Source organism: Anabaena sp. 4-3 (assembly GCF_001597745.1).
GTDB lineage: Bacteria > Cyanobacteriota > Cyanobacteriia > Cyanobacteriales > Nostocaceae > Trichormus.
On sequence record NZ_LUHJ01000056.1, the window covers coordinates 1 to 57,671 of the forward strand.

The 57,671-nt window shown below is 41.8% G+C and carries 43 protein-coding genes (1 of these 43 running past the window's edge); 11 read left to right on the forward strand and 32 right to left on the reverse strand.

Annotated elements, in window-relative coordinates; all coding sequences use genetic code 11:
- Positions 1-111 precede the first annotated feature (111 nt).
- The 3 genes from A3775_RS14770 to psaB form a co-directional block, all read right to left on the reverse strand.
- The gene (locus tag A3775_RS14770) at positions 112-1,839 is read right to left on the reverse strand and encodes a succinate dehydrogenase/fumarate reductase flavoprotein subunit (RefSeq protein WP_066384252.1); all 1,728 of its coding nucleotides are present in this window, start codon (positions 1,837-1,839) and stop codon (positions 112-114) included.
- Positions 1,840-2,000: 161 nt separating this feature from the next.
- On the reverse strand, positions 2,001-2,318 hold the full coding sequence (locus A3775_RS14775; RefSeq protein ID WP_066384254.1) for a hypothetical protein: 318 nt from the start codon (positions 2,316-2,318) through the stop codon (positions 2,001-2,003).
- A gap of 324 nt (positions 2,319-2,642) precedes the next feature.
- Positions 2,643-4,871, reverse strand: a complete 2,229-nt coding sequence (psaB, locus tag A3775_RS14780) for a photosystem I core protein PsaB (RefSeq protein WP_066425593.1) — start codon at positions 4,869-4,871, stop codon at positions 2,643-2,645.
- Between the two features lie 981 nt (positions 4,872-5,852).
- Here psaB and ndhI point away from each other — a divergent pair.
- Together ndhI and A3775_RS14795 are read left to right on the forward strand one after the other, a co-directional pair.
- Entirely contained in the window at positions 5,853-6,449 is a 597-nt protein-coding gene (gene ndhI, locus A3775_RS14790) for an NAD(P)H-quinone oxidoreductase subunit I (protein ID WP_066384443.1), read from the forward strand.
- A 125-nt stretch (positions 6,450-6,574) separates the two neighbouring features.
- Positions 6,575-7,171, forward strand: a complete 597-nt coding sequence (locus A3775_RS14795) for a DUF4142 domain-containing protein (RefSeq protein WP_197480165.1) — start codon at positions 6,575-6,577, stop codon at positions 7,169-7,171.
- A gap of 118 nt (positions 7,172-7,289) precedes the next feature.
- Here the strand turns inward: A3775_RS14795 and A3775_RS14800 are convergent, their stop codons facing one another.
- The gene (locus A3775_RS14800; RefSeq protein WP_066425655.1) at positions 7,290-8,948 is read right to left on the reverse strand and encodes a metallophosphoesterase family protein; all 1,659 of its coding nucleotides are present in this window, start codon (positions 8,946-8,948) and stop codon (positions 7,290-7,292) included.
- Positions 8,949-9,205: 257 nt separating this feature from the next.
- Here A3775_RS14800 and metH point away from each other — a divergent pair, with 257 nt between their 5' ends.
- Positions 9,206-12,745, forward strand: a complete 3,540-nt coding sequence (metH, locus tag A3775_RS14805; protein WP_066425595.1) for a methionine synthase — start codon at positions 9,206-9,208, stop codon at positions 12,743-12,745.
- A gap of 163 nt (positions 12,746-12,908) precedes the next feature.
- Here the strand turns inward: metH and A3775_RS14810 are convergent, their stop codons facing one another.
- The 20 genes from A3775_RS14810 to htpG all read right to left on the reverse strand — a co-directional run bounded on the left by A3775_RS14810 (position 12,909) and on the right by htpG (position 38,806).
- Positions 12,909-14,291, reverse strand: coding sequence for a carotenoid oxygenase family protein (locus tag A3775_RS14810; RefSeq protein ID WP_066425597.1), 1,383 nt, complete (start codon positions 14,289-14,291; stop codon positions 12,909-12,911).
- 94 nt (positions 14,292-14,385) lie between these two features.
- On the reverse strand, positions 14,386-14,985 hold the full coding sequence (locus tag A3775_RS14815) for a nucleoside triphosphate pyrophosphatase (RefSeq protein WP_066425659.1): 600 nt from the start codon (positions 14,983-14,985) through the stop codon (positions 14,386-14,388).
- A gap of 70 nt (positions 14,986-15,055) precedes the next feature.
- On the reverse strand, positions 15,056-15,601 hold the full coding sequence (gene psbP / locus A3775_RS14820) for a photosystem II reaction center PsbP (protein WP_066384452.1): 546 nt from the start codon (positions 15,599-15,601) through the stop codon (positions 15,056-15,058).
- A gap of 177 nt (positions 15,602-15,778) precedes the next feature.
- Positions 15,779-17,170 (reverse strand): PP2C family protein-serine/threonine phosphatase, encoded by a 1,392-nt coding sequence (locus A3775_RS14825; RefSeq protein WP_197480166.1) that lies wholly within the window; start codon positions 17,168-17,170, stop codon positions 15,779-15,781.
- Positions 17,171-18,307: 1,137 nt separating this feature from the next.
- Positions 18,308-19,921 carry a signal recognition particle-docking protein FtsY gene (gene ftsY / locus A3775_RS14830; protein ID WP_066425599.1) on the reverse strand — a complete coding sequence of 538 codons (1,614 nt, stop codon included), beginning with the start codon at positions 19,919-19,921 and terminating at the stop codon, positions 18,308-18,310.
- 307 nt (positions 19,922-20,228) lie between these two features.
- On the reverse strand, positions 20,229-20,858 hold the full coding sequence (nusB, locus tag A3775_RS14835; protein ID WP_066384278.1) for a transcription antitermination factor NusB: 630 nt from the start codon (positions 20,856-20,858) through the stop codon (positions 20,229-20,231).
- 110 nt (positions 20,859-20,968) lie between these two features.
- Positions 20,969-21,742, reverse strand: a complete 774-nt coding sequence (locus A3775_RS14840; protein WP_066384454.1) for a DUF502 domain-containing protein — start codon at positions 21,740-21,742, stop codon at positions 20,969-20,971.
- 375 nt (positions 21,743-22,117) lie between these two features.
- Positions 22,118-23,020, reverse strand: a complete 903-nt coding sequence (locus A3775_RS14845) for a glycosyltransferase family 2 protein (protein WP_066384282.1) — start codon at positions 23,018-23,020, stop codon at positions 22,118-22,120.
- Positions 23,021-23,144: 124 nt separating this feature from the next.
- Complete coding sequence (locus A3775_RS14850; protein WP_066384283.1) at positions 23,145-23,984, reverse strand: HpsJ family protein; 840 nt, start codon at positions 23,982-23,984, stop codon at positions 23,145-23,147.
- 209 nt (positions 23,985-24,193) lie between these two features.
- Positions 24,194-24,853 carry a TIGR04282 family arsenosugar biosynthesis glycosyltransferase gene (locus tag A3775_RS14855; protein WP_066425601.1) on the reverse strand — a complete coding sequence of 220 codons (660 nt, stop codon included), beginning with the start codon at positions 24,851-24,853 and terminating at the stop codon, positions 24,194-24,196.
- 31 nt (positions 24,854-24,884) lie between these two features.
- Complete coding sequence (locus A3775_RS14860) at positions 24,885-25,451, reverse strand: GspH/FimT family protein (protein ID WP_066384287.1); 567 nt, start codon at positions 25,449-25,451, stop codon at positions 24,885-24,887.
- A 30-nt stretch (positions 25,452-25,481) separates the two neighbouring features.
- Positions 25,482-26,471: a glycosyltransferase gene (locus A3775_RS14865; protein WP_066425602.1), complete on the reverse strand. Its 990-nt coding sequence runs from the start codon at positions 26,469-26,471 to the stop codon at positions 25,482-25,484.
- Positions 26,464-27,471, reverse strand: a complete 1,008-nt coding sequence (hpsE, locus tag A3775_RS14870) for a hormogonium polysaccharide biosynthesis glycosyltransferase HpsE (protein WP_066425604.1) — start codon at positions 27,469-27,471, stop codon at positions 26,464-26,466. Before hpsE (A3775_RS14870) ends, A3775_RS14865 begins: the two co-directional genes overlap by 8 nt.
- Positions 27,472-27,496: 25 nt before the next feature.
- The gene (hpsE, locus tag A3775_RS14875) at positions 27,497-28,462 is read right to left on the reverse strand and encodes a hormogonium polysaccharide biosynthesis glycosyltransferase HpsE (RefSeq protein ID WP_066425607.1); all 966 of its coding nucleotides are present in this window, start codon (positions 28,460-28,462) and stop codon (positions 27,497-27,499) included.
- Between the two features lie 295 nt (positions 28,463-28,757).
- Positions 28,758-29,411: a prepilin-type N-terminal cleavage/methylation domain-containing protein gene (locus A3775_RS14880; protein WP_082803761.1), complete on the reverse strand. Its 654-nt coding sequence runs from the start codon at positions 29,409-29,411 to the stop codon at positions 28,758-28,760.
- Between the two features lie 38 nt (positions 29,412-29,449).
- Complete coding sequence (gene hpsC / locus A3775_RS14885; RefSeq protein WP_066425608.1) at positions 29,450-30,454, reverse strand: hormogonium polysaccharide secretion pseudopilin HpsC; 1,005 nt, start codon at positions 30,452-30,454, stop codon at positions 29,450-29,452.
- Between the two features lie 64 nt (positions 30,455-30,518).
- Positions 30,519-31,265 (reverse strand): hormogonium polysaccharide secretion pseudopilin HpsB, encoded by a 747-nt coding sequence (gene hpsB / locus A3775_RS14890; RefSeq protein WP_066425610.1) that lies wholly within the window; start codon positions 31,263-31,265, stop codon positions 30,519-30,521.
- Between the two features lie 30 nt (positions 31,266-31,295).
- On the reverse strand, positions 31,296-35,792 hold the full coding sequence (hpsA, locus tag A3775_RS14895) for a hormogonium polysaccharide biosynthesis protein HpsA (RefSeq protein ID WP_066425612.1): 4,497 nt from the start codon (positions 35,790-35,792) through the stop codon (positions 31,296-31,298).
- 603 nt (positions 35,793-36,395) lie between these two features.
- Positions 36,396-36,632 carry a 50S ribosomal protein L28 gene (gene rpmB / locus A3775_RS14900; protein WP_066384307.1) on the reverse strand — a complete coding sequence of 79 codons (237 nt, stop codon included), beginning with the start codon at positions 36,630-36,632 and terminating at the stop codon, positions 36,396-36,398.
- Positions 36,633-36,838: 206 nt separating this feature from the next.
- Positions 36,839-38,806 (reverse strand): molecular chaperone HtpG, encoded by a 1,968-nt coding sequence (gene htpG / locus A3775_RS14905; protein ID WP_066384309.1) that lies wholly within the window; start codon positions 38,804-38,806, stop codon positions 36,839-36,841.
- Positions 38,807-39,045: 239 nt separating this feature from the next.
- Between htpG and A3775_RS14910 the strand changes: the two genes are divergently transcribed.
- Positions 39,046-39,765 carry a bifunctional 2-polyprenyl-6-hydroxyphenol methylase/3-demethylubiquinol 3-O-methyltransferase UbiG gene (locus A3775_RS14910; RefSeq protein ID WP_066384311.1) on the forward strand — a complete coding sequence of 240 codons (720 nt, stop codon included), beginning with the start codon at positions 39,046-39,048 and terminating at the stop codon, positions 39,763-39,765.
- Between the two features lie 131 nt (positions 39,766-39,896).
- Here the strand turns inward: A3775_RS14910 and clpB are convergent, their stop codons facing one another.
- Positions 39,897-42,539, reverse strand: a complete 2,643-nt coding sequence (gene clpB / locus A3775_RS14915) for an ATP-dependent chaperone ClpB (RefSeq protein WP_066425614.1) — start codon at positions 42,537-42,539, stop codon at positions 39,897-39,899.
- Between the two features lie 214 nt (positions 42,540-42,753).
- Positions 42,754-43,188 (reverse strand): lactoylglutathione lyase, encoded by a 435-nt coding sequence (gloA, locus tag A3775_RS14920; RefSeq protein WP_066425615.1) that lies wholly within the window; start codon positions 43,186-43,188, stop codon positions 42,754-42,756.
- A 424-nt stretch (positions 43,189-43,612) separates the two neighbouring features.
- Here gloA and eno point away from each other — a divergent pair, with 424 nt between their 5' ends.
- Positions 43,613-44,902, forward strand: a complete 1,290-nt coding sequence (eno, locus tag A3775_RS14925) for a phosphopyruvate hydratase (RefSeq protein ID WP_066425617.1) — start codon at positions 43,613-43,615, stop codon at positions 44,900-44,902.
- A gap of 152 nt (positions 44,903-45,054) precedes the next feature.
- Here eno and argC read toward each other — a convergent pair whose 3' ends face one another.
- Positions 45,055-46,113 (reverse strand): N-acetyl-gamma-glutamyl-phosphate reductase, encoded by a 1,059-nt coding sequence (argC, locus tag A3775_RS14930; RefSeq protein WP_066425618.1) that lies wholly within the window; start codon positions 46,111-46,113, stop codon positions 45,055-45,057.
- Between the two features lie 395 nt (positions 46,114-46,508).
- Here argC and ribBA point away from each other — a divergent pair, with 395 nt between their 5' ends.
- Positions 46,509-48,197, forward strand: a complete 1,689-nt coding sequence (ribBA, locus tag A3775_RS14935; RefSeq protein ID WP_066425664.1) for a bifunctional 3,4-dihydroxy-2-butanone-4-phosphate synthase/GTP cyclohydrolase II — start codon at positions 46,509-46,511, stop codon at positions 48,195-48,197.
- Between the two features lie 263 nt (positions 48,198-48,460).
- On the opposite strand, the gene A3775_RS14940 is transcribed toward ribBA, so the two are convergent.
- Positions 48,461-49,333: a peptidoglycan recognition family protein gene (locus tag A3775_RS14940; protein WP_066384321.1), complete on the reverse strand. Its 873-nt coding sequence runs from the start codon at positions 49,331-49,333 to the stop codon at positions 48,461-48,463.
- Positions 49,334-49,874: 541 nt separating this feature from the next.
- On the opposite strand from A3775_RS14940, the gene A3775_RS14945 reads away from it, so the two are divergent.
- Entirely contained in the window at positions 49,875-50,801 is a 927-nt protein-coding gene (locus tag A3775_RS14945) for a cobalamin-binding protein (protein ID WP_066384326.1), read from the forward strand.
- A 10-nt stretch (positions 50,802-50,811) separates the two neighbouring features.
- Here the strand turns inward: A3775_RS14945 and A3775_RS14950 are convergent, their stop codons facing one another.
- Positions 50,812-51,528 (reverse strand): trans-aconitate 2-methyltransferase, encoded by a 717-nt coding sequence (locus tag A3775_RS14950; protein WP_066425620.1) that lies wholly within the window; start codon positions 51,526-51,528, stop codon positions 50,812-50,814.
- Between the two features lie 39 nt (positions 51,529-51,567).
- On the opposite strand from A3775_RS14950, the gene A3775_RS24305 reads away from it, so the two are divergent.
- Both A3775_RS24305 and A3775_RS14955 read left to right on the forward strand, forming a co-directional pair.
- A complete protein-coding gene (locus A3775_RS24305) occupies positions 51,568-51,717 on the forward strand; it encodes a hypothetical protein (RefSeq protein ID WP_156481646.1) in 150 nt (49 codons plus the stop codon).
- 118 nt (positions 51,718-51,835) lie between these two features.
- Complete coding sequence (locus A3775_RS14955) at positions 51,836-52,873, forward strand: hemolysin family protein (protein ID WP_066384331.1); 1,038 nt, start codon at positions 51,836-51,838, stop codon at positions 52,871-52,873.
- A gap of 152 nt (positions 52,874-53,025) precedes the next feature.
- On the opposite strand, the gene A3775_RS14960 is transcribed toward A3775_RS14955, so the two are convergent.
- The 3 genes from A3775_RS14960 to A3775_RS14970 form a co-directional block, all read right to left on the reverse strand.
- Complete coding sequence (locus A3775_RS14960) at positions 53,026-54,036, reverse strand: serine/threonine-protein kinase (protein ID WP_066384333.1); 1,011 nt, start codon at positions 54,034-54,036, stop codon at positions 53,026-53,028.
- 242 nt (positions 54,037-54,278) lie between these two features.
- Complete coding sequence (locus tag A3775_RS14965; protein WP_066384335.1) at positions 54,279-55,181, reverse strand: alpha/beta fold hydrolase; 903 nt, start codon at positions 55,179-55,181, stop codon at positions 54,279-54,281.
- A gap of 191 nt (positions 55,182-55,372) precedes the next feature.
- Positions 55,373-56,416, reverse strand: coding sequence for a mechanosensitive ion channel family protein (locus A3775_RS14970; protein WP_066384337.1), 1,044 nt, complete (start codon positions 56,414-56,416; stop codon positions 55,373-55,375).
- A gap of 217 nt (positions 56,417-56,633) precedes the next feature.
- On the opposite strand from A3775_RS14970, the gene A3775_RS14975 reads away from it, so the two are divergent.
- Both A3775_RS14975 and A3775_RS14980 read left to right on the forward strand, forming a co-directional pair.
- Positions 56,634-57,551, forward strand: coding sequence for a histone deacetylase (locus tag A3775_RS14975; protein ID WP_066425623.1), 918 nt, complete (start codon positions 56,634-56,636; stop codon positions 57,549-57,551).
- Between the two features lie 95 nt (positions 57,552-57,646).
- Positions 57,647-57,671: the 5' end (the start) of an AAA domain-containing protein gene (locus A3775_RS14980; protein ID WP_066425627.1), read on the forward strand. It continues 4,421 nt past the right edge of the window; the window shows 25 of its 4,446 coding nt (coding positions 1-25); the start codon lies at positions 57,647-57,649; its stop codon lies beyond the right edge, outside the window.

Here is a 57,671-nt window from a genome sequence, read left to right on the forward strand (position 1 = left end):
GTCGCCGCCCAAAAATTCATCTCGTCGCCTCTTCGGGTAGGCGAGAGGCTTCTTTTTGATTCAGCTAAGGGGGGTTAGGTTTCTCAAGTCCTGGTTGATTTACAATCTGGGTTAATATTTTCTCTCCTGTGGTTCAAACATGGTAATTGCGACTGGGCGATATTGAATATCAATACCTGCGGGTGAATAGTAAGCCATTGTATGCTTGAGGAAGTTAGCATCATCGCGTTGGGGATAATCTTCCCGGAAATGTGCGCCACGACTTTCTTGACGATTCAGGGCTGATGCTAAGATAGTTTGTCCGACTACCATCAAACTTCTGAGTTCTAAAGCTTCAACTAATTCTGTATTCCAACAACTACCTTTATCATCTAAGTATATTTGTGTATATTGCTGCTGTAATGCGGTAATTTTTTCCCAACCCTCAGTCATTAATTCCTCAGTACGGAAAACACCGCAAAACTGAGTCATGGAATCTTGAAAGCTTTGGCGTATTTGGTTAATCCGGTATTGTCCAGGTTGTTCTAGTAAAGCTTGAATTTCTTGCTGGGCTTGTTTGATGTAACTTTTTTCATGGATGCTGGGTAACTTACGTTTCTGCACATAATCAGCGATCGCCGCCCCAGTGCGTTTACCATAAACTACACATTCTAATAGAGAATTACTACCTAAACGATTCGCCCCGTGAACCGAAACACAAGCCGTCTCACCAGCAGCAAAGAAACCCTCAACAAAACCATCGCCACTACTGCGGACTCTACCATCAGTATTGACAGGGATACCGCCCATGCAATAATGAATAGTGGGACGGACTGGCATAGGTTGAGTCACAGCATCCACACCGACTAAACGGTGAGCTTCTTCCCAACAGAAGGGAACACGACTCATAATTTTTTCTTTGCCCATGTGGCGCAAATCCAGATAGACAAACGCACCGCCAGCACTACCATCAGGATTTATACCACGCCCGGCGCGAATTTCGTAGGCGATCGCCCGTGAAGTAATATCACGGGGGGCTAGTTCCATGCGACTGGGTGCGTAATTCGCCATAAAGCGATCGCCTTCTGAATTAATTAAATAAGCCCCTTCACCCCGCACAGCTTCCGAAATCAGCACCCCCACCGGATATAAACCCGTAGGATGGAACTGCACAAACTCCATATCTTCCAGGGGTAAACCTGCCAGTGCAGTCATCGCCAAACCATCACCAGTGGAAGCATAATCATTAGAAGTGGTATTATAAACCCGACCATATCCCCCAGTGGCAAACATCACCGCCTTAGCGCGGACAACCTCAATATGTCCATCTAGCAAGCGGTACATGACCAAACCTTTCGCCTCATTGTCTTCTAAAATCAGGCGCATCACATACCATTCTTGATATATCTGCACACCATAACGGCGCAAATTATTCACTAATTCATGTAGAATAGCGTGACCTGTTTTATCTGCGGCGTAACAAGTACGGTTGTGAGAATGTCCCCCAAAAGCCCGTTGTGCAATCCGCCCATCCGGTAAACGGGAGAATAAAACCCCCAGATGTTCCAAATCAATCACCACATCCGGGGCTTCTTGGGCAAGAATTGCTACTGCATCTTGGTCTGCCAGATAATCAGAACCCTTAACAGTATCAAAGGCGTGAGCCTCCCAACAATCAGTAGAATCCACATTTTTTAATGTAGCAGCGATACCACCTTGAGCCGCAACCGAGTGAGAACGAATCGGATGGGTTTTAGCAACTATCGCCACTTTTAAACTAGGATCTGTGCGGGCAATTTCCACAGCCGCCCGACAACCCGCCAAGCCACCCCCGACAATAATCACATCATGTTCCAACATACTTAATTCCCGACTGCAAAACACTCAGTTCTATTGTAGAGATGACTTGAGAAACATCAGGGATTGGGGACTGGGTATTGGGGAGTGGGTGAAATATTGGCTTCCTCCGCTTCCTCATCCTCCTCATCCTCCTCATCCCCCTCATCCCCACACCCCATTCCTCAGCTAGTTGCTTGTACAGGTTTTTGTTGGGAAACATTACCAGGAATCGGTTGAGTCTTCGTACCTGGTTCTACGGCGGTTAATTCAATGTGATTTAAAAGTGTAGTCACAAACGCGAACAACAAGAAAGGAAGAGATAATAAAACCACCAAACCCACCGTAGCTAAAGCATACACTGGTCTTCTTGCGCCCATCAGTGCTAAAGCTGATGCTAAACTGACGACAATCGTGATTAACCACACTATTATTTGACCGTAGATATCACCAAAAGTCAGGGTGCAGACAAACCGATAGTTTTGATTAGGATTTTTATTCATGACGATTCCCTCAAGTTTATCCTATAGGTTCTACGTTAGAGCCATGTTTGGCTAGCAAACAATTTCTAAATATTTTTGCAAGGTTTGTAATATCACGTTACAATCTCGCTTTTTTGTTACCTATTGTAATTTCTAGATAGTTGTAACTAAATAAATTTCAGGTAATTAATGCTACGAATGTTTTAAAATAAAAATCTATAACCTACAATTTTTTTGCATCATTTTATTCGTGTAAGTTCACTACAATTTTAGGTAAAATAAAAATCCCCCTTTAATGGCAATAAAGGAGGATGATGGCTCAAGGGTCAGAGAAAAATCAAAACTTTATCCAAATTTACCGGCTGTGGAGGCTATGAGAAAGGCTGCATAGGTGAGGACATAGCCCACGGTAAAGTGTGCTAAACCTACTAACCAACCTTGCACAATTGACATCGCTACAGGCTTATCTTTCCAACGCACTAAGTTAGCTAATGGTGTGCGTTCATGCGCCCAAACTAGGGTTTCTATTAATTCTTGCCAATAACCACGCCAGCTAATCAGGAACATGAAACCAGTCGCCCAAACTAGGTGTCCAAATAGGAACATCCACGCCCAAACTGAGAGGTTACTTGTACCGTAGGGGTTATAACCGTTGATTAATTGTGCAGAGTTCGCCCACAGGTAATCTCGCAACCAACCCATCAAATATGTTGAGCTTTCGTTAAACTGGGCTATATTACCTTGCCAAACTCCTAAATGCTTCCAATGCCAGTAGAATGTTACCCAACCCAAGAGGTTTAACATCCAGAAGAAGGCGAGGAAAAATGATTGTTCCCAAGCGGAGGTTTGACAAGTACCACCGCGTCCAGGCCCATCACAGGGGAAGGTGAAACCAAAGTCTTTTTTATCGGGGAATAGCTTACTCGCACGGGCATCTAATGCACCTTTCACACATATTAATGTAGTAGTGTGCAGACCGAGTGCGATCGCATGATGTACTAAGAAATCTCCAGGCCCTATAGTTAAAAACAGGGAGTTAGTACCGGAGTTAATCGCATCTAACCACCCAGGCAGCCAAACGTTGCCGTGGTTGGGGTAAGCTGTAAAAGCAATGCTGTGAGGATTAGATAACAGAGTATCCATACCATACAGCAATTTACCGTGAGCAGATTGGATAAATTGAGCAAATACTGGCTCAATCAAAATCTGCTTTTCAGGGGTACCGAAAGCAACTACTACGTCGTTGTGAACGTATAAGCCCAGTGTATGGAAACCTAAGAATAACGACACCCAACTTAAGTGAGAGATAATCGCTTCCTTATGTTGGAGGACTCGATCTAATACGTTACCTCGGTTTTGTTCTGGGTCATAGTCCCTTACCCAGAAAATCGCCGCGTGGGCAAATGCCCCAATCATCAAGAAACCGGCTATATATTGATGATGGGTGTATAGTGCTGCTTGGGTGGTGTAGTCCTTAGCCATGAAGGCGTAAGGAGGTAACGAGTACATGTGTTGCGCTACCAAGGAAGTTGCGGTTCCTAAAGCGGCGAGGTGAATACTTAATTGGAAGTGCAGAGAGTTGTTATAGGTATCATACAGCCCGTAGTGGGGCAGGTTAAACTGACCTTCGGTGCGGATGCCAAAGAAATTTCTAGCGTTTAGCATTTCTTTGATACTGTGACCGATACCGAAGTTAGTGCGGTATTGATGACCGGCGATAATGAAAATAACTGCGATCGCTAAATGGTGATGTGCCATATCAGTCAACCACAGAGATTCTGTCTGAGGATGGAAGCCACCCAAAAACGTTAAAATCGCCGTTCCCGAACCTTGAGAAGTGCCAAAGATATGTGCTGCTGTATCGGGATTTTGAGCATACACACCCCAATTACCAGTCCAGAAAGGTGTTAACCCGGCCGGGTGAGGTAACGTTGTCAAGAAATTATCCCAACCAACATGAACCCCACGAGACTCAGGTATTGCAACGTGGATTAAATGACCCGCCCAAGCCAAAGAACTGACACCAAATAAACCCGCCAAGTGATGGTTAAGACGAGGTTCAGCACTCTTAAACCAAGTTAAACTAGGACGGTATTTCGGCTGTAAATGTAACCAACCAGCAAATAGAAATACTGCTGCTAACAACAACAGGAACACCGAACCAACATACAAATCATTATTGGTTCGCATCCCAATGGTATACCACCAGTGATAAACACCAGAGTAAGCAATGTTAACTGGATAGTTAGCACCACCTTGGGTAAAAGCTTCTACAGCTGGTTTACCAAAATGAGGATCCCAAATCGCATGGGCGATAGGACGAATATGTAAGGGATCTTTAATCCACTGTTCAAAGTTACCTTGCCAAGCTACGTGGAACAACAAGCTAGAAGCCCAGAGGAAAATTATCGCTACATGACCAAAGTGAGTAGCAAAGATTTTCTGATATAAATTTTCCTCAGTTATCCCATCATGGCTTTCAAAATCGTTACCTTGCGCCATCGCATACCAGATGCGCCGCGTAGTTGGATCTTGAGCAAGATCCTGGCTAAATTTAGGATATTTCGCTGCCATGTATTTTAATCACATCCTTTTCACAAACTCAAGCAATTTGCTATTGCTAATGAGCTAGCACCGCTACGCCGAAGTCAAAATTCAAAAAAATGGTTGGCTTATTTCCGCCGTACTGTACTAGCAACCATTGGCGATTGAGTTACCACCTTTTTACTTTTCTTAATAGAAACGATGGCATTGATAAAGTTCAACAGGCTGAGTTCAGGAAATTAGATTTCCAGGCAATTTTTTCTAATTCGTCTCTATAAATAAACAAATTAACTACTACTAATTCCATCACACTAAAGAAAGAGATTACAACTAATTTCATTGGTAGTGTGGTATACGCCTCAAAGCTGAAGAGTTGCATTAAATGCCGTCATTACTTCAGCTAGTAAACTGGTATCCTGAAAATGAGATGATTTTTTATGGATTGATCAGTCCGTAGTAAATAGCAACCACGAAGAAAAATGCTGAGAATAACAGAATAAAAACGCTACGGACAATAAAAGAGAATATATTATTTTTTGTTTGGTGGATTTTCTCAAAAAAACTAGCTTTTAAAGCTGTATTCTCGTCAAAATTATGTTGATTTGAGGAAAGTTCCCCTTCATCTAATATGGATTTATTGTTGTGTTTCATAAATTTATCTTCAGATTCATCTGACTATCTTCTTGTTATATTTCCTAAATTCAAATTTTCACTACATCATTCTTCCGAACTACTTTAGTTGAACTGATGATTTTGCTCAGGGGTGACTCAGAGTAAAGTTAGGATGTAAGTGTGAACACACATTGTTATTCTCTTGTAGAGTACGGCAGTAGATAGAATTTGGGAAAAATTAACAGCTTATTGACATCTGATGTACCCTACTGATGCGCTAGTTGCATACATCCTGAATGTAAAACCTTTCATTTGACAGAGGTGAAAATTGATAGCAGCAATTACCGTGCTGATTAGGGGCATTGTTAGCTGTGATTATTAGCTGAGATGAATTTAATTATGTTTAAATTTTTACAGCAAGTAGGCGATTATATCCAACATTCATTTTTAGCAGGTAGATATATAGGACAAGGGCTATCGGTGACATTTGACCATCTCAACCGTCGTCCCATTACTGTACAATATCCTTATGAAAAACTCATTCCCTCTGAACGTTTCCGAGGGAGAATTCACTTTGAATATGATAAGTGTATATCGTGTGAAGTGTGTGTACGGGTATGTCCGATTAATTTACCTGTAGTGGATTGGGAATTTGATAAAGTCAACAAAAAGAAAAAACTTAATCACTACAGTATTGATTTTGGAGTCTGTATTTTTTGCGGTAACTGTGTGGAATACTGCCCGACAAATTGTATATCCTTTACTGAAGAATACGAAATCAGCACTTATGACCGCCATCATTTAAACTACGATAATGTAGCGATGGGAAGACTACCGTATAAAGTAACTAATGACCCAATGGTTACACCATTGAGAGAATTAGTCTACTTGCCAGAGGGAGTATTTAACCCCCATGAAGTTCCTGATAATGCTCATCGAGCCGGTCGATTGCCATCAGAGATTTTAGCACAAAATTTAGAAAATAATCATCACTAAGAATCTAGGCAGAAATTAAAGCTGAGAGTGAGGAGTTTAGCCGTAAACATCATTAAATATTCAGGTATTTATCCCTTGTTCAAACCTATAAATTGATAAGTGTTAATTCTAGCATTCACAACCACATGAAATTACTAAAAGGCAATTCTACTAAACAGTTGATCAATACAATCGGAATTGTTGGGGTGAGTGCAGCGATCGCACTCTCTCTTTATCCCCAAATCAACAAACCAGCAACGGCTAAAAGCATCACTCAAAATTCTCCGCCTGAGATTACTAACCCCCAAACCCAGCTAAATCCGATTGATCAGATATTTGTCTTAGAAGCAACTCAAGCCGGAATTGCAGAGATTGAAATGGCAAAAATGGCATTACAAAAAACTCAGAATAATACCATTAAAGAATATGCCCAACTAATGATTAAAAATCATACAGAAGCTAATCAAGAATTAAACGGATTAGCTAGCCAAAAAGGTATTACTTCCCCAACCGATACAGCCCCTAAGCATCAAGCCATCATTGCCCAATTATCACAATTATCTGATAGTAATTTTGACCAAGCATACATTAACGAAGCCGGAATCAACGGACAGATGGAAAATCTAATTATTCATACCCGTCAATTACAGTTAGGTGAAGATCCAGACTTAAAAGCCTTCGCCGTCAAAAATATCCGCCTCATAGATGCAAACTTGCAAATGATTTCCGCACTATCAATATAGTAAGGAGTAAAGAGTAGGGAAGAAAGATTTTCATCGTATTTCTTGCGCCTAAAAAAGCGGGTTCCGCCTTAGCTGTGTGCGCGAACCTGGAAAAATCTTCTTCACCAACACGAAAAAATTAACGCGACACATCTACCCCCAAAGTAAATTCATCAAATTTCACCACATCCGCATCAGGTTTGCGGGTATCAAAACGATAGCTACTAACCGTCCCACTCCCAGTATCAAAAATACTAAAAACCGTAATCTCATTACTAGCAATATAAGGCATTATCTGACCATCTTCCCCCACCAAAGGATTAATTGTCGGTGAAACAGGTTCTAAACCATTCGGGTCGCCAACTGCTGTATAATCTTCCTGATAACCAACAGGAACTTCCCGTTTTTTACCATTCCAAGCAGCACCATAAGAATTACCAACATTAGATGTTTCTAAAAAGTGCATCCCACTTTGACTGATAAAACGATTCCATAAATGGGAATGACCAAAAAAGACAAGTTGCACCTTAGCAGCCTCTAATAAAGGAATCACATCACGAATAATATAATCTGAGTGCTTAGGATACTCATAACGCACATCTGTAATTTTCCCCTCAGCGTCCCTTGCAATTATTTGTACAGGTTCAGTGTAAGCCGGAACGATATTATCACCCAGGGTATGGGGTGGATGATGAAACATCACAACTTTGTATTTAGCTTGTTGAAATTCTGGGCTATTGAGTTCTTTAACTAACCAATTATACTGCTCACTACCTTTAGTAATGGGTTCATAAATTACCTGCCCATAACCCCAATTTTCTGGTTGATTTAAATCTTTTTCTGTTTCTTTATATCTCCCCTTATAAGGTGAGTCTAATTTAGCAGTCCGCCACATATTAGTAACGTACAGAACCACTAAACGCACATCACCAAAACTAACTGCATAATACCTTTTACCACCCTCTTGACTTTCGGGTAGGGTAAAAATTTCTTCGTAGGTAACTGTATTAAAAGAATTATCGATTAAAGATTTACCGCTATAAAGTCTTTGAGCAACAGCACGGGGAATAGTATCATTAAACTCATCATCTAAACTGCCCGTTCTGCCCAACCTACCCATCACTTCATGATTGCCAATGCAAGTAAATAACGGTGCGTGTTGAATAATTTGCCCACCAGTGTAAACTATGTTTTGGTCATGATAATTCATTTCATAGTGGGCGCGACCTTGCAAACCAGGAAATAACGCATTTCCCCGATTATCATCAAACCATTCCGAGGCACGGTCAGGCACATTAACCAAATCACCAGCAAACCAAACAGCATCAACTTTTCCGATAGTTTCTACAACTTTTTGTAGGTTTGCAGGTGCCATTGGTTTAAGTTGATGGTCAGAAGTCAGGAGAATTTTTTGCGGTGTACCTGATAGGGGTGTGGGTGCAAGAGTAAAAACATCACTGCTAATACTTTTACCGTCTTCTCTCTCACTTGTCACCCGATAATTAACCCGCACACCAGGAGTTAACCCAGTCACCTCAGCTTCATGTCGCCAGATATCACGCTGCACAGGTTGTGAATAAACCTCTCCGACTTGGGTTTGGTTTCCTACCCTAGAATTTTGGTCTTCTCGTGTGCGGCTAAGTTTAGTAGTAGTAGCTGTAACCCTGTGCTGTAAATTGTCACCATAGCTAACTGTATGCTGACTACCAGCAAACTCAGTAAACCAAACTACTCTAACTGAATTCCCAGTTGGTAATTGCAAAAATGGGTCAGTCAGCAGTTGCGGTGCTGATATCATAGTGGTTTGCCCAAAAGAATGCACATTAATCAGCGTAAAGCATAGAGCAAACACCAGAGCATATCTTAATAGCTTACCTTTAATAGCGAATATCAAAACCTCCTCCTCTCTGCGCCTTTGCGCCTCTGCGTGAGATAATCTAGCAATTACCATCACTGTGAAGCAACACCACCCCAAAAGCTTGCAATTTGAGAAAATAGTACATTAAGTTGAGTATCACCAAACTCACTTGATATCCTCATTTCCTCTAGGAAAATATGACTCATCCTTTCCTCAAACACCTGCATAGCCCGGAACGCCCGGTTATCGTCTTCGACGGTGCAATGGGAACCAACCTGCAAACCCAAAATCTCACAGCTGAAGACTTTGGCGGAACTCAGTACGAAGGTTGTAACGAATACTTAGTCCACACCAAACCCGAAGCCGTCGCCAAAGTTCACCGCGACTTTCTCGCTGTCGGTGCAGATGTCATCGAAACTGATACTTTCGGCGGTACTTCCATAGTCTTGGCTGAGTATGACTTAGCCGATCAAGCATATTATCTCAACAAAACCGCCGCCCAACTCGCCAAAAGTGTGGCGGCGGAATTTTCCACCCCAGACAAACCCCGGTTTGTCGCCGGTTCTATCGGCCCCACAACCAAACTACCGACTCTGGGACATATCGACTTTGATACCATGAAAACAGCTTTTGCTGAACAAGCAGAAGCCTTGATAGATGGTGGAGTTGATTTATTTATCGTTGAGACTTGCCAAGATGTGCTGCAAATTAAAGCCGCATTGAATGGTATTGAAGAAGTCTTTGCCAAAAAAGGGGAACGTCTACCCCTGATGGTATCCGTGACAATGGAAAGCATGGGGACAATGCTGGTAGGTTCAGAAATCAACGCAGTGCTGACCATTTTAGAACCTTACCCCATAGATATTTTAGGGCTGAACTGTGCCACAGGCCCCGACTTGATGAAACCACACATTAAATATTTATCGGAACATTCACGGTTTGTGGTTTCTTGTATTCCTAATGCGGGTTTACCTGAAAACGTCGGTGGTCAAGCACACTACCGTCTCACGCCTGTAGAATTACGCATGGCGTTAATGCACTTTGTTGAAGATTTAGGTGTCCAAGTAATAGGGGGTTGCTGTGGGACACGTCCAGAACACATTCAACAACTAGCAGAAATCACCAAAGAACTCAGGCCAAAAATTAGACAGCCGAGTTTAGAACCAGCCGCCGCATCAATTTATTCTACTCAACCCTACGACCAAGATAATTCTTTCTTGATTGTCGGTGAACGTCTCAACGCCAGTGGTTCTAAAAAGTGCCGTGATTTGCTGAATGCAGAAGACTGGGATGGACTGGTGTCAATGGCGCGATCGCAAGTAAAAGAAGGCGCACATATCCTAGATGTTAACGTTGATTATGTCGGACGCGACGGTGTGCGGGATATGCACGAGTTGGTGTCTCGCTTGGTAAATAATGTCACCCTACCCTTAATGCTTGACTCCACCGAATGGGAAAAAATGGAGGCGGGTTTAAAGGTAGCTGGTGGTAAGTGTTTGCTGAACTCCACCAACTACGAAGATGGCGAACCCCGCTTTTTGAAAGTGCTGGAGTTAGCCAAGAAATACGGCGCAGGTGTCGTCATTGGCACAATTGACGAGGAAGGAATGGCGCGCACAGCCGAGAAAAAGTTTCAAATTGCCCAGCGTGCTTACCGTCAAGCTGTAGAATATGGTATACCTGCCCATGAGATATTTTTTGATACTCTAGCTTTACCAATTTCTACGGGGATTGAAGAAGACCGGGAAAATGGCAAGGCAACTATAGAAGCGATTCGCCGCATTCGTCAAGAATTGCCGGGTTGTCACATTATGTTGGGTGTGTCCAATATATCCTTCGGTTTAAACCCAGCCGCTAGGATTGTACTCAACTCGATGTTCTTGCATGAGGCAATGTCAGCTGGTATGGATGGTGCGATCGTCAGTGCTAGCAAGATTTTACCACTGTCGAAGATAGAACCACACCATCAAGAAGTTTGCCATCAATTAATTTATGATGAACGCAAATTTGAGGGTGATGTCTGCGTTTATGACCCCTTAACAGAATTAACCAAATTATTTGAGGGTGTCAAAACCAAACGCAACACAGGTATTGATGAAAACTTACCCATCGAGGAACGTCTCAAACGCCATATCATTGACGGTGAACGTATCGGTTTAGAAGCACAACTCACAAAAGCTTTAGAACAATATCCCCCACTGGAAATTATTAACACCTTCCTGTTAGACGGGATGAAAGTAGTGGGTGAGTTATTCGGTTCAGGACAAATGCAGTTACCGTTTGTGTTGCAGTCAGCCGAAACCATGAAAGCTGCTGTAGCTTATCTTGAACCGTTCATGGAAAAATCTGAGGCTGGAAATAACGCCAAGGGGAAAGTAATTATCGCCACGGTGAAGGGCGATGTTCACGACATTGGTAAAAACCTAGTAGATATCATCTTATCTAACAACGGTTACAAGGTGATTAACTTAGGGATTAAACAGCCCGTGGAAAACATCATCGAAGCCTACAACCAGCATCAAGCTGATTGTATCGCCATGAGTGGGTTATTGGTGAAATCCACGGCGTTCATGAAAGAAAATTTAGAGGTGTTCAACGAAAAAGGTATTACCGTACCTGTAATTTTAGGTGGTGCGGCGTTAACACCAAAATTTGTCAATCAAGACTGCCAAAATACTTACAAAGGTAAGGTAGTTTACGGTAAAGATGCTTTTTCTGACTTGCATTTCATGGACAAATTAATGCCAGCAAAAGCATCTGGTAAATGGGATGATTTACAAGGTTTCCTAGATGAAGTCGGTACTCAAGCATCAGAAACTAGCCACCAAAAATCCCCAGTTCCTACTTCTTCCCAGTCAAGAGTCCCCAGTCAAGAGTCCCCAGTCCCCATAGACACCCGACGTTCCGAAGCCGTAGCGGTAGATATTGAACGTCCGACACCGCCATTCTGGGGAACGCAACTTTTACAGCCTAGCGACATTCCTATTGAGGAAGTATTTTGGCATTTAGACTTACAGGCGTTGATTGTTGGACAGTGGCAATTCCGCAAGCCCAAGGAACAATCTAAGGAAGAATATCAAGCTTTCTTAGATGAAAAAGTGTATCCCATTTTGGAAACTTGGAAGCAGCGCATTATCACTGAAAATCTGTTGCATCCCCAGGTAATTTACGGGTATTTTCCTTGTCAGTCGGAAGGTAATACTTTGTATATCTATGAAAGCAATAGCCAAAACGCGCCAGAAATAGCTAAGTTTGATTTTCCCCGGCAAAAGTCGTTAAGAAGATTGTGTATAGCTGATTTCTTTGCACCCAAAGATTCGGGGGTAATTGATGTGTTCCCGATGCAAGCGGTGACTGTAGGGGAAATTGCTACGGAGTACGCCCAGAAGTTATTTGCTGATAATCAATACACAGATTATCTGTATTTTCACGGTATGGCTGTGCAGGTAGCGGAAGCCCTAGCTGAGTGGACACACGCCAGAATTCGCCGGGAATTAGGCTTTAGTGCTGATGAACCCGATAATATTCGGGATGTGTTAGCACAGCGTTATCGTGGTTCTCGGTATAGTTTTGGCTATCCGGCTTGTCCGAATATTCAAGACCAGTATAAGCAACTGGAGTTGTTGCAGACTGACAGAATTAATTTATATATGGATGACAGTGAGCAACTTTATCCTGAACAGTCTACAACGGCGATTATCACTTATCACCCAGTAGCTAAATACTTCAGTGCTTGATTTAGCTAATTGTCAAGTCAGAACCAGTTCGTAGTAAGGACTTTAGTCCTTAGAAAATCAGGACTAAAGTCCTTACTACAAACAAATATCCTGCATCATTCTCAATCAGCATCAGGTGGACATTGCCCACCCTACGGTGATTGAGAATGGTGGAAGCTATCAGCTAAAAATTCAGTTGTGCTTCTGTTACCCAAGCCCCATGAAAACCATAAGGTACTCGGTGGGGAATTAATACTCTTGCTATGGGTTCACTGGTGACATCTTGGGCATTGATGACTACTAATTCGGAACTATCTTCAGCAGTATCATGAACATAAGTCACTAACCACCCATCATCTTCATTAGTTGCGCTAGGACGGGGTACAAATACAGTTTCACCCCCATAGCGTCCCTCTCCAAATTGGTGGGTTTGGGATTTACCACTGTTGAAGTCGTATTTAATTACACCTTCAAATAAAGGTAAAGAACTTTGCGCCATTTTACCAGCGTAACCGTATCTGGTGAATCGTCCTAGGAGGTTTTCATTGACGCGGGGGAATTCTGCGGCTGCATCGTCTAGCATTTCTTCTGTGACTTTCCCGGTGGTGAGGTTAAACCGCCAGCGATGTAAACGTGGGATGTCTGCTTCAGTATCAATTTTGGCATCGTCAGCACCTAAGACGGTGGTGGAATTCATGCGACAAGCAATCAGCACTACTTCGTCTTGGTCTTCGTAGGCGTTGTAGGTGTGGAAGATGTAACAAGAGGGAGTTTCAAACCAGCGAACGTTATTGTTATCACCATGACGAGGTATAATACCGAAACGACTAGGGCGATCGCTCTCAAACATCAGCATGGGTTCTCCCCGTTGCATCCTTTCTGGGCTGAATGTCAAGGGTAAATCCATGAAAATTGTATAATTTTCGGTGATCGCAAAGTCGTGCATCATCACACCCATCGGTAAATCAATCGGTACTGTCCGCAGTAATTCACCCTTTGCTGACACGACGCTGTACTGTAAAAACGGTGGTGCAAATGAGTAGCCAAAAAACATCATTTCACCTGTCACCGGGTCTACTTTCGGATGGGCTGTAAAAGCAGAAGTTAGTTTATGATTGTAGGTGAACTCGCCAATAGTTTTTAGTTCTGGTACTTTGATCGCGTGAGGTGCGCCACCTTCCCAAACTGCTAATAGTTGTCCGGCGTGCCAGATTAAGGCAGTATTAGCCGTATTTCCACTGGGTAAATCGGGCTGGGGTGGTTCTAGAAGCCCACTCCAGAGTGCTTTACCTGCTTCATGCTCCATTTGCCACTTTTGAGTGCGGATGTAGCGATTACGATAGGTGGCTTTACCATTACTAATTCTGACACCGTGTAACATTCCATCGCCATCAAACCAGTGATAGTGACCAATCGGTGCATACTGGGGATTAGGGCCATTACGGACAAACATCCCTGATAAGTCTGGCGGTAGTTCCCCAATTACTTTTAAGGTATCGGTGCTAATTTCTTCACGCACAGGGGCAAAGTTGCCATCCAAATAGGGATTGACTGCTGTTGTCGTCATGGTGTTGCATCGCAAAATAAGTACATATATCTATGTTAGCGATCGCCTGTTTTGTCCTGTATAATCTTCTCTAAACAAAACCATAGACATCCATTTAGCTTTTTTGCCAAAAGTCGGTGACACTGTATCCTAGTTCCTCCAACATTTGCCGTAGCAAGGGTAAACTTAGTCCGATGACGTTACTGTGACACCCGGCGATTTTTTCGATAAATAAACTACCAAAACCTTCCAAGGCAAAAGCACCCGCACATTTTAGGGGTTCGCCTGTAGCTACATAGGCTTGAATCGTGCGATCGCTAATTTCCGCAAAGTAAACTCTTGTTACTTGACACTTGACTAATGTTTGATTTTGTGTATTATCAATCAAAACATGACCTGTGTACAAGTCGCCAACGTTACCGCGCATCATTTGCCAACGAGCGATCGCTTCCTCGGCATCGGCTGGTTTACCATGAATCTTACCATCAATAGCCAAGACCGAATCACAACCCATAATCAAAGCTGATGGAAACTGAGGAACTACAGTTTCCGCTTTGTGTTGGGCAAGAATTTGTACTAACTGTGCCGGTTCAGTTACTTGAATTTGTGACTCATCAAAATCACTAGGACTAACTATAGGTTCAATACCAACAGTTTGCAGCAAACGCCGTCTAGCTGGAGAAGCAGACGCGAGTACGAATTGGGGAATGTTCATAATGACAAGACAAGTGTAATTGAGATATTGGGCATCAGTCAGCTTTCTCATGCCCAATACCTATTGCCTATTAATACACTGAAAAAGAATTTACAACATCTTCCATAGTCCGTTGAACTTTTTGCCAACGTTTCTCAGGAATGGAGGCGTTAAAGGTAAAAAGTTTACCCCGACTCACAGCTACACTAGCGATGTTGTGGCGTTGCTGCTGATTGGGAAGTTTAACTAAATACTCTAGAAGATAGTAAGTTTTCCCATTTGATTCTTTTTCCCCAGCATTCACTAATTCAGCTGTACGACCAGAATCAGGAGGTGCTAACGCTGCTTTCCCTAATTTATAACCTACTTCCGTTGGTGTTCCCAATTCCTGTAAGGATTGGTTTTCTGGAACAGGACTAATCACTACAGAAACATTTTCTGATACTTCAATCAAATCATGAAACACGACATCAGGGCCGTTAGAGACTTTTACCTGCAACCAACCATTAGGGTATAAAAACTCATAGCCATCAGTGGTGTCTACAAAGCTTTTAAATCCCGCAGCCGTAGCTACATCAGGATTACTCAGGCTGAAACTTAACACCAATAGCAAAATAAATACAATTTTTTTCCACATTTTTACAGATTCCTTGAGGCTGGAAGCAACACAAGACAAGCATAATTGCATTTTTTCATTTTCCCATCAACTGTGTCGCTTCGCATGATGAAAGCAGATCATGCTTGTGGGAAGGTGTAGGGGAGATGAGGAAGCAGGGAAGGCAGGGGAAGCCGAATTTATTCAATAGTCGCTTGACTATTGAATTTGCAGCACAACTAGCGTCATATCATCAGTATTGTTTCTCTCATATCCGATAAATTGCTGCACCTGTTCAAATAAGTAATCAACAATTTCCTGCGGGTTTTGACAATACCTGCAAGCCTCTTGGAAGGCAATCACCAAGTTTTCCTCGTCGAAGCGATCGCCACTAGCTGCCGCCGCATCAGTCAAACCATCTGTATAATATATAACTGTATCCCCAGGTTCTAACTGTGCCTGAGCATCTTCATATTCACTATTAGCATCTAAGCCAATTAACATCCCCAAGGTATCTAGACGGGTAATAGTTTTAGTCGCTGCGTGCCACCACAAGGGAGGGTTATGTGCGGCATTACTATAAGATAAAACCCGATTTTGCGGGTTATATTCTGAATAAAACAGTGTGATGAAGCGGTGCGAATTTTCCAAATCCGCATACATAACTCGATTCAAGTTTTGCAAAACTCCCCCAGGAGAATTACCATGCAAAACTTCACCTCGCAGCATCCCCCGCATCATTGTCATAATCAACCCAGCCGGCACACCTTTACCCATGACATCGCCAATTACCAACCCCCAACGTCCAGCATCCTGACTACCTCTATTGTTATGTAGATAAATTTGATTTTGATTAGTGGGAATAAAATCGTAGTAGTCTCCACCCACACGATTGGCAGGTCTACAGCGTGCTGCTACCATAGCACCAGGAATAGAAGGACATTGGCGTGGTAAAAGTCGTCTTTGAATCTCCGCACCAATTTCTAATTCTTGATCTAAACGTTCTTTTTTCCTCAGTTCTACTGCTAATTCATCATTTTCAATCGCTACCGCCGTTTGATCTGCCACTAGCCGCACTAATTTTTGTCTGGTTTCTGTCCAGCTATATTCGGGATCGCGACTCAGTACATATAGCCATCCCCGTTCGGTGTGCTTGACTAAAATTGCTGTACCGAAAATTTGCACATCTGGCCCTAATTGGTGGTGCATCTGTGCGTCTAGAATTCCTGTAGCCGTTGCTAGAGGTGCTGTATTGGCTACAAGTGTGACTTGACTGCTGGCTATTTCTAAAGCTTTGCGGATGTTTTTACGTTGGCGGCTATCTTGCCAGTGTAATTGCTCTAATCTGATTTGACCATTGGGTTTGTAAAGAAATAAAGCACTACCATCAGCATCTGTCACTCTTGTCGCCATCAGGGGAATTAGTTCCAAGAACTGATTTAAATTATTAAAGCTTCTCAGAGCAAAACCTAGAGAACTGAGCAAATCTTGGATTTTATTCTGTTCCCGGTGCAGTCGTGACACAAGTTCTTTGAGTGCTACGACTGGTGTGACATCTGTCGTTGTAGCACTATTATTGCTTTCTGTTGGGTGAGAAGGTACTTGAGACACAGTTACAGTTAGTATCGCACTGGAAAAAACAAATTTTAGATTACTTATACAATTTTTATTTCGAGATTGCTAAACCATATTGAGTCAATACTTGTTGCTTTAGCAAGAGTAGAAAGACGTAGGACATAAATCCATACAAGTATTACATTTATTGATCAAATTTCTACCTCAAGTTATTAATTTAAATCAATGAATTTTTAGGCAAAAATGAATATAGCTAAATCAGCAGTTTTGTTCCCTAAACTGCAAGACGTTGCTCCTGGCATAGCTTAACCAGTAAATCATACCTCTTCAGGCATAAAAATATACTGTTCAGTTAAGTTTTGTTATGCGATTCATTAAGTTTTGAGTATGTCTAGGTAACAATGACCAAAACACAACAAAGTTATCTATGCCTAGACACCAGCTAAAAATTTACTACCTCACAGATTGTGTTCATGGTATCCCAAAAGAACTATACAGTTGATAACACATAAATATAAAAAAGCTGCTCCTGAAATATTAATTACAGTTGGCTGCCGAGTTTACAATTTTCACCTCATATTGCCCACCTCTAATTTTCTGCCAGAGAATATTTATGATTGGATTTGAAAAGTAGATACTGAATGTAACATAGATTAATGTTGCTTCAGCTGACTTTTCCCTACTCAGATGGGTGTGGATACCAGGAAATATGCTGGTTAAATATTCGCTTTCTAGCAGCTACATCTGCTCATCCGGTTGGTTATGCAAAAAAAAAGCAGTATTAGAGTGAGATTTTAGCAAATAACATCCAAATTTTGTAAAAATTTTTCATCCAATTCCTTGTTATACCCCATTGGTCTACACGGTGGCGATTTAGGGGGTAAGAAAAAGTTAATCTGTTCAGTCCAAAACCCTGATGTAGAGCCACGATTTTACTCTACGAGCAGCCGCATTACGCGCATTTTCGTATTTAATAATACCAATAAAGTTCACAAAGTAATTAAACAGAACAGGACTATGTTATTGGCGCAGCGTGAACGGGCGAACCCTGGCCGCAACAAGCTGAAATTTTGGCTGTTGTTTTGGCTTTTGCGTAGCGCACTCAGGTTCAGACTCAGGTAGTTTAGGGTTTGAAATTTCTGCTGATCTGAACCAGATTGGCGCATAGTGGTGTTAGCCACTTAATAGAGCTTCGACGAACTCGTAGCTAGAAAAAGGACGCAAGTCTTCAATACCTTCGCCAGCACCAATAAACCGGATGGGCAAGCCTAGCTGGTGAACAACTGCCAGGGCAACGCCACCTTTAGCAGTACCATCTAGTTTGGTTAAGACTACGCCACTGAGTTGGGCGGCTTGGGAAAAGACTTCAGCTTGTCGTAATCCATTTTGACCGAGAGTAGCATCTAAAACCAAAAGCGATTCTACTTTGGCGTTGGGGGCTTTTTTGTCAATAATCCGCCGAATTTTACTGAGTTCATCCATTAAGTTTTTCTTATTTTGCAGTCGTCCGGCGGTGTCAACCAGCAGTAACTCTGTTTCTCGTGCTTGAGCAGCTGCGATCGCATCAAATACCACGGCGGCGGGATCTGTATTCTTCCCAGGATTGGCAATCACTTCTACACCACTTCTACTACCCCACACCTTCACCTGTTCTACAGCCGCAGCCCGGAAGGTGTCTGCTGCCCCAATCAAGCATCTATAACCGGATTTTTGGGCTAAGTGGGAGAGTTTACCAATGGTGGTAGTTTTACCCGCACCATTGACTCCGGTGATTAACCAAATATTCAGCTGATCTTTGTCTGGGGCAAAGCTAGGTTGATAAGATGTTTTTAGGGGTGCTTCTAGCATATCCCGCAAGATTTCCTTCAGGAAGGCGATCGCTGCTTCAGGTGGGGTAACTTCTGCCCGCATTTTTTCCTGAAGCGCATTAATAATATAATCTGTTGCCTCTACACCCACATCAGCCTGCAACAGTACAGCCTCAATTTCTGTTACCGCCGCTTGGTTAAGCGGCCCTTGTCCCACAATCGCCTTCAGTTGATTCAGGATATTGCGGCGGGTTTTATCCAATCCTTGGCGGAGTTTTTGCAACCAGGTAATTTCTTCCAGAGAAATATCATCAGCCCGTCTACCTTGGGCTGCTAATACCTCTGCTGACCAGACAAATCCTTCATCAAAAGCCAGTCCAGGGGTTGCTTCTACTGTCTCTGTAGCTGCTGGCTGCACTACTTCTGGTTCTGGGACTTCAATCGCACTAGCTATTAATCTCTCTTGTTTGGCTTGCCTTTCGGCTGCTGCCCGTTCTAAAAAGGATAATGTAGCCGGTGGTGTGGCTGCTGATGCTGTCGCCTCTGAAGCGGTGTCTGGCTCTGGAACACTGGCAACAACAGTTGTATCTTCTATTTCTGCTGTAGTCACACTTTCGGCTTCTACCTCTTGAGTAGCTGCAACAGCAGGAGTTTCTTCTACTTCTGGGGGTGGGGTAGTTTCTGTAACTTCAGTTGTAAGCGTTGTCGTTTCCACCTCAGCCGTTACATCTGGGATTGGCTCCTCTGCTGAGTCTGGTGTAGTTTCGACAATTTCAACTTTTTGTTTTTCCTGAATATTTTTATAAGCGGCTTTAGCAAAGGCCAATAAGTCAGTCGTTGAGTCTGCTGGTGTTGTCGGCGGCGTTGCGGCTGACTCTACTTGGGGTTCTTCTTTGACTGGCGGTGTTTCTCCCTGTTGTGTTGGCGCGGGGGTAGTTGAGGAATCGTTATGTTGACGACGGAACCAATTAAAAACCATTGCAGCTAGCGGTGTTAGTGTTAGTAAGTTATGAGCTATGAGTGTCTAAGTTACGAGTTTAATTTAAACCTTCACTCTTACCTGGGGTGAAAACTGTTGATTAATCTCCGGGTTATCCACACCTTTAACTCAAAACTTACCACTCATTAGCAATTCAAAATAGCCTACGGTCAGACTTACGTCTACAAAACTCTGGATTGGGCATTGGGCATGAAGCATCAAACAACTCAAAAGTCAAGAATTATAGGCAAACATTCTTGAATTTTGAATTTTTAATTTTGAATTGATTTGTCCCCAGTCCCTGTGACTAAGCAGTTTGTTTCTGCTCTGTAACTCGACGTAGCACACCATTAATAAACCGATGTCCTTCATCTCCACTGTAGCGTTTTGCTAGCTCTACGGCTTCGTTAATAGCCACTCGATCAGGCAGTCCTAAAAATAGCATTTCTGCTACGGAGATTCTCAGAATATCTCGGTCGATTTGAGCCAGACGAGTCACTTGCCAATCTACCAAAGCTGTGGCAATCTGTTCATCAATGATATTGCGATGCTCGGTGATTGTTTTCACCAATTTGATGGCATATCTACCCACTTCCCGATCCTGACTAGCTAGCTGAATTAATTCGGGAAATTCAATTGCTGCTCCCAACTGATTAATAGCTGTTTGGGTATGTTCCATTGCTTCTTTGAGCATGGTTCTGGCTATATTCAGGTCGGCGGCGCGGGTTTCGCTGGTTAACAGGCGGTCATGACTACGTTGCAGTTCACCGGTGGCGTTATCTAAGGTATCTTGAACTTCTGCCCTCAGAGTACGTACTGTTGCTAGTACCAATTTAGGCAGATGTTCCTCAGTTAACTTTTTCGGGTTTACTGGTAACTGGCTCAGGCTTAAAAGTGCCAATTCGCGGGCGATTTGTTGGGGTTTACGTTCTTGCATAAAAGTTAAGTTTTTCCGTAATAATCTAATTTGAGAGTGACTAATCTATCAATTTTGATAGAGCCAAACAACCATATTATCTGTTTGGCTGTACATTTACCGGATTGTTTTTAAGTTTCTTCGATAGGAACGATTGGTCTTTTAATTTCCTTGGCTGGTGTTTCCAAATTATGTTCTTTGTTACTCATGAGGGCGGGTAAAGATGTATTGGGAGTGACAATACCGCCAGAGACTATCACTTTAAACGCATCTTCTACAGACATTGACAGGTCAACTACCTCATCTTCTGGAACTATGGCATACCATCCTGTAGTCGGGTTCGGGGTAGTGGGAATGAAAATGCTTAACATGGGACGAGACATACAGGCTTGAATCTCGCTACCGATCACACCTGTCACAAATGCGATCGCCCACATTCCCCGACGCGGATACTCTACTAAAATTACTCGGCGAAATTTATTGTTGGAGTCTTTAAGTAGTGTTTCCAAAAGCTGTTTCAGGGTTTTATACACCTGTCCAGCTAAGGGAATCGCCTGTAAGAATCTTTCACCAAAATCCAGCAACCACTTACCAGCAATATTTCTAGCCATCAACCCAATCAACAAAATACTCAGGAATGGTACAGCTAGCCCTACTGCTAAATTCAGGATATTGACTAAAATTGGGTGCAACCCATCAAAGGGATTGAGTTGTTTCGGAATTTGGGTGAGAAAGTTAATCACCCAATTAGCAACAGTGATTGTTAGCCAAATAGTAGTTGCTAATGGAATCACCACTAACAACCCAGCAATTAAGTCATTCTTTAAGTCTTGTTTGAGATGGTCAATTTTCAAGCCCCTATTCTCTTTTTTTAGGATAGTAGAACTTTCTTTTTTAGTGTTCATTCCTGTAGATTTGTCCAATTGCGAAGACACTAATTGTGTTTTTTTTGACTGCAAACTCCTGTCTAAAACGACAATAATTTGAATCCTTGCCATGAGAATACGCACTATTTGCTGGGAAACTCAGGCTTTCCGGCAAAGTGCATATAGACACACCTCAACTTAGCTCAACGCTAGTTCGTGTTTCAGGATGTTACTTTTATTCGGACAACTTGTAAACGATTGTTGCAAATTTCTTGCTTATTACTCATCTTACCGCTTTCAGTGAAAAGCTGCTAATGCTGAGAAATTCAGCATATCGCCATGATAAGAGGAGTTGATTCTGATGATTTGCAACTAAACGAAAGTGATGTTTATCAAAGTGTGATGTTAAAAATTTTAACTTATGACATCAGCCTTTGAGGCTTCTGAAGTGCTGTAACTTGTATTGATCTGGTTTTGAGGGTGTTGGGCATCTAAACTAGGGGTAGGTATATATTTCAATTCCCAAGCTTTCAGCAAAATCAAATATTCGTAGAATGCCTGTAATGTACACCAAGCCAAGCCAGCACGACCGTCTAAGCAACCACCCAACAGAAAATACATATACAAAAACCGCAGTAATGGTCTAGCGGGTAAACGCAAAGACAAATCTTTCAAAGCGTGTCGTCGTTCTACTTCAGACTTACCAAAGAACAAATTTCGCCAATTCACCCGGCCATTTTCTAATTGATACAAGGTTTCTCTGGCTTCATCAGTAGAATAACGGTTGTGTTTTTCAATCCAACGGCTTAAACCTTTACTACAGGTATAGTGGGGATAGGTTTCTTTTAAGAAACTGGTAGCTCCGTCGCATATTTCCCGTTCAGTATGGCCGTAATCTGTAAACCAAACTTTTCCGTGACGAAAAAGACGCATTTGGTAACGGGGGTATTGAGTGCTGCGGCGAATCCATTGATTCATAAATATGACACGTTCGGCAACGTAGTAACCGATGTAATCTGGATTTTGCTTGGCTTGTTCGCATTCAGCAAACAATTCTGGTGTCATGCGTTCATCGGCTTCGAGGATATACACCCACTCGTGTTTGGGGGGGATAGACTCCAGCATCCAAGTGCGTTGTCGTCCGTGACTTTCAAAGGGGTGTTGCACAAGGCGCACAGGATAACGATTGGCAATTTCTACGGTGCGATCGCTACTACATGAGTCTACAACAATAATGTCGTCGGAAAGCATCGCTGACTCAATACAAGCTGCAATATCTATTTCTTCGTTATAAGTCAGTATATAAATTGAGAACATTCTCAGTTTGGTAGTAATTTTGCTAAGTGTTAAATATATTTTGATGAGCGACGCTTGACGCTCTGAGGCAGTATAAACTGTCAAAAAATCTTTGAAATTTTACACTGCCTCATGTTGAGAAAATTTAACGTGCAGGGACTTTTTTAGGCTTACCACCTTGCAAAGCACCCATACCTCTTAACCCTGTCCAACCGATGATGATATACCCGATAGACAATAGCAAGCTACTCATGCCAATCCGTAGTCCCGATTTCCAAGCATTATCTTTAGCTTGTTTGGCTGCTTCTTCCCTGCGCTGACGTATTTGATTTAATCTTTGATTAGCCAAACCTTGAGGATCGGTTTGCTGGGCAATAAACTGATCAAGTTCTTGGGGATTAGCTTTAAATTTTTTGAGTAGTTCTTTTTGGGCGGCTGGAATTTGGGGATTTTTTAATGCTTGTTGATATTTCTGTTCATCTTGCAGCAATTCAGTAAATTGAGCTTTAGCTTGGTTGCGTAGTTGTTCCAACTGCGCTTTTCCTTGCTCATTATTCAGTTGGGCTTGCACTTGGGATAACTGGTTTTTCATTTGGTTTTCTGCTTGTTCTGCATCTCGGTTGATTTGATTTACCGTTTGCACACTAGCTTGTCGTACATTGTTGAGGTGCAAGGGAAAAATCAGCAAGAAAATTAAACCTAAAATGCTGCAAAGCACCAAAACTGGTAATCTTAAGCCAAAACCTTTGGCACCACCCTCACCAGCATCCTGCATCCAATAACCAGTGAACAAAGCCCCCACGCCTACTAAGGGTACAATACCTCGGTCTACAAGTGCTGTTGCTAGGTTGATTTGCCATAACCTATCTGTTGGTTGAAATGGCAATAACAGCACCAAAAAGTCCAGTAAAAAGGACAAAATTAAAATTGTTCCCACCACTTTCAGGGTGAGGGCAGCATTTACAGAACTAACACGGTTAACCATAATTTCTCAAATTTTGACTCAATTCACAGTAGAAGTTACTTGCATATTCGGTCAGGTTGTTTGTAATTCCAAGTATGCTTGGACATACAGAAAAACGTATGCCATCATAGTACAGAATTTTGGTTTTTGGATGAGAAGCTACACCACAGTAACATTTGTTATTCAGGGTGTCCTCGGCAAAATGCGGTATTTTAAACTACTAAGGTAGTTTATGTTGAATTTGCCTGTCTCATGTTAACTTTCCTATTGAGAATGCGTTGCCAAATCAGTAAATCCTCTCGTCTGTCAATATCGGCTAAGGTAGGTAAGTAAAAATACGAGATGTGAAGTTGATTGGCAATATCTATAGTTTGTTGTAGTACCTGAGAAGTTCCCCAATCAATGTTACAGAACAATTCCGGGATGTAGCGACGTAATCCTATCAAATAATAGCCCCCGTCTATTGCCGGGCCTAGCACTAAGTCAAAAGTTTGCAGTTGTGTAAAGGCTTGAGCCAAAATTTGATCATTAGCTTCTGGGCAGTCAGTACCGATAATCACTACTGTTTGTGCATTGTGTTGAAAAGCATCAGCGAGCGATCGCCCCATCCGCACACCCAAATCCCCGTCCCCTTGACACTGGTATAATAAACCAGACCCCAACCACTCTTGCATCAGTTGCAAGTTACCACCCGCAAATCGCACTTCTATAGATATCCCCTCTTGCAATTCCAAAGCCTGAGATATCGTGTATTCAGTCATCTCTCGTTGCAAGTTCGCCGCACCAACACTACCCAAAGCGGGTATCAGTCGGGTTTTTGTCTTCCCCGGTTCAGGGTAGCGGGTAAAAATAATTAAGTGCTGGTTGGTAATTTTTAGTGATTTTGGCACAAATACCTAATATCAATTAACTAGAAATATCTTAATAGCAATACTTACCATCGTCCGCTTGAGTCTTCTCTTTTGCAGTTCGCATCGCCCCTAAAATTGTGGAGACAATTACACACCGCTTGGCTTTACTTCCAGACTTACTAGACAGAGTGATTCTTCCTAAAGGTGGTTGTCTCACACTTCCAAAATAATCAAATTGAATGCGTCTCACACCGTCTGACTCTTGTAAAGTCGTTTCGCTATCTAGCTGCACACTAGAATCTAGATTATTCCAATTAGCACGAGTCGGACTTGTACTAGCAGGATGAACTGCCCATTGAACAATACCATCTTGTTCGCGAAAGCTAGCTTGCCAAGTCAATTTTTCCTTGCTGGCTTGGCTTTGGGCTTGTCGCATAGCATTGTAAACTTCGTTTTGAGCCTTACTGAGACGTTGAGTTTCTACAAAGGCAAACCAGTTAGGTAATGCTAAAGTTGCTAAGACACCAATGGCTACAACTACTACCAATACCTCTGGTAATGTAAAGCCATCACTAAGACGGTGATGGCAGCAATGTTTTTGATTAACTAAAAATAATCGATGCACCTGAATCGACATTTTCAACTTGAGATAATCCTAATTTACTGACTACTGCACAAAAACCTCGTTTTTGCTTTCTGCTTTCATTTTAGTCAGTAAATTAGTAGATATAAACTTAGGAAACATAACAATTATTAATGATTTCAGAAATAATTTAATCATAAAATTTATCCGCTTGAATCTATAGTCATCATAGAAAAAATATTTTCCTAAAAAAGCTGCTGCTATTCTACCTTTTTGTCGATTAAAAGGTGCTTGTAAAGCTTTACAGGTCAGATATTTATATATATTTGCCTTGCTCAAGTGTAAAATTTTAATATCTGTTGATGGTCTGAGTTGATATGCAGTGTTAAGAACTTGTAGACAAGATTTTTCTTGTCTAGTTAAATTAGAAGATACGGAATTAGCACTGACTCGATATAAAATCTGTACAACGGGTACAGCTACGAAATTGTACTTAGCAGCTAACCTCAACCACATATCCCAATCTTGAGCAGCTTTTAAAGATTCATCAAATCCACCTAATTCAATTAAAGCTTCTCTACGAATTAAGGGATTAGAACCATTTTCTAAAAAATTATTTACTAATAACTGCTCATAAACATCTCCATTTGCAGTAGTATGGGTACCTGAAACGAGAAATTTACCATTTTCATCTATATAATCAGTCCAACTATAAGCCACATAAGCCTCGGCGTTATCTTGTAATGCTTCTAGTTGTGATTGTAATTTTTCAGGTGTCCAAATATCGTCGGCATCTAAAAAACTGATATATTCTCCCTTGGCGCGATGTAAACCACGATTACGGCTAACATTCCCCCCCGCATTCTCGAAAGAAAACACTTTAAGTCTTGAATCTTGAATTTGAGCAACAATATCTAAAGTTGCATCTTGTGAACCATCATTAATTACAATTAATTCTAAATTAGTAAAAGTTTGTTGTAAAACCGATTTAATTGTTTCTTTAATAGTTTTCTCGCAATTATAAGCTGGTATAATTACTGAAATAAGCGGCGGATTTACTGGCGAATTATTCATGAGTTAAATGAATATCTTTACTGAATAATTTATTAGCGTAGAAAATCAATGAGTAAACAGGACTTAAAAGACTTGCTAAATAAAAGTTAAATTCAACCAAAGCGATAATATCACTATTTAAAGTATTTTTATATTTGATAAGGTGATGAAATAATCGGCGGATATTCCCAAAAATGGTTTTCAATAAAATGATGGGTGAATGCCATTTTTTAGCATTGATTAATCGCAATTGGAAAATACATAAACCACAACTACGCGCTATTTTGAGTAAGTAATTTCTTTCTAGTCGCCAGTGAGGAATTTGGTGAGCAATGTGCATTGCCGGATTATACCAGATTTCCCAACCAGCTTTGTAAATATATAAGAGGACTTCTGTATCCTCTCCACTCACCATTAACTTCCCGATTCTTCCTTTAAAAACTAACTGATTAGGTACGCTTTCTAACCAGACTTGCTTACGGATAACTAATGCAGCACCTGGAGGAAGTTTTAAATTATTAGCATCGAATATATAAGCTTGTTGTCCATGTTCTCGAATGGCTAAAAAAGCCTGAATACGAGAAAAATTTTCTGGGGGATTTACTTCAAAATCGCCATGTATTTGACCACTCCATGCACCAGCACGCGGATGTTCTTTACCAAACTGAAAAGATTGTATCACCCAATCATCAGCAGGTAAATTGTCATCATCTAAAAAAGCTAGAAACTCTCCTTTAGCCGCATTTACAGCCCTTAACCGCGCGAAGGCTAATCCTTGTTGTGGTTCTAAGACATAATGTAAAGGAAATTGGGTAAATTTTGTTTGGTAATTACTGACTACCTCGGCTGTGCGATCGCTGCTATTATTATCGATTACAATCACTTCCCAATTGAGATTTTCTACTCCCGTCTGAGTCAATAGTCGTTCTAAAACTTGTGGTAAACGTTCCGCACCGTTCCATGTCGGAATCGCAACGGTAAAATCTAGGGTATGATTGATTTCTGCTATTTTGCTTTGCATATATAAAATCAAGTTAACGACTTACTTATGTACCTTTATGCAAATATCCATTTTTCCAGAGATAAAAAGGACTCATGAGACTGCTGACAAATAGTTCAGTTTCGCAAGCTATCACCAAATCAGTTTTTATTCTGGTTCTATACTTAAGTATTTGTAGGATGATTTTCCTGATGTCATTGAGCATATAAGCAAGCATGATAAATGGTTTGAGATAGGGTTTTACATTAACCATTCTCGTTACATAACGACTCAAACCAATTCCTCTGAAAAATGGAATTAAATATTCTCTTTTTAATCGAGAAGCTGGGATTTTATGATAAATTTCCATTTCTGGGTTATACCAAACTTCCCACCCAGACTTTTGGAAATAACACAGCATTTCTAAATCTTCACCAGTCAGCATATTCCCTGTGACTCTACCAGTTAGAAGCGGTTTTTCTGGTACACTTTCTAACCAAGCTTGACGACGCACGACTAACCCAGCAGAAGGAGGTAGCAATTTTTTGCTTGGCTGATAAAATAGTGGTTGATTTCCCCGCTCTGTAATTGCTAAAAAAGCACTGATACGCTGAAAATCGGCTGGTGGTTCTACTTCCCAGTCAGGATGAATTTGACTACCAAAAGCACCAGCTTGAGGATATTTTTGAGCAAAGTCATAAGCTGCTGCTACCCAAGTTGTTACCGGGTAGTTGTCATCATCTAGAAAACCTATTAACTTACCTGAAGCAACTTCAACTCCTTTTTTTCTGGCGTAAGCTGCACCTTGTTTAGCCTCAAAGTGGTATTTTAAAGCATAAGGAAGTTGCCATTTTTCTTGATATTGCTGCACAACTTGTGCTGTGTTATCGGTACTATTATTGTCTACAACAATAATTTCCCAAGCAATATTTTCAGTCTTAATTTGATTTTGCAGTCTTTCTAAAAGTTCAGGCAAGCGATTTGCGCCGTTATAAGTAGGTATAACTACGGTAAAGTCAATACTGGCACTCATTTTTCACAGATTATACTTGGGTTATTTTGTTGTTTCAGGTTGTTGTACTGATATCTTGGACTCAAGCCCAAATGACTGGAAGTCTCAGCCCAAGAGCAAGATGTAAGTTTAGAAAAGGGTCAACACTCACCACAGGTGACTTTGTGCTTAACTGTGACTCGTTGTGCAGAAATAGTTAAATAAAATGTCAAACAAAAAAACCGCGTCCTACAACACAATTTTGCTCTGAAGAGACGACTTATAGTACCGTATTTTCACTAGCTTTTAAGTTAAATTTTCTTATATATTCAGTTATTTAACTACAGTCACCATCTTTTTTGGTGAGGGTAGCACCTAAAATAGTTTTTAAGATGACACAGCGTTTGGTGTTATTGGCAGATACAACAACTTTGATTCCTGGTGTTTCATCCGAACCTGATGGTGCAGTGCCAAAATTCGCACCTGGTAAAGTACCCATGTAATCGAAAGTAATTGTTTGTGGTGTGCTGGAAATTGCACTGACAGCAGCACCAGCAGTGTTTTTACTGGTGAGATTTGTTGAAAGTTGTAGTTTTCCAGATTCGATTTCTAAATCTTCCCCCAATTTACGCCAATTAGTTGGTGTTGTACCTTCATAAAGAGCAACTAGAGGAATATTGTTGTCGTCTACTTTAAAACTGACGCTGTAGTCGCGTTTTTGCCGTTTAGCTTGTCGCTGTGCTTCTTGAATTGCGGCTAAAATAGCATCATTTGCTTTATTTAGCCGTTGTTGGCTTAAAAACCTAAACCAGTTAGGAGCTAGAATTGCCGCTAGCACTCCTATCATCAGCACTACTACGATTATCTCTATTAAACTAAAGCCAGCTTCTGGTTTAACCAATTTTACAGCCAAGCGGCTTGCTAAAGGTTGCTTTTGGCTCTTATGATTGTCTTTACAGGTCTGCAATAACTGAAAACTACGCTGGTTCATAATCAACTGCCGTGAATTTACGCTTTTGTTGTCAGCATTTATTGAGTAAATAAGTATCCACGTCCTTGCACTCTGATGCTTGCAGTTGGAAAATAAGCACTTCTATTAGCTGTATAGTTCAGGTTATTGCGTTGCAAGCGAGCAAGGGCGTTACCTCGCAAAAATACTTCGACTGTAGTCGTATTTTTATTGACACAGGCAGAAAAACTTTTCATTTTAAAAGTGTCACGAGTATTAAAATTAGTGGTGTTCGGAGCTACTGCGGTGAAGCCAGTGGGACAATTTGCCTGAATTGGTGGCGCGGGATTATTGGTGCTTAAGGTGGAATCTATATAATCAACCAATACTATGGGCGCACCGGGAGTAACAGTTGTAACTACTTCTGTTTCACCATCTTTAGTAGTATATTGGCTCAGTCGTTTCCAGGTATTCATTTTTTCTTCTAGAGTACCTATACCATCAAGGCTAAATGGAGCATAGCCACTGCTGGGACAGTAACCACTGACATATTTTCCTGTATATCCATCACAAGTTACGCCGCTAGCACTGGCTACACCGTCTCTAATCTGCCATCTGGCGATGCGAGCAGCATTAGACCAAGTGTTATTACTGTCTTTGATTAAGTAATAAGCAACCAGTGAATATACATAAGTATCATTTTTTTGATCACCTGTAATTGTAATTACTTGGGGGATTAATTCTCGTTTCCAGAAAACTAGGACTGGTACTCTATCTGTTGAGTTTGAGTTAGGTAGTTCAGTTCTGATAGCATCAATACCAGCAGAATCATAAACATAGATAGCCTGTTGCAAATCACGGGCTATGTAATCTAATGCTGCTTGTATTTCTTGCTCAGTATTAGCCTTGGCTTGCTCTTGTCTATCCGTATTCATGACGCTAATCATGAAGCCTAGCAATGGTGTAATGACTATGAATGCGATGAGCAAGGCTACCAATAATTCAATTAGGGTAAAACCATTAGATTGCTCTATGGGTTTAGAGCGTTTCAGTTGGCTACTGAGTAGGAATTTTAGTACCCTCATCATAACTTTGGTTTTCCCTAGAGTTGAATAGATACACAGATGTAAAATAATTAGATTCTTGCCGTTAATTACAGGCTTTATTTGTTGCTACACCAAGACGCTGACATAAAGCCCTAAAGGAAGTGTTCATGTTACCAATGTCGGTTGTCATTTCCACTAGAGGCGATTGCCGATCGCCTAATCCACCAGTAAAAGGATTTTGTGTGTTCTTGGTAGTGGTGGTGCTAGCAGTTAGAGGCTTAGAAAAGTCAACATCTGCTCGATAAACTCTGATTCCTAAACGGTAGCCATCATTAACATCTGTACTTTGGACAATCCGGGCAGCTTGTATATAAAACAAATCACTTGTACAGGCTGGATCAGATCGATTAGAAATACTGCCATTCTTGTTAAAGCAGTACAAACTGGTTCTTGTCAATGTTGTAGGAACTGGCATTTTGGTAATGTCAATTAAATAGTCCTGTGGTTTACCCGTTATGCCTGGAATCTCTGGTGTAGTTTCTGTAGCAGCTACACCAGGTACATCTTTAAGTCGTCTGGGAGCAGATGCGGTTGAAGCACTAAGTAATGGAGTGATATCAATTGGGGTTGTAATTGTTCCGGCTCTGACACCATCAATGAAAGTTCTAGCGGCTTGTGTTGCTAATTCTACACGGCGAGCCTGAACTCTGGTAGCTGTTGATAGCACGAGTACGGGGGCGATCGCTGTTAGTAGAATCGCCACAACAATCATTGCTACCAAAGACTCAACAATAGTAAAACCGGAATCATCACAAGAGGTTTTTTGTTGCTGTTTCATACGTTTGATCATTGCTCATCACCAGCTTTGAATATTTGATTCTTACGAGCAAGAACCACGTTGATCTGCGTCTATTGCATTTGTATTGTCAGCCGCTTTCTTGGCACACAACAGAGTTTTCACCCAAGGATCATCTCGACCCACTTCTCGGAAGAACTCATCAGGTAAATCATCGGGTATTGTCACTAATTTTTGGGCAAATAAGTCAGGCGATTGAGATAATAAGCCCACATCATAACCCCACTGCCGTAAAGGAGCTAGGTAGTAAGGAATTGTACCTCTAATGCCAGTACCATAGTTATCTATTTGATAGACGTTGCCTGAAAATACGGGCATAAATGGTGCAGTAGCATAAGCACTGCGTTTGACTTGGTAAAATGCCCCGTTCATTTTCAGTGCAGTTGGGTTAGCAGCAGTATTCCAGTTTTCCAACAAGCGCACAAAGTTGGGTAACCCGCCATTATCCTCTGCATCACGGCTGACACTCGCTCCTGATGGGGTAGGTGATGCGGCTGGCGTATCTCCCACTGCGGCAATGACATTGACAGTAGTTTCTGTGGCTTCTTGTAGCCAATTTCCGGGTTTTCCAGCTTGCACAACATCCCTGTCTGGTACTTCACGAGTACCAAATGGTCTGTTATGTTGGAACACTGGATCGAAGCGAGTCTCATTATCTTCATTTTCCAGCCAAGGAATGAAATATGGCTGTTTGTCTTTTAGAGCATCTATTGGCTGGTTTGACCCTGTTAATGGCCAGTCAAACTCTGCTACTTTACCATCGCTGCCAACACCATAAACTTTTCGTGGGCTGACTAATGTACCGTCATTAAGATTACGTACAAAAGCAATTCTAGTTGGTCTGTTGGGGTTAATCTGAGTGGTATTACAGTCTACTGCTTGACCAATGATTCCCGTTTTAATTGATGTTGCTGGTTGACCAACAATGTCTGCCGTACCATCTGCTTTTTTATCTCGCCAAGAGTTCTGTCCTATGGCTTGGTTGGGGCAGGCGTTTTTAATTGTCCAGTTTCTAGCATTACCGCATGAACTAGCGTAACAAACTTCCAACAATAACTGTTTAGCCCGAATTTTTCGCACAATTGGGGTGACAAAGTTGTTGAGATAGGAACTTCCTTGAAATCCTGTTGTTGCTGTATCTAAATCTTTAGGAAAGCCTGGGAAATTGCCATTACTGTCAGCCGTGGGATCAACCCAATCAAAGATTGGTGCGTAGGAATTAACAGTGGAGAAAATACCTGTATAGTTAATTGGACTGGTTAGAACGGTAGTAGTGTCAAGCTGCCAATCATAGTCTCCTTCATTGCGAAAGCCAAATCTAAAGTTATTGGAAAGTACAGTCAGAGAATCAGCCAATACAGCAGCAGACCGCCATTGGTCGCCAGTTGTACACTGTGGTAATCTAGGATCACCCGGACGACAGGCAAAGTTAGTATTTAATCCTGTGCGACTGTAGAAATTGTCCCAGGTAGCAGTCAGTGCTGTATTGAATTCTTCTTGAGTGTGAAGATTAAAGTTACCCTTAATATAGGCGGGTAAATTGGTAGCTAAAATCAGACCCTTTTCTGCGTCTCTATAGGCATTGCTGTCATTACGGGCAATTGCCTGTCCGTTAACCAGCATAATGGCATTAGGACGACGATTGGGATCAAGCTTGTAATCTACAGCACTCTCTAGCTTTTCAGCTTCAGTGGGAGAATTGGGATCTGCTGCCGCACTTAAATCTAGCAGTGCATCATCACGAGTAGCATAGATGATACCGCTATTTGGTAATAAATATTCTTGTGCCGGTGTACTGTTCCCGATTGTTTTTCTGCGGAGTTTGTCAATATCTAAGACAGTGGCACGAATTTCCAAAGGTGTTCTGTTTCTTCTAAAGAAATCGTACTTTCTACTTCCAGGTGTAACATCAGTTGCTTGAATTTGTCTGGCATCTAAAAAAGCAACTTCATAAATAGAGCCATGCTCAATGACGCTATTTGTAGGAGTATTCAGAGTACCATCAAAAATTGCCAAGCCACAAATTGCTGCATCAATGGCAGACTTTTCTGAAAGAGTTCGCTTCGTAGCATCTGCTTTGTTTAATGCTCTTCTCAAGAGTCCATCATCAATTGAACGTCCATTGGGATAGGTTAAATCTGCTAAGTAACTCAGGACGCTGCTGTAAGAACTTTCAGTCTTAGCTGTAGGAAAATCGTAAACTATGCCATTGTTGGATAGGCCACCGTTACCATTATTAAAAGTTTCTGGAGTTGATGGTGGATTTTTGGCAGTAGTGCTATTAGTTGGGTCATAATAGCTGCTCACACAAGCGATAGGTGTCGGATTAGTCTGGCTGTAGCTAGCAGATTTGTAGTGATATACTGCTGTTGCCCGCATCCGCAGATATGGTTCTGTTGTCGGTTGATTGACTTTATAGGTAAGCTGTAAACCATAGTCCTGATAAGGTTTGACTGGACTAGGTACTGAACTGGTTTTAACCGGCAAAAGATCAGGCCAAATTTGCTTGTTAAGAGTAGTAAAAGTAGTTGAAGACAAGTTAGCAGGGGTGACAGAATCAGGTAAATAAATTCCCGCCCCAGTTACTACTCGCAAACCTCCTACGGGTTCTTGTGGGCTATTCGGTACTTGGGCGGCGGCTAATTCCCAGTCTTTATCTCGTTCTGTACTACCTAAATCTTTCAGTGTTTCTACACGACTGCGACGAGTGCGATCGCCGTCTCCGTTATCCCATTTATAATTACTGATGGTTTGAGTATCATCAGCATTCGGCCCAACAAATGCTTCTTTAGTTTTGTCCCACCAAAGTTGAGGTAAGTTATTACCGATGAGAACCCTATCACCAAAGTATCCCTCTACACCTTGTAACTGTTTTGCCAGTTTAGTTGGTTCAGTTGCAGCCGGGTTGAGCTTATCACTACCATTTGTATTCAAACTCAAACCAGCGTAGCCAGTTGCTGTTAAACCATCAGCAGGATCAACAGGATAAATCCAAGCATCGGGGGGACGTAAAGTATTGCCACTACCTTGTAATACTGCATCTGCCTGACTGCCACCGATGTTGTAATCTCCCAAAGCATCACCGCCAAAGGCAACTTCTGCATAAGGTACTCTGCGGGTGCGTCTTGTAAAATAAAGTTCTAGCTGCTTGAAGCGTAGGTTATTCTTTTCAACAGTCGTTAGGTCAGCTAAAGTTCTACCTTGCTTAGTGAGTAAATCTCGCATCCCTTGAGTAACTTCTGACGGATCAGTGTCTTCGTCATTAGCCATCTGGGCATTCACTAAACGGTTGATGCGTTGTGTGTAAGCTAGGCTATTGTAGGCGATATCTCTGGGAAACCGGGCAACTGATTTGTTGTTGGTTGTATTATCTCTGAGCGCAACATTACTTACCGCAGGTGTTTTACCTTTATATAAGTCAATTGATACTCCATTGGTATCGCTGTTCTCTGTAATTACACCAGAACCTAAATTACCCCCAACAATGATTTTGGCATTTTCTGGGTCGTAAAAGCAGGATGCGTTACCACTGACTTGATACAATCTAACGCCATTACCACCCGTAGGTAGTCCAGCTAATAAGTTACTGTTAGCGAAAATACGTCCATTGAGTCTAAAAGCAGGCCCAGGTGCTATTCCTAAGTCATCTTCATAAACCACAGCGTTGTTAACCAAGGGTAGTTGTACCCGGTCTTGTTGAAGTTCTATAGCAGAGAAGCCTTGACTACCTTTCTTCTTCTCGTAGTTGGTGGTATCTGTGGGTTGTGTAGTAATAGGTACACTGGCAGTGTAAACAAAAAAGGCTTTTTTCAACCTAGCACCATTTCTAAACCAGCCTGTGTTACCTACCAAGACTGCACTTGTATCTTGACCGTCTCCACAACTGCTACTAACAGTACCAATAGTCATAGGCGGTGTTCTCGCCTCTAAGGAGTTTCTGGCACGAGTGTATTGTCCATTACTAACTGGTGGATTTTTAAAGTAAATTCCATAAAGGGCATAACTATCAAATTTACCGTTGTTATCGGTATCTATAGGGTACATCCACGCTGTTCTAAGTTCGTCAGAACCCTGAGTTAGCTTTAATTGAGTTTCATCACCAAAAGTGTATTCATTTATGTAGTTGTCCAAAGTATTATAGAGTGCATCATCTGTTGGCGTAGCTCGTGGTAGTCTTGGGTCTTGAAATAGTTTGTTTATTTTGGCTCTAGCCCTGTCAAGTGCGGGGGCAGCTGCATTTAGTGCAACTTCATTAACTCTGACATTACTAGCATTTTTCGCCCGTTCAAAAGACCGAAATAAAATTGCTGTGGTGAGTAACACTACTACCAAGGCAACCATTGCTACTGTCGGCAAAACGAAACCAGCATTTGCAGAACTGCGCCGCTTCTTAGTGACAAACAAATTCCGCAGCAGCCAAATAATTGACTTTTTAATTGCAGAGACTGACTGCTTACTATGCAGTCTCAGCTTTTTGAAAAGCTTTTTTCTTGCTTTGAATAGCTGGCGTTTTGACGACATAGCTACTTTCCTGTGCAGTGTTTTACAAACAACTAAAAAATGTTTTTGCTATTGGCTAATCATGTCTGTTGAGTCAATCAGGCACGATGAAAAGTAAAACTTCTGTAAAGAATTACCCTGTGTGAGCAACACTCAACTCAGTAGCAACACAAAACATTACGGTGTGTTCAAGTTATATCATCGGATCTGTTGTCTATCTTCTGCGGAAAATACTGATTTTTCTGATTTGATTGAATTGGTAGCCGTTCCAGTCAAACAACACCGTAAATTTACATGAATTTAGCAGAAGTTTATTTTATCTGCGGATGATTTAATAAAGATATTGTGAACAGATTAAACTTATATTACCCATCTGCTCTAGAAAACATATCAACCAAGGTGCAAGATGTAAAAATTGAAAACCTCCCCATAATGGAGAGGTTGCATGATTATTCTTGTTTTCAGGTAAATGTCCAGTAATTAATGTTGGTAGTTAATACTTTTATTTAACGGTTCATCCCATTTTGATTGGTCATAATGTTTTTTAAAGTATTTAACTACCAATTAACTCATAAAGAAGAAGCTGTGAGGTTTAATTTCCCTCACAATTTTGGCAACCTGATATTAGTAATGATTTAGGTTAATTCCCGCTTCTTTTGCCATTGCTTCTATCCCTTTCTTCTCTAGGGTTTTGATGGCTTTGGTAGACAGTCTCAGTTTTACCCAACGGTTGCCACCAGGCCACCAAACGCGCTTGCTTTGGAGGTTGACTTGCTGTAGGCGTTTGGTACGGCGGTGAGAGTGAGAAATTGCAAAGGCGTTATTTGCTTTTTTACCAGTCAGTTCACAACGGCGAGACATAGTGATGTATCTCCAGATTGAAAATTTACGTACAACCTTTCTATTTTAGAAGCTCTAGGGCAAATATTGGGGTGAGAGTTGCTTGAATGTTTTGTATTGGGTATGAGGACTGGGGACTGGGGATTGGGGACTGGGGACTGGGTAAAAGGTTTTCCCTCATTTTCCTCAGCGCAATAGGCACTGAAGTGCCTACTACGAACGGAGGATTATTTGCTGGCTTGTTCGGTTAGCTTTGTCAGCATTTCATTTGATCTCTCAACAAAGGATTTCATCCCGTCAGCGTCAAATCCTTTTTGAGACATCAATGCTAAATCATAAACGTGTTGACAGATGAGGTTCACTAATGGATTTGTTGTTGTCTGTCCATCACCTTGAATGATATTACCTTGATTGAGATGAATTAGGTTTTGAATCAGAGGATGGGCAGTGTTTACCAGTAAGATGTGATCTTCGGGAAATTCTGCATTCTGCTGCTGCATCATGGCGTTCATCTCCCGCAGACGACGTAGAATTTCTGGTAATAGCACCATTGCTGGTGGTGTACCTTGAGGATCATCTGACTTTAAGGCTTCGGTGCGAATATTCACTTTTGGTTTATTGAGTGCTGTTTCAAATAACTCTTTGATAACTTCACTCTTGGTTTTGTTGGTGGTGGGGTCAACTATTTCCCCGGATTTGTCTGTGTCTAGTAGGGTATTATCTAAGTCAGAGTCTACCCGTGTAAATTTGACATCACTATATTCCCGTTCTAGGAAGTTAATGAAGTGGGTGTCAATGAAGGAGTCCATAAACAGGACTTCTAAGCCTTGGTTTTTGTGCAGTTCTATATAAGTGGCTTGGCTGGCTTCGTCAGTGCTGTAAAATACGCGGTTTTCGTGGCGTTCTTTGTTACGTTCTAAGTATTCTTTGAGTGTGGTGTAAGGACTACCAGATGCAGCAGGTTTGACATCTTGCCAAACGTCTCCTTCTGCTGTCTGTACTTCAACGTTTGCAGTTTCAGCAGTTGATGCCTCTACTTTGGCAGTTGTACGGAAAATGATGATATCTTCGACTTGTTTTTTAAATTTCTCGTCGTTGAGAACACCAAATTTAACAAATGTCCCCAGGTCTTTCCACGCGCTGATATATTGTTCGCGGTTATCGCGATATAATTCTTTGAGTCTGTCGCCGACTTTCTTAGCTATATAATCGCCGATTTTGCGAACGGTGCGATCGCCTTGCAAGGCACTGCGAGATACATTCAACGGTATATCTGTACTATCAATCACCCCCCGCATCGGCGTGAGAAATTGGGGAATAATCTCATCGCAGTTATCACTGACAAACACTTGGTTGCAGAATAACTTGATTTGTCCCTTAGTCACATCTACATCAGGACGCATTTTCGGGAAGTACAAAATCCCATTGATAATAAAGGGATAATCAGTATTTAAATGCACCCACAGTAAAGGTTCTTCTTGGAACGGATACAAATAACGGTAAAACTCTAAGTAATCTTCTTTTGTCAGGTTACTGGGAGACTCCCGCCAAGGTGCTTTTTGCTTGTTTAATACTTCACTATCCAGTTTAATTGGCACTGGCATGAAGTCGCAGTAAGTCTTGACAAGATTCTTAATTCGTGCTGGTTCTAAATAATCTTCTTCATCTGGTAATAGAGTCAGAGTGATAGTAGTACCGCGCGTTGTGCGGGTTGACTCATCCAGGGTAAATTCTGGTGAACCATCACAAGTCCAGTGAACCGCTTGCGCTCCTTCTTTATAGGAAAGGGTATCAATTTCTACCTTTTGCGCCACCATAAAGGAGGAGTAGAAACCCAGTCCAAAGTGACCGATAATCGGCTGGTCGGCTTTACCTTCATATTTGTGAATAAATTCTTCCGCACTAGAGAAAGCTACCTGATTGATATATTTTTTTACCTCCTCTGCGGTCATGCCAATGCCATTATCACTGATGGCAACGGTCTTTTTATCTTGATCAATGGTAATAACAATTTCTGGTTCACCGACTTCTCCCGTGTATTCACCTGCACGGGATACCATGTTGAGCTTTTGGATTGCGTCTACGGCGTTAGATATCAGTTCCCGCAAGAAAATTTGATGATCTGAGTACAAAGATTTCTTGATGATCGGGAAAATATTTTCAGTATGAATACTGATTGTTCCTTGTTCCAGCATGATTTGTAATTAAGAAGTGTGTTTTACTGAGGATTTTAAAAGCTGTTGGCACTACAGCCACTTGTAATTATTCAGTGATATCTAGACATAAAAGATGCGGATTACCCTACTCTTGACCAACACATTGTTTAACATAAATATTTTTTTAGCCACAGATACATATAAGTTTTACCTGATTTTGGCGTAACTCAATTATTAAGCATGAAAAATTTCTATCCTGCAATTTATGGGAGAGTAATATGAACGACAACAGCAATAAGATAATATATGAACGGATCAAAAAAATCTATTATTCCTTAGTCAAATACGACTATGATCAGCCCATTATACTCAAATTTATCAGGAAATACTCGCAACCAGCAACCTGCCAAGTGTTAGATGTTGGTTGTGGCTACGGCAAAAAAATGAGGGCGATCGCTACAGCAGGTTATCAAGTCTTGGGTGTAGATGTTAATCCCACACTGGTTGAAGCTAATCAAAAACAGGGATTAAATTGTATCACTTTAGACGAATTTTCCCAGACAACTGACAAGTTTGATATTATTTTGATGTCGCATATTATTGAACATTTTCATCCATCAGATTTAAAAGATTTTCTGGATGATTATCTAGATAGACTGAAATCTGGGGGATATTTAATTATTGCTACGCCTTTGTTAACTGAGTATTTTTATGAAGATTTTGATCACGTTAAACCCTACTTACCGATTGGGATTTTGATGGTATTTGGTAGAGTTGCAACTCAGGTGCAGTATTATTCTCGCAATAAACTGGCGTTAAAAGATGTGCAATTTCGGAGAAGACATTTTAGATTTACTTTAGTTAGGGCGCAAGTGATCAGAACTTGGGCAACAAAATTTTACCAAGTTCTAGAATTTATCTGTGTATTGCTCTATTTTATGTCATTCGGTTGGTTCGGTCGAAAAGATGGCTGGGTAGGGATTTTTCAAAAGATATGAACTACCTACCGACTTCGCTAACGCTACGTCGAAACCTAACCCCCCTAACCCCCCCTTCCCTACAAGGGAATGGGGGATATGTAGAAACGTTTCATGAAACGTCTCTACATTGATCGGGGAGACGGTGAAAATTATGTCATAATTTCTGCGACTGAAACCTTAACTGGTGCTTGATTGCTAAAAGTCAAGCCATTATCACCTTTATCAATGTAAATGGTGTCTCCAGCGATAAAAGTATTCTCTAATAACTTGGTAGCAATGGGGTTTTCAATTTCTCGCTGAATGGAACGTTTTAGGGGGCGTGCGCCGTAAACTGGATCATAACCCCTCTCTACTAAGAAATCACAAGCGGCTGGGGAGATTTCAAAGGAGATTTTTTGCTCTCGTAGCAGATTTTCCACACGCTTAAGTTGAATGCGGATAATTTCGCGCATTTCGCCACGGCTGAGGGTGTGGAATAAGATGATGTCATCTACACGGTTGAGAAATTCGGGGCGGAAGTGCGATCGCAACGCATCCATTACCCGATTTCGCATTGTCTCATACTGGGAATCATCACCAGATACATCTAATATATATTCGCTACCGATGTTACTGGTCATGACTATAACTGTGTTACGGAAATCTACTGTTCTACCTTGAGAGTCAGTAATTCTACCATCATCTAACACTTGAAGCAAGATATTAAACACATCGGGATGTGCTTTCTCTACTTCATCCAAAAGCACCACTGAGTAAGGATGACGGCGAATAGCTTCCGAGAGTTGACCGCCTTCTTCGTAGCCTACATAACCAGGAGGCGCACCGACTAACCGAGAAACTGAATGTTTTTCCATGTACTCGGACATATCTAACCGCACCAAGGCATCATCTGAGTCAAAGAGAAACTGGGCTAAGGCGCGGGCGAGTTCGGTTTTACCGACACCTGTCGGCCCCATGAATAAAAATGAACCGATGGGGCGGTTGGGGTCTTTCATCCCCGCACGGGCGCGACGAATGGCGGCGGAAACTGCTTCTACGGCTTCCTGTTGACCGATGACGCGATGATGTAAATGACTTTCGAGTTGGAGTAATTTTTGACGTTCTGATTCTAACAGGCGATTTACTGGGATACCTGTCCACTTAGCGACAATTTCCGCAATGTCGGCTTCGGTGACTTGTTCGCGGAGGAGAGTAGAACCTTGACTTTGTAATTCTAACAGCTTCGCTTCCTTAGACTCGCGATCGCGCTGTACTCCCTCCAATTTGCCATACTTCAATTGAGCCGCTTTATTCAAATCATAAGCGCGTTCAGCTTGCTCAATTTGCACTCTTAAAGCATCTTCTTCTTTCTTTAAAGCACTGATGGCTTCTAAAAGCTGCTTTTCACCTTGCCATTGATTAGTTAAATCTTGCTGTTTTTCCGTTAAATTGGCAATTTCTAACTCAATTCGCTCCAAACGCTCCCTAGTTTGGGCTGGGACTTTCTCTTCTCCGGCCAGAGATAGCTTTTCCATTTCTAGCTGCATCAAGCGGCGGTCAATGGTTTCTAATTCGGATGGTTTGGAGGTAATCTCCATTTTTAACTGCGCTGCGGCTTCATCTACCAAATCAATGGCTTTATCTGGCAAAAAGCGGTCAGAAATGTAACGGGCTGATAAAGTCGCCGCCGCCACTAAAGCCGAGTCTGATATTTTGACATTGTGGTGAACTTCGTAGCGTTCCTTCAAACCCCGCAGAATAGATATTGTATTTTCTACAGAGGGCTGGTCTACAAATACTTGCTGAAAACGGCGTTCTAGGGCTGCGTCTTTCTCAATAAACTTACGGTATTCATCCAGGGTAGTCGCCCCAATACACCGCAGTTCGCCCCGCGCTAGCATTGGTTTAAGTAAATTTCCCGCATCCATCGCCCCTTGTTGATTTGAGCCAGCACCGACGACGGTGTGCAGTTCATCAATAAACAGGACGATTTGACCGTTGGATTCTGTAACTTCCCTCAGAACAGATTTAAGTCGGTCTTCAAATTCGCCCCGGTATTTAGCACCAGCGATTAAACTACCGATATCGAGAGAGATGAGTTGACGGTTTTTCAGAGATTCGGGGACATCACCATTTACTATACGCTGTGCCAAAGCTTCGGCGATCGCAGTCTTACCCACCCCAGGTTCACCAATTAACACCGGGTTATTCTTACTGCGACGAGACAACACCTGTATCACCCGGCGAATTTCATCATCCCGCCCAATTACCGGGTCTAATTTGCCAGATTTCGCCTGTTCTGTCAAATCCCGCCCAAATTTTTGTAGAGCTTCATAACGGGACTCTGGATTTTGATCTGTCACCTTTTGACTACCCCGAACTGCTTTAATAGCTGCTTCTAACTTGCTATTGTCTACATTAAAACCTTTGAGTACCCGCCTACCAACACGCTCATCATCAGTCAAGGCTAACAAGATATGTTCGACAGAGATAAACCCATCTTTCATCCTTGTCCTAATTTCTTCAGCACGGTCAAGCAGAGTATCTAAACCACGACCGAGATAAAGCTGATCACTTTTACCAACTTTTGGTTGACGTTTGATAAAACTTTCTAGCTGCTCTTGTAAACGGATAGGGTCAACTTCTGCACGCGCCAAAATCCGCAGAGCTAAACTTGTAGGATCTTCTAAAAGAGCAAGAATTAAATGCTCAACATCTAACTGCTGTTGTTGATATGCCCGGACTATATCCTGAGATTTAACAATTGCTTCCCAGAGTTTATCAGTAAATTTATTAGGATCTGTAGGCTGCATCTTTACGATTTTGGATGTGTAACTTTAAGATTTTCTAGTTTTAAGGTAACAATTACGTGTTGCGGAAGGGACAGGAGGCAGAGGGAGATGTAGCGTCAGCTTCCCGCAGGGTGGGAGTGGGGGAAGATGGGGGAAGGGGAGATTTTTTTCAAAAATTTTTGAATTTTGAATTTTGAATTTTGAATTGATTTGTCCCCAATACCCAGTCCCCAATTTACTGAGTTACCAGTTTTTCTGTTGATTCTTGTTTTTGTGCAGATCCTTGAGTTCCTAATTGGATTAGCTCAATTTTGTATCCGTTTGGGTCTTCTACAAAAGCAATGACTGTAGAACCGTGTTTCATTGGCCCTGGTTCTCTTACTACTTTACCGCCACGATTTTTAATTTGCTCACAAGTCGAGTAGATATCATCTACACCAAGGGCAATATGACCGTAAGCATTTCCTAATTCGTATTTGTCTACACCCCAGTTGTAGGTTAATTCTATAACTGTGTTATCGCTTTCGTCGCCATAACCAATAAAGGCGAGGGTAAATTCCCCACTGGGATAATCTTTCTGTCGCAGTAACTTCATCCCTAAGACATCACAGTAGAATTTTAAGGACTCTTCAAGATTACCCACCCGTAGCATTGTATGTAGTAAGCGCATATAGACCTGATCTGTGAGTGTGTTTACCTGCCAACATTTTACAGGGGACTGGGGATTGGGGATGAGGGGGATGTAGCTTGCTTCTCTTACGAGACGCTACCGCGTTCTCTACGAGACGCTACGCGAACGCGTAGCGTATCCGTAGGATTCACCCGCAGGGTGGGAGATGAGGGGGATGAGGGAGATGAGGGGGAAAATCCAATGCCCAATGCCCATTGACTAATGACTAATAACTAATGACTAATGACTATTGACTATTGACTATTGACCAAAAAATAATCCAAAATCCAAAGTCCGCCTATTTAAGCCCATCTCTGGAAATCTTCATTTAATCTCAGCCAATAGTACGCCAGAGCAATTATGCTAACGATTGGGTTGAGCTACTAGATTTTGTCCAATCAACGGTAAGAAGGAGCAAAAACTAATGAGTAACATTGTAGATACTGCTATTGAAGCAATTGTAGCCCGTGAAATTCTCGATTCGCGGGGTAGACCAACTGTAGAAGCTGAAGTACATTTGCTTAGTGGTGCTGTGGGATTGGCACAAGTTCCTAGTGGCGCGTCTACAGGTACTTTTGAAGCCCATGAACTACGAGACAAAGATAAAAGCCGTTACGGTGGTAAAGGGGTACTCAAGGCAGTACAAAACGTTAATGAAGTATTTGCCCCTAAGTTAATTGATTTGGATGCCCTCAACCAAGAACTGATCGACCGGACAATGATTGCGCTGGATGGTTCGGCGACTAAATCTAACTTGGGCGCGAATGCGATTTTGGCTGTGTCCCTCGCTGCTGCTAGAGCCGGGGCTGAGTCTTTGGGAATTCCTCTCTATCGTTATTTAGGTGGCCCTTTGGCGAATTTGCTGCCTGTGCCTTTGATGAATGTCATTAATGGTGGGGCGCACGCTGCTAATAACGTAGACTTTCAAGAGTTTATGATTGTCCCCATTGGTGCGCCTTCCTTCCGGGAAGCTTTGCGCTGGGGTGCGGAGGTGTTTGCTACCCTCAGCGAAGTGCTGCATGACAAAGGTTTATTGACTGGTGTCGGTGATGAAGGTGGTTTTGCCCCTAACCTAGAATCAAATCAAGTGGCTTTAGAATTGTTGGTGGCTGCTATCGAAAAGGCTGGTTACAAGCCTGGGGAACAAGTGGCGTTAGCATTGGACGTAGCAGCTAGCGAATTTTACAAAAATGGGCAGTATGTCTATGATGGTAAACCTCATGCGCCCACTGAGTTTATTGATTATTTAGCCCAGTTGGTTGCTCAATATCCGATTGTGTCGATTGAGGATGGTTTGCATGAGGAAGATTGGCAGCATTGGCAATTGCTCACCCAGAAGATTGGTTCACGGGTGCAGTTGGTTGGGGATGACTTGTTTGTAACTAACGCTACTCGCTTACAAAAAGGCATCCAAGAAAAAGCCGGTAATGCCATTTTGATTAAACTCAATCAAATCGGTTCTTTGACTGAGACTTTGGAAACAATTGACTTGGCAACTCGGAACGGTTTCCGGTCAGTAATTAGCCATCGTTCCGGTGAAACAGAAGACACCACAATTGCGGATTTAGCTGTCGCTACTCGTGCAGGACAAATTAAAACCGGTTCTCTATGTCGTAGTGAACGGGTAGCTAAATACAACCGCTTACTTCGGATTGAAGATGAATTGGGCGATCGCGCCGTTTATGCTGGTGCTGTAGGCTTAGGGCCGAAGTAGGTATTGGGGACTGGGGACAAATCAATTCAAAATTCGTCTTGAAAAGTTTCCTACGGCGGGAAACCCGCCTACAGAACTTTTCGCAAAATTCAAAATTCAAAATTAATGAATTGTTGAATTCTTGAAAAAATCTCCCCTGCTCCCCTGCCCAATTATGGATAAAACCCCACCTTGGGTAAACCCAAGGTTTCATCCCAACCCATCATCAAGTTGAGACACTGAATGGCTTGACCCGCTTGACCTTTAATCAGGTTGTCAATGGCTGACATGACAATTACACGGCGAGTGCGCGGGTCAACTTCTATACCTATATAACAAATATTAGTACCGCTAGCCCATTTTGTATTCGGGTAAATGCCGCTATCACAGACTTTTATCCAGGGAGAATTACGGTAAAATGCTGTATAAATTGTTATAATATCATCGCCCACTAAACCAGGATCACGAAGTGTAGCATAAACCGTTGCCAAAGTTCCCCGCACCATTGGGACAAGGTGGGGTGTAAATTGGACTGTGACTTCATGACCTGCTAGTTCGCTACAAATTTGTTCAATTTCTGGCGTATGGCGATGACGGGTAACGCTATATGCTGCCAGGGAATTATCGGCTTCGGCTAACAATAAGTGGGTTTTGGGTTCTCGCCCGCCGCTTGATGTACCAGATTTAGCATCGATAATCGCTGTTTCGGGGACAATTAAACCTTGCTTAAATAGTGGTAAAAGTGCGATCAGACTGGCTGTAGGGTAAGCACCAGGACAGCCAACCAGTTGGGCATCAGCAATGCGATCGCGATACAGTTCTGGTAATCCATATACGGCGGTGGCGGCTGTATCATGGTCGCTTCTTTCTTTACCATACCAACTGGTATAGGTTGCCAAATTTCTGAATCTATAGTCTGCACTCAGGTCGATTACCTGGCATCCTTGTTCTAATAAAATGGGTGCAATTTGGCAAGCATGACCATTTGATAGTGAAAGAAATACCACTTGACAACGACTGGCGATAATTTCGGGTTCGATAGCCTCGATTGGCAATTTGACGACATTTGCCAAATGAGGGTAAGCAGTCGCCAATGACTTTCCGACAATACTATCTTCGCCTAAATAAACTAACTCGACTTCGGGGTGTTCCAGTAGTAATCGTACTAATTGCAATCCGCCATAGCCTGACGCGCCAACAATCCCAACTGGTACGCGTCTTAAATTACCCATGATCTCAAATCCTTATCCGCTTTTGGTTAATCTGTTGTGATCTGCCAACTACTAGCTACCAGAGGCGAAACTGAGAAAACGCCACAGAAGCCCAGCACCAGAGCATATTCAACGACACTGCACTAAAGCCCAATTTTAACGGTAGAGCTGACGCACAAGCATGAAAAAACAATGGCAGAAGGTTACAAAGGTATATAAAACCTTGGCAAGCCCATACTTTCACATTGCTAGTTTATATTTCTGCTGCATAAAGCAGCTACAATTTAAAATAAGAATTTGTTAAAAAAATTTACTATTGCTAGTTAAAATTCTCTGTGTCACAGTCTAAAAATACACAGCAGCCTGAAAACGCTCCCATTAATAAAGATTATCCCAATCCAGATATAGCTCCTCCAATGGAGGAGGCGAATCACGGTGTTACCTCTGCAAATCCAAATTTTATGTTTGATTCTATTGATGCTGCTTTGACAGAACTCAAGGCTGGTCGCGCCATTGTGGTGGTAGATGACGAAAATCGAGAAAATGAAGGCGATTTGATTTGTGCGGCTCAGTTTGCTACGCCTGACATGATCAATTTTATGGCAGTGGAAGCTAGAGGATTGATTTGTCTGGCGATGACAGGCGATCGCCTGGATGAACTCGATCTACCCTTGATGGTAACGAACATCACTGATCCCAATCAGACGGCTTTTACAGTCAGTATTGATGCCGGGCCGCATTTAGGCGTATCCACGGGAATCTCCGCCGAAGACCGCGCCCGCACTATCCAAGTAACTCTCAACCCAGGCACAAAACCATCAGATTTACGTCGTCCTGGTCATATTTTCCCGTTGCGGGCTAGAGTTGGTGGTGTCCTCAAACGTGCTGGACACACGGAAGCAGCTGTTGACTTAGCGCGATTAGCCGGATTATACCCAGCCGGGGTGATTTGTGAAATTCAAAACCCCGATGGTTCAATGGCACGGTTGCAGCAGTTAATTGATTATGCTAAACATCACAATCTCAAAATTATCAGCATTGCTGACTTAATTAGTTATCGCCTCAAACATGACCGCTTGGTATATCGGGAAGTGGTAACTAAGCTACCTAGTCAATTCGGTCAGTTTGACATTTACGCCTATCGTCACACCCTAGATCATACTGAACACGTTGCCATTGTCAAAGGCGACCCGGCTAACTTTAAAGATGAGCCAGTCATGGTGCGGATGCACTCAGAATGTCTCACAGGCGATGCTTTGGGTTCTTTGCGCTGTGACTGTCGGATGCAGTTGCAAGCTGCACTGAAAATGATTGAAACGGCTGGTCAAGGTGTAATAGTTTACCTGCGCCAAGAGGGACGAGGTATTGGTTTAATTAACAAGCTAAAAGCCTATTCTTTGCAGGATTTAGGTCTGGATACGGTAGAGGCGAATGAGCGTTTAGGATTTCCTGCCGACCTGCGCGATTATGGTATGGGAGCGCAAATACTGATGGATTTAGGCGTGAAAAAGATACGCCTGATTACCAATAATCCCCGGAAAATCGCCGGAGTGAAGGGTTATGGTTTGGAAGTGGTTGACCGTGTGCCGTTGTTAATCGAAGCCAATGACTACAATTCCTATTACTTGGCGACTAAAGCCAAAAAGCTCGGTCACATGTTGTTACAAACCTGTTTGGTAACAGTCGCAATTCATTGGCAAGATGACCCGCAATTGGTAACAAAACGCTACGAGCGTTTAGAGAAATTGCGGCATTTAGCGAGGAGTTATGATTTATTGTTACAAGAAGAAGCCCGTCCTTTAGCGATCGCTTTATTTGATGAGCCATCGTTAACAGTACACTTGGGTTTTGACCAACCAAAATTAGCTGCTGCTGACTGGTATCAACAAGACGGACATCCTTACCTGCAAGCCATTTTGCAAATTCTGGATAACTTAGCCACCTTACCTTACGTGCAGAAACTCGAATTTTTGATTTCTTCTGGTAGCGATCCCCTGAGTAATTTGCAAGTCCAGCTAGACAGGCAAACCATCCCACAGGGAGAGTTACCGTCTTCAGTAGGCGATCGCCTGGAAACACAGAAAATTTATAGTTTTATCAGGTAGGACGAGAAACCTCATACTCCATTATCTGGGGTGCGTTAGTCAACTGCTGAGATACCCAAAAATTATTCGTACTGATGCACCCCAATAACACACATCTTGCACCTATTCCTTAATGATAATTTTTGTAGGGTAGGCATTGCTTGCAAGTTGTTCAAACCCTTAATTTTAGGTTGTTGGGTGTGCATCGCCTGGAGCTTATTGAGAATGGTGCAAAATATGACCTAACAATCTATATAATTGATTTTTTTGTGTTCCCTAAAGCATTAATTACCTGCCCGATAAACTGGATTGATTTGGCGATAGGTGTTAAGCCAACTGAAGAATCTATCACTATCAAAACTAAAAGGATCAGCTCTTTCTCCAGAACGATCTACTGCTTTATGGGTAGTAATCCGATCCTCTGGTATTTGGCTTTGGGCAATTAACCAAGCTAAAGATTGATACTGCGCTTCTGTGTAACCACTATGAGATGTTATCAAATTATTGCCGCGCCCATCTGGTGGTGTTTCTAAGGAAACGTGGTAAGCAAAATTATTGACAGATGGTGGTAAATTAGGGTTAGTTTTCACAGTTTCCGGGCCATTTGCTCCCTCAAATACTGAGTTAGCGGCACCAAACGCCCGCTTGTCTGGAGGGACAAGATAAATTACAGTACCGTCTAACTCAACTATGGCGTGATAACTCGCTTGCCAACTTTCATCTTCATGGGGTGTTTGAAAGAAATTAACCGCGCTACTAGCTGAATTACTCGTTTCGTGAATGACAATAATTGGTTGATTATTTAAAACTACGCCGTTAACATCTTGAGTATATCTTTCTCCGTAGTTACTGGGGTCTACAGCAGCAATTTCGTATCTTGGTCTATATCTGTTAAAAGCTTCAGTAGTTATGTATCTTCCAGAAATAGGATTCGGTTTAGTTGGAGATGCCAGTAAACTTTGTTGTTGGTTAACTTCAGTCTCAACCTGCTGAATTTGTATTTGTGGATATTGACTCCAGGTTGTAATCTCTTGATTTGAGGATGTAGTTGTATTCTCTGGTAACTGTGTAACTTTCCCTGTGCTGAGTGCTAAAACTAAAGCAGATAACATGAAAAAAATGATTGATACTCTGCTAGCCCAGTTTCTAAAATTCATTTTTTTTATGCTTAATCAAGCAGTTTTAATTAATCTTAATATATCCTCTTAATATAAAACAGAACAATAACATAATTACGTCTGCTAACAGAGCTATTTCTCTAGAGAGAGTTAAATATAAGTTAAGTATTTGTTAAGATAAAAAGTCGCTAACAATAGAAATCAAAAATCACAGGACTTACGCAACTGGCACATTATTAGGGTGCGTCAAAGTAGATTATTTTTGACATCTGACGCACCCTAAAAGAAAGTTTCATGATGACACTTGCGTAAGTCCTAATACCAATTTTCTATGAAGTTGCATCAAATCAATGATTTAGAGACTAAGCATAGCTAGTCTCTACAGTGCAAAATAAAGTGCATCTGCTGCAACACCCCATGCCTAAAGTCAAGGGCTTCCGCAGCGAGGAGGTTCGGTGAATTTACAGGTTCACAAAAATACGGATGATTGCTGAGGCATTATCCTCTAGAAAGATACTTCCAGAGTAGAATTTTGCAACAATTGAATTAGTGATACAGCAGCTGTATTAAAGGTGTAGCAATGAAAAATGAGAATGTGAGAATTATTTCGTTGATTCCCAGTGGAACTGAGATTTTAGCAGCCTTGGGCTTAACGGATGCCATTGTCGGGCGATCGCACGAATGTGACTACCCGCCAGAAATCCAGAATCGCCCTGTTTGCACCCAGACACGCTTACACACCGATGCTTCCAGCAGTGATATACACAATGGAATGAATAAAATACTGCAATCGGCTCTCAGTATCTATCAAATTAAGACCGATGTTGTCGAGAGGTTAAAGCCTACCCATATTATCACGCAAGACCAATGTGATGTTTGTGCTGTTAGCTTTCGAGATGTGGAAAAAGCAGTAGACGAACTCACCCATACTTCACCTGAGATTATTTCTTTACAACCTAATCTACTAGAGGATGTTTGGAATGACATTGAACGAGTCGCTCATATATTTGGTGTAGATGCTGTCCACGTATTAGAAAACTTAGAAGCGCGTGTCAAAATTTGTCAGCAAAAAATCCAGGGACTTTCCTTAGCAGAATTACCTAATGTTGCCTGTATTGAGTGGACAGATCCCTTGATGGTAGGAGCAAATTGGATTCCTGAATTAGTCAACTTAGCCGGAGGACAATCACTATTTTGTGTCACAGGTCAACCTTCCCCTAATTTGCGATGGGAAACACTGTTAGTGAGTAATCCAGATATCATAGTATTTATGCCTTGTGGTTTTGACTTAAATCGCACTCGTCAAGAAGCCAAACTATTGACGCAAAACCCAGAGTGGCAAAATCTCCATGCTGCCAAAACTGGTAGAGTCTACATTACTGACGGCAATGCTTACTTTAACCGTCCAGGCCCCAGACTGGTAGATTCTCTAGAAATTATGGCAGAAATTTTACATCCAGAAATTTTTGATTATGGCTATAGAGGCACAGCTTGGGAACGGTTATAACTCAACTTGCTCAAAGCCAACCACCAAAAACAGCAAAACCGTAATACTTCCAAGGTACAGCCACCGTCTTAAACCCAGCCTGAGTCAGCATTTGCAGGTGGGTTTCTAAAGTAGCGAGTTGGTCTTGACTGGAGTACCCTTGTGTGCTGCTTTGTCCGACTTTCGCGCGCACCTCTGTTAAATTAATTCGTTGCTGGTTTGCCCATTCCTCTCGTGCCGCTTGATACATTTCTGCTAAAGTAGATGATTCTGGTAAGGTAGGGTCAGCATTCCAAAAACAACCATTGGGATGCAGGCTAGCAGCAATACGTTGAAATAACTTTAACTTCATTTCATCTTGAAGATGGTGAATTGCTAAGGATGATACACAACCATCCAACTCTTTGCCTATATTTAATTTTTCTGGATTAACTGCCCAGTCACCAAAATCTGCTTGTACCCCAGTCCATCTTTGCCCATACCCAGCACTAGCAATTTTAGCTTGGGCAAATTCCAACATCCTGGGTGAATAATCTAAGGCTATAACTTGAGCGTCGGGACAGTGTTTTAGTAGCTTCAGACTCAACTCGCCAGTGCCACAGCCTAATTCTAAGATGCGACTACTCCTAGATGGAAGACAACGGGTGATGACTGCCAGCATCTCATCATATTTTGGCAATAACTGGCGAATCCCGTTGTCAAAATCAGCAGTATTAGCAAATACTTCTCCAGGAAATATCTGTGACATATTCTGTCCATCAAGTCTTTCATCAATCAATCTTACAGCATGATGAGTTTTGCAGATGGGGCGATGAGGCTGGAGTTGTCAGCGTGGCGAACATTTATTCTAGTTAGGAGCGATCAGCCTACCCCTACGGGGAAGCAAGCTATGGGTAGCGTCTCGCTCCAGCAGCTTCAGCCATTAATCAACCGTTGATTAACCTGGGCGAAGGACGGGGTTTTAAACCCAGTTTTTCGATAACCAGCAAATACTGAAGATAATAAAGATAGCCACTCATTAAGGAGACGAACCATTCCCATCTTTGGGAAACAATATGCTACAGCTTATCACCATCGTCATTGTCGTCATTCTGGGTTCAGCATTATGCTCTAGTGTAGAGACGGCACTGTTTTCTGTATCTACCCTGAGAGTTAGACAATTAGCACAATCAAATAACCCTTCAGCCGTTGCACTTTTGGCGATTCGGGAAAATATGAATCGACCAATTGCGACTATTGTTATCCTCAACAACATTTTCAACATTATTGGCAGTATTGTCACTGGGAGTGTTGCTACTCAAGCCCTAGGATCTGAGTGGCTGGGTGTATTTTCCGCAGTCTTAACTTTCCTGATTATTATTTTTGGGGAAATTATTCCCAAAACCATCGGCGAGCGATATTCTGAACAACTCGCCATGCTGGCGGCTCTACCTGTAACAGCATTATCGATTGCCTTCACACCCTTGGTGTGGATTTTAGAAAACGTCACAGCACCGTTTTCTCAAGGTAAAAAAAGACCCACAACTAACGAGGCGGAAATCAAGTTATTAGCAAATATCGGTCAACAGGAAGGAATTATTGAAAGCGATGAAGCAGAAATGATTCAACGGGTGTTTAGACTCAATGATGTCACAGCCGCAGACCTGATGACTCCCCGGATTATGCTGACACACATACGCGGTAATCTCACCATAGCGGAGGCAAAAACAGATATCATCGCCTCTCAACATACTCGGATTCTTGTTACCGATGAGTCGATTGATCAAGTCATGGGATTTGCCTTAAAACAGGAATTGCTCACAGCAATGGTGGAAGGACAAAAACATCAAAACATCTCTACGCTGACTCGCAAGGTTCGCTTTGTTCCAGAGGTAATTCAGGCAGATAGACTGTTGAAAAACTTTATAGAAGCCCATGAACATCTGGCGGTAGTGGTAGATGAGTATGGAAGTGTTGCTGGTGTTGTCACCTTAGAAGATGTGTTGGAAGTAATTACTGGGGAGATTGTTGATGAAACTGACAGAAGTGTTGATTTGCAAGAAATAGCCCGCAAAAAGCGAGAAAAAATGTTGCAGTCTCTCAGTATTAAGTAGTTGGGTGTGGGGCATCAAATAAGTCAGAAATCAAATGTCAAAAGTCAATAATTCTGGGAAAAATTATTTAATTTTGAATTTTGAATTTTGTAGGCGTAAGCCTTCCCGTAGGGTATTTTGAATTTTGAATTTATTTATCCCCCTCATCTCCCCTACTCCCTGACTCCAATTTCTTGGACTGGCTGGGCTGCACTATCCTGTTGTGACATGATTAAAGTTATTCCTGCCACTGCCAGCATTGCCATTGTAGCTAAACCTAGTACGGCTGTTTGCTTTCTTAATCTCACAGATGCCACTAAAGTTTCTATCGCATTGGCAGCAGCAGTAGGTTGTATTGGTTGTAAGGCTGCTAATGCAGTTGCTGCATTTGGGTAGCGGTGTTGAGATTTGGGTTCTACCATTTTGCTTAACCACCACTCAAAACGGGGATGAATGTGAGGTATTAATTTTTGAAAGTGAAAGCGATAATTACTGTCAATTAACTTGCTAATATTTCCAGAACGGGTGGCAGTGAGTAAGCAAATCAGAGTTGCACCTAAGCTATATAAATCTGAAGCTTGAGTCAGAGAATCACCGTTTTGTTCTTCTGGGGGCATGAAACCAGGAGTTCCTGCCGCCAAGCTACTCAAGGCCATTTTCTCACCCTTTACCTGAGCCAAATCAAAATCAACTAGGTAGGCATTCAAATGCTCATCTAGTAAAATGTTCTCTGGTTTAATATCCCGATGGATAATTGGGTCAACTTGTTGTTGTAAATAAACCAAAATTTCTAACATTGACACAGCTATTTGCTTAATTTCTTCTGGTTTAAAGCTGCGTCTTGAAGCCAGAGAAGGAGCGTTTTTATACTCTTGTATTATGTAAAAAACCGTAGGTGTAGCAAAAGAATTAAGATAGCGGGGAATACGGGGATGGTTGAGTCTTTGCAGGATTTCTACTTCTCGTTGATATGCTGTGACACCCAACCAGTCAGCACCAGCATGAGCAAGACTAAAGGCTTTAATTACTACCTGTTGATGAGAGTGGCTGACTTTAGCAAGGTAAGTGATGCGTCCACCTTCCTGATTCCGTCCCAGTTCTTGAAGCACTTCATAACCTAACGCAGAGAAATCTGGATGGTGAATTAAGGGAATTATCCCTTGATTACGCACATCAAACTGCATTAAACACCACCTAAGTTTGATTTTGTCAAGTGTATTTCACAAATGATAAGTATTCACCCAGATTTTTACTTGCCATTCTGCCTTGATGCACAAAGACGCATAGATGTTTAAGTGGTTATGGGATGCTGCCTGAAAACGTGATGTTGAGTGAAGACGCGAGGATAAATTTACGAGAAGCCGCTCTGTGAGCGGCTACGCGTCTCTACAAAATTGCTGAGGAAACAATACTAGCCTCAGAGTGTTTAACCTAAGCGTTGCTGTGCTAGCCAATCAATAATCTGGGTATTGACGATATCTGGTACTTCATCGTGGGGACAATGACCGGCTCCCGGAATGGGTAAGATTTTAATATCTTTGCCATTTTCCAGTGCCTGTTCGTAAATCTTCACCCCTGTAATTGGTGTCCAAGGATCATCAGCACCCCAAATTACTAATAATGGACGTTCTATTTGGGGTAATAGTTCCTCTGGTGCTGGCCCTGGGGGTGCTGAGAGAATGGAAGCGAAAACCTGTTGTGCGCCGGGGTCGCAGGATGGTGTATAAAGTAATTCAACTAATTCATCAGTAACAGCAGTGCGATCGCGGTAAACTTGGTAAAGGGTGCGGCGAATTTGCGATTTTTGGCGGATGCGGTTAAAGACAAATTTACCAGTAATGGGCGATCGCACCACTCGATTAAAAGCCGCCATGACAATTCTCAGGGGTGGGTTCAATTCATGGGGACGATGACTTAAACCACCAGCCGAATTAATTAATACACCACCAGCACTAATGTCTGGATGTTCTGCCAAGACAATCAAACTTAAAAGCGCGCCGATAGAATTACCAATAAATACCGCAGGTTGTTGAATATGGGCTGTCCAAAAATCCTTTAACAGTTCTACCCAAACTTCTGTACTGTACTCAATGGGTGCTTTATCCGAACCACCAAAACCCAAAAGATCCAAAGCAAAAACTTGGTATCCCGCACTGGCTAAAACTGGAATATTCTTGCGCCAATGTCCAATGGATGCGCCAAAGCCATGCACAAGTACCAACGGTTGTCCAGTACCCATGACTGTATATTGAATTTTGTAATTTCGCCAAGTCCAAACCAGTTTTTCAAAGTTACCCGTGGTTACTAGCTGCTGGGTGGTTAAAGTCATTATTAAGATTCCTATACTATGGCTTTATATACTAAAGTGTCTCACTTCTGACCAATCTCAGCAAAGTGCTATCTTCAGACCAGAAATCATCAGAAATCCCAATACCAACCATAAGATTTTACCCTGGTATGACAAACTTTCACAGGTTAATGGGTTATGGGGAGAGGTTGCCATACAATATCTCTACATAATCATGATTCTTCTAGATTTAATGTTCTCTCAGGACTAACATTTTCTTTGATATAAATATCTCGAATGGGGAAAGGAATAGAAATACCTTCTTCTTGATAACGTTTGTGCAGTTTTTTAATAAATAAATGTCTGCCAATCCGTTGATCAAAATATTCGCTAACCCGCATATATAATGTAAAGTCTATACTAAAATCATTGAAAGTATGAAATCTAATATATGGCTCATTGGCAATTAATTCCGGTGCAATTGATTGCATCACCTCATGAGCGACTTCTACAGTAACTCTTTCGACTTTTTCTAAATCACTATCATAACTCACACCCACTGTCATTGTTAAAGTTATTTCTTTGGCAGGGAGATGATAGTTAGTAAAAATTGTGGAAGCTAGCTTAGAATTTGGTACTATGATTACGTTGTTAGAAATTTCGCGAATAGTTGTATTGCGCCAAGAAATATCTGTGACATATCCCTCATTTCCATCATCTAATTTGATATAATCACCAGTTCGTACTTGCTTAGAAAGAATCAAGTAAAATCCAGAAAACAAATTAGCTAAAGTGTCTTGTAATGCTAAACCTACTGCTAAACCACCAACTCCTAAAGTTGTGATAATCGGTGTAATTTCAATCCCTAGGGTTTGTAGTAAAATTAAGACTCCCAAGCCCAAAACAGCAGCTTTAGCTAGGTTAGAAATTAGTGATGCTGTTGCTCTTTCTGCTGATTGAGTATATAAACTAACAAAACCCGCAGTTAATCTGGCCAAGACTAAGGTGACTGAAAACAGAAAGACAATTTTAGTTATTCTCTGTAATAAAAAGCTAATATCTGTCTTGATGGGCGCACTCACAATAGCGGCTGAAAACCCTGCAAGCATAAACCAAAGAAATGGCATACGTTGCAGAGATTTAAAGATGATTTCACTGCCAGGAATTTGTTTCTTAGCGGCAAATTTTTTCAGTTTATTGAAAATAACTTTTTCGCCAATTATGCCTGACAGTAAGCCAACTAAGGTGAAAGCTACAGGTAAAATCCAGTCCATCATCATCAATTTTGACTTTAAATATTGTATTGACAATTGAATGTAGACGCTGGTGCAATCTCATTATTGCAAAATTTTACCTCAATAATGACTTGGGGGAGAAACTGGGGAGATGAGGGAGATGAGGAAGCAGGGGAGCAGAGGGAGCGGAGGAAGCGGAGGAGAAAAACTAATGACTAATAACTAATAACTAATCACTAATAACTCATGACTAAATAACATGGATTTACCAATTATTTACCACCCTGATTACGTTGCGCCACTACCTGAAGGGCATCGCTTCCCGATGGCGAAATTCCGAAAACTCTATGAATTGCTGTTAGCTGACGGTGTAGCGCATCCCGAACAGTTTTACACGCCTATGCGTCCTGACTCAGAGTTAATTGAGTTAATCCACACCCCAGACTATGTAAAAGCTTATTGTGAAGGTACTTTAGATTTTAAAGCACAGCGTCGGATTGGTTTACCTTGGAGTCAAGCTTTAGCTAATCGTACTTGTGTGGCGGTTGGTGGCACAATACTTACAGCCCAGTTAGCATTGAGTCAGGGTTTAGCTTGTAATACGGCTGGCGGAACCCATCATGCTTTTCCCGGTTATGGTTCTGGTTTTTGTATTTTCAATGATTTAGCGATCGCTTCCCGTGTTATACAAAAACAAGGTCTAGCGCAAAAAATTCTCATTGTCGATTTGGATGTGCATCAAGGCGACGGTACAGCGTTGATATTTCAAGAAGACAACAGTGTTTTTACCTTCTCCATGCACTGCGAGGTTAATTTCCCAGGAACTAAGCAACAAAGTGATTTAGATGTTCCCCTACCTGTGGGTATGGAGGATGACGCTTATTTACAAACCTTGGCGAGTTACTTACCAGATTTACTCTCAGATGTCAAGCCTGACTTAGTATTTTATGATGCTGGTGTTGATCCGCATATAGGCGATCGCTTAGGTAAATTAGCTTTAACTGATACTGGGCTTTTCCGTCGAGAAATGCAGGTGTTAAGTACCTGTGTTAGTGCTGGCTACCCCGTCGCCTGTGTCATTGGTGGCGGATACGCTGATGATATGCAGTCTTTAGTTTGGCGGCATTCTTTAGTACATCGAGCTGCCAGTGAGGTTTACCGCCAATATAAATTATAGTAACTTTATGCGTAATCTTACTGAAAACAAAATTTTTAGATATGTTTTAATGTAATTAAACTAAAGAACCCTATTGGCACATATAGGTTTTGTTGATGGACAATCCCAAAATCAGCATCT

Bases quoted from the DNA above. Each gene is read 5' to 3' on its own strand.
- A3775_RS14850 (WP_066384283.1), bottom strand. From the start codon at position 23,984: ATGGTTAACCGTGTTAGTTCTGTAAATGCTGCCCTCACCCTGAAAGTG.
- hpsA (WP_066425612.1), bottom strand. From the start codon at position 35,792: ATGTCGTCAAAACGCCAGCTATTCAAAGCAAGAAAAAAGCTTTTCAAA.
- A3775_RS14910 (WP_066384311.1), top strand. From the start codon at position 39,046: ATGAACGACAACAGCAATAAGATAATATATGAACGGATCAAAAAAATC.
- A3775_RS14970 (WP_066384337.1), bottom strand. From the start codon at position 56,416: ATGATGGACTGGATTTTACCTGTAGCTTTCACCTTAGTTGGCTTACTG.
- psaB (WP_066425593.1), bottom strand. From the start codon at position 4,871: ATGGCAGCGAAATATCCTAAATTTAGCCAGGATCTTGCTCAAGATCCA.
- A3775_RS14865 (WP_066425602.1), bottom strand. From the start codon at position 26,471: ATGAATAATTCGCCAGTAAATCCGCCGCTTATTTCAGTAATTATACCA.
- A3775_RS14770 (WP_066384252.1), bottom strand. From the start codon at position 1,839: ATGTTGGAACATGATGTGATTATTGTCGGGGGTGGCTTGGCGGGTTGT.
- ndhI (WP_066384443.1), top strand. From the start codon at position 5,853: ATGTTTAAATTTTTACAGCAAGTAGGCGATTATATCCAACATTCATTT.
- A3775_RS14840 (WP_066384454.1), bottom strand. From the start codon at position 21,742: ATGAACACTAAAAAAGAAAGTTCTACTATCCTAAAAAAAGAGAATAGG.
- hpsC (WP_066425608.1), bottom strand. From the start codon at position 30,454: ATGAGGGTACTAAAATTCCTACTCAGTAGCCAACTGAAACGCTCTAAA.
- rpmB (WP_066384307.1), bottom strand. From the start codon at position 36,632: ATGTCTCGCCGTTGTGAACTGACTGGTAAAAAAGCAAATAACGCCTTT.
- hpsB (WP_066425610.1), bottom strand. From the start codon at position 31,265: ATGATCAAACGTATGAAACAGCAACAAAAAACCTCTTGTGATGATTCC.
- A3775_RS14880 (WP_082803761.1), bottom strand. From the start codon at position 29,411: ATGAACCAGCGTAGTTTTCAGTTATTGCAGACCTGTAAAGACAATCAT.
- A3775_RS14965 (WP_066384335.1), bottom strand. From the start codon at position 55,181: ATGACTTTAACCACCCAGCAGCTAGTAACCACGGGTAACTTTGAAAAA.
- A3775_RS14815 (WP_066425659.1), bottom strand. From the start codon at position 14,985: ATGAACATTCCCCAATTCGTACTCGCGTCTGCTTCTCCAGCTAGACGG.
- A3775_RS14860 (WP_066384287.1), bottom strand. From the start codon at position 25,451: ATGTCGATTCAGGTGCATCGATTATTTTTAGTTAATCAAAAACATTGC.
- A3775_RS14810 (WP_066425597.1), bottom strand. From the start codon at position 14,291: ATGACGACAACAGCAGTCAATCCCTATTTGGATGGCAACTTTGCCCCT.
- eno (WP_066425617.1), top strand. From the start codon at position 43,613: ATGAGTAACATTGTAGATACTGCTATTGAAGCAATTGTAGCCCGTGAA.
- A3775_RS14775 (WP_066384254.1), bottom strand. From the start codon at position 2,318: ATGAATAAAAATCCTAATCAAAACTATCGGTTTGTCTGCACCCTGACT.
- A3775_RS14945 (WP_066384326.1), top strand. From the start codon at position 49,875: ATGAAAAATGAGAATGTGAGAATTATTTCGTTGATTCCCAGTGGAACT.
- A3775_RS14845 (WP_066384282.1), bottom strand. From the start codon at position 23,020: ATGTTCTCAATTTATATACTGACTTATAACGAAGAAATAGATATTGCA.
- clpB (WP_066425614.1), bottom strand. From the start codon at position 42,539: ATGCAGCCTACAGATCCTAATAAATTTACTGATAAACTCTGGGAAGCA.
- A3775_RS14800 (WP_066425655.1), bottom strand. From the start codon at position 8,948: ATGATATCAGCACCGCAACTGCTGACTGACCCATTTTTGCAATTACCA.
- argC (WP_066425618.1), bottom strand. From the start codon at position 46,113: ATGGGTAATTTAAGACGCGTACCAGTTGGGATTGTTGGCGCGTCAGGC.
- htpG (WP_066384309.1), bottom strand. From the start codon at position 38,806: ATGCTGGAACAAGGAACAATCAGTATTCATACTGAAAATATTTTCCCG.
- A3775_RS14955 (WP_066384331.1), top strand. From the start codon at position 51,836: ATGCTACAGCTTATCACCATCGTCATTGTCGTCATTCTGGGTTCAGCA.
- A3775_RS14950 (WP_066425620.1), bottom strand. From the start codon at position 51,528: ATGTCACAGATATTTCCTGGAGAAGTATTTGCTAATACTGCTGATTTT.
- A3775_RS14940 (WP_066384321.1), bottom strand. From the start codon at position 49,333: ATGAATTTTAGAAACTGGGCTAGCAGAGTATCAATCATTTTTTTCATG.
- ftsY (WP_066425599.1), bottom strand. From the start codon at position 19,921: ATGGTTTTTAATTGGTTCCGTCGTCAACATAACGATTCCTCAACTACC.
- hpsE (WP_066425604.1), bottom strand. From the start codon at position 27,471: ATGCAAAGCAAAATAGCAGAAATCAATCATACCCTAGATTTTACCGTT.
- A3775_RS14975 (WP_066425623.1), top strand. From the start codon at position 56,634: ATGGATTTACCAATTATTTACCACCCTGATTACGTTGCGCCACTACCT.
- psbP (WP_066384452.1), bottom strand. From the start codon at position 15,601: ATGTGGAAAAAAATTGTATTTATTTTGCTATTGGTGTTAAGTTTCAGC.
- A3775_RS14795 (WP_197480165.1), top strand. From the start codon at position 6,575: ATGAAATTACTAAAAGGCAATTCTACTAAACAGTTGATCAATACAATC.
- hpsE (WP_066425607.1), bottom strand. From the start codon at position 28,462: ATGAGTGCCAGTATTGACTTTACCGTAGTTATACCTACTTATAACGGC.
- gloA (WP_066425615.1), bottom strand. From the start codon at position 43,188: ATGCGCTTACTACATACAATGCTACGGGTGGGTAATCTTGAAGAGTCC.
- A3775_RS24305 (WP_156481646.1), top strand. From the start codon at position 51,568: ATGATGAGTTTTGCAGATGGGGCGATGAGGCTGGAGTTGTCAGCGTGG.
- A3775_RS14960 (WP_066384333.1), bottom strand. From the start codon at position 54,036: ATGCAGTTTGATGTGCGTAATCAAGGGATAATTCCCTTAATTCACCAT.
- nusB (WP_066384278.1), bottom strand. From the start codon at position 20,858: ATGCAAGAACGTAAACCCCAACAAATCGCCCGCGAATTGGCACTTTTA.
- metH (WP_066425595.1), top strand. From the start codon at position 9,206: ATGACTCATCCTTTCCTCAAACACCTGCATAGCCCGGAACGCCCGGTT.
- ribBA (WP_066425664.1), top strand. From the start codon at position 46,509: ATGGAGGAGGCGAATCACGGTGTTACCTCTGCAAATCCAAATTTTATG.